This window comes from Posidoniimonas polymericola, assembly GCF_007859935.1.
Lineage (GTDB): Bacteria > Planctomycetota > Planctomycetia > Pirellulales > Lacipirellulaceae > Posidoniimonas > Posidoniimonas polymericola.
The window spans coordinates 55766-113436 of record NZ_SJPO01000007.1; the positions used below are offsets into that span (position 1 = coordinate 55766).

General features: G+C 67.2%; 41 protein-coding genes and 1 tRNA gene (1 of these 42 cut by a window edge). 29 read left to right on the plus strand and 13 right to left on the minus strand.

Annotated elements, in window-relative coordinates; genetic code table 11:
- Window positions 1-269: 269 nt before the first annotated feature.
- The 9 genes from Pla123a_RS14885 (at window position 270) to Pla123a_RS14925 (ending at window position 9862) form a co-directional block, all read left to right on the plus strand.
- Complete coding sequence (locus Pla123a_RS14885; protein WP_146588324.1) at window positions 270-533, plus strand: helix-turn-helix domain-containing protein; 264 nt, start codon at window positions 270-272, stop codon at window positions 531-533.
- A gap of 48 nt (window positions 534-581) precedes the next feature.
- Window positions 582-1619 carry a hypothetical protein gene (locus tag Pla123a_RS14890; RefSeq protein ID WP_146588326.1) on the plus strand — a complete coding sequence of 346 codons (1038 nt, stop codon included), beginning with the start codon at window positions 582-584 and terminating at the stop codon, window positions 1617-1619.
- A gap of 46 nt (window positions 1620-1665) precedes the next feature.
- The gene (locus tag Pla123a_RS14895) at window positions 1666-3459 is read left to right on the plus strand and encodes a hypothetical protein (protein WP_146588328.1); all 1794 of its coding nucleotides are present in this window, start codon (window positions 1666-1668) and stop codon (window positions 3457-3459) included.
- A 192-nt stretch (window positions 3460-3651) separates the two neighbouring features.
- Window positions 3652-4383 carry a DUF3102 domain-containing protein gene (locus Pla123a_RS14900; RefSeq protein WP_146588330.1) on the plus strand — a complete coding sequence of 244 codons (732 nt, stop codon included), beginning with the start codon at window positions 3652-3654 and terminating at the stop codon, window positions 4381-4383.
- Window positions 4383-6515, plus strand: a complete 2133-nt coding sequence (locus Pla123a_RS14905) for an AAA family ATPase (protein ID WP_146588332.1) — start codon at window positions 4383-4385, stop codon at window positions 6513-6515. Before Pla123a_RS14900 ends, Pla123a_RS14905 begins: the two co-directional genes overlap by 1 nt.
- A gap of 431 nt (window positions 6516-6946) precedes the next feature.
- A complete protein-coding gene (locus Pla123a_RS14910; protein ID WP_146588334.1) occupies window positions 6947-7621 on the plus strand; it encodes a hypothetical protein in 675 nt (224 codons plus the stop codon).
- Window positions 7618-7974 carry a hypothetical protein gene (locus Pla123a_RS14915; RefSeq protein ID WP_146588336.1) on the plus strand — a complete coding sequence of 119 codons (357 nt, stop codon included), beginning with the start codon at window positions 7618-7620 and terminating at the stop codon, window positions 7972-7974. Before Pla123a_RS14910 ends, Pla123a_RS14915 begins: the two co-directional genes overlap by 4 nt.
- Window positions 7975-7978: 4 nt before the next feature.
- Complete coding sequence (locus Pla123a_RS14920; RefSeq protein WP_146588338.1) at window positions 7979-9637, plus strand: hypothetical protein; 1659 nt, start codon at window positions 7979-7981, stop codon at window positions 9635-9637.
- Between the two features lie 24 nt (window positions 9638-9661).
- A complete protein-coding gene (locus Pla123a_RS14925) occupies window positions 9662-9862 on the plus strand; it encodes a hypothetical protein (RefSeq protein WP_146588340.1) in 201 nt (66 codons plus the stop codon).
- 101 nt (window positions 9863-9963) lie between these two features.
- Here Pla123a_RS14925 and Pla123a_RS14930 read toward each other — a convergent pair whose 3' ends face one another.
- Window positions 9964-11706, minus strand: a complete 1743-nt coding sequence (locus tag Pla123a_RS14930) for an SIR2 family protein (protein WP_146588342.1) — start codon at window positions 11704-11706, stop codon at window positions 9964-9966.
- A gap of 11 nt (window positions 11707-11717) precedes the next feature.
- Entirely contained in the window at window positions 11718-12860 is a 1143-nt protein-coding gene (locus Pla123a_RS14935; RefSeq protein WP_197527986.1) for an AlbA family DNA-binding domain-containing protein, read from the minus strand.
- A gap of 330 nt (window positions 12861-13190) precedes the next feature.
- On the opposite strand from Pla123a_RS14935, the gene Pla123a_RS14940 reads away from it, so the two are divergent.
- The 13 genes from Pla123a_RS14940 to Pla123a_RS15000 all read left to right on the plus strand — a co-directional run bounded on the left by Pla123a_RS14940 (window position 13191) and on the right by Pla123a_RS15000 (window position 26493).
- On the plus strand, window positions 13191-13373 hold the full coding sequence (locus Pla123a_RS14940) for a hypothetical protein (RefSeq protein ID WP_146588346.1): 183 nt from the start codon (window positions 13191-13193) through the stop codon (window positions 13371-13373).
- The gene (locus tag Pla123a_RS14945) at window positions 13370-13726 is read left to right on the plus strand and encodes a hypothetical protein (RefSeq protein WP_146588349.1); all 357 of its coding nucleotides are present in this window, start codon (window positions 13370-13372) and stop codon (window positions 13724-13726) included. The genes Pla123a_RS14940 and Pla123a_RS14945 overlap by 4 nt, the downstream gene beginning before the upstream one ends.
- Complete coding sequence (locus tag Pla123a_RS14950; protein WP_146588350.1) at window positions 13723-14214, plus strand: hypothetical protein; 492 nt, start codon at window positions 13723-13725, stop codon at window positions 14212-14214. The genes Pla123a_RS14945 and Pla123a_RS14950 overlap by 4 nt, the downstream gene beginning before the upstream one ends.
- Window positions 14193-14525: a hypothetical protein gene (locus Pla123a_RS14955; protein WP_146588352.1), complete on the plus strand. Its 333-nt coding sequence runs from the start codon at window positions 14193-14195 to the stop codon at window positions 14523-14525. Before Pla123a_RS14950 ends, Pla123a_RS14955 begins: the two co-directional genes overlap by 22 nt.
- 78 nt (window positions 14526-14603) lie before the next feature.
- Window positions 14604-15677, plus strand: a complete 1074-nt coding sequence (locus Pla123a_RS14960) for a tyrosine-type recombinase/integrase (protein WP_146588354.1) — start codon at window positions 14604-14606, stop codon at window positions 15675-15677.
- 77 nt (window positions 15678-15754) lie between these two features.
- Window positions 15755-15827 (plus strand) — tRNA-Lys (locus tag Pla123a_RS14965).
- Window positions 15828-16340: 513 nt separating this feature from the next.
- Window positions 16341-16883: a sigma-70 family RNA polymerase sigma factor gene (locus tag Pla123a_RS14970; protein ID WP_197527987.1), complete on the plus strand. Its 543-nt coding sequence runs from the start codon at window positions 16341-16343 to the stop codon at window positions 16881-16883.
- Window positions 16883-18394: a FecR domain-containing protein gene (locus tag Pla123a_RS14975; protein WP_146588358.1), complete on the plus strand. Its 1512-nt coding sequence runs from the start codon at window positions 16883-16885 to the stop codon at window positions 18392-18394. Before Pla123a_RS14970 ends, Pla123a_RS14975 begins: the two co-directional genes overlap by 1 nt.
- 220 nt (window positions 18395-18614) lie before the next feature.
- Complete coding sequence (locus Pla123a_RS14980) at window positions 18615-19613, plus strand: DUF1559 domain-containing protein (RefSeq protein WP_146588360.1); 999 nt, start codon at window positions 18615-18617, stop codon at window positions 19611-19613.
- Entirely contained in the window at window positions 19610-20011 is a 402-nt protein-coding gene (locus Pla123a_RS14985) for a hypothetical protein (RefSeq protein WP_146588362.1), read from the plus strand. The genes Pla123a_RS14980 and Pla123a_RS14985 overlap by 4 nt, the downstream gene beginning before the upstream one ends.
- Before the next feature lie 100 nt (window positions 20012-20111).
- A complete protein-coding gene (locus Pla123a_RS14990) occupies window positions 20112-21035 on the plus strand; it encodes a PEP-CTERM sorting domain-containing protein (protein ID WP_146588364.1) in 924 nt (307 codons plus the stop codon).
- Window positions 21036-21104: 69 nt separating this feature from the next.
- Complete coding sequence (locus tag Pla123a_RS14995) at window positions 21105-23048, plus strand: hypothetical protein (protein ID WP_146588366.1); 1944 nt, start codon at window positions 21105-21107, stop codon at window positions 23046-23048.
- A gap of 142 nt (window positions 23049-23190) precedes the next feature.
- Window positions 23191-26493, plus strand: coding sequence for an alpha-L-rhamnosidase (locus tag Pla123a_RS15000; RefSeq protein ID WP_146588368.1), 3303 nt, complete (start codon window positions 23191-23193; stop codon window positions 26491-26493).
- Between the two features lie 360 nt (window positions 26494-26853).
- On the opposite strand, the gene Pla123a_RS15005 is transcribed toward Pla123a_RS15000, so the two are convergent.
- From Pla123a_RS15005 to Pla123a_RS15050, 10 genes are all read right to left on the minus strand, one after another.
- Window positions 26854-27648: an NnrU family protein gene (locus tag Pla123a_RS15005; RefSeq protein ID WP_146588371.1), complete on the minus strand. Its 795-nt coding sequence runs from the start codon at window positions 27646-27648 to the stop codon at window positions 26854-26856.
- Window positions 27649-27698: 50 nt separating this feature from the next.
- The gene (locus Pla123a_RS15010; protein ID WP_146588373.1) at window positions 27699-28532 is read right to left on the minus strand and encodes a class I SAM-dependent methyltransferase; all 834 of its coding nucleotides are present in this window, start codon (window positions 28530-28532) and stop codon (window positions 27699-27701) included.
- Window positions 28533-28574: 42 nt separating this feature from the next.
- A complete protein-coding gene (locus Pla123a_RS15015; RefSeq protein ID WP_197527988.1) occupies window positions 28575-29267 on the minus strand; it encodes a YceI family protein in 693 nt (230 codons plus the stop codon).
- A gap of 52 nt (window positions 29268-29319) precedes the next feature.
- On the minus strand, window positions 29320-32436 hold the full coding sequence (locus Pla123a_RS15020; protein WP_231956487.1) for an efflux RND transporter permease subunit: 3117 nt from the start codon (window positions 32434-32436) through the stop codon (window positions 29320-29322).
- Between the two features lie 2 nt (window positions 32437-32438).
- Window positions 32439-33881, minus strand: a complete 1443-nt coding sequence (locus Pla123a_RS15025) for an efflux RND transporter periplasmic adaptor subunit (RefSeq protein WP_146588379.1) — start codon at window positions 33879-33881, stop codon at window positions 32439-32441.
- Window positions 33882-34052: 171 nt separating this feature from the next.
- Window positions 34053-34445, minus strand: a complete 393-nt coding sequence (locus tag Pla123a_RS15030) for a hypothetical protein (protein ID WP_146588381.1) — start codon at window positions 34443-34445, stop codon at window positions 34053-34055.
- Window positions 34446-34541: 96 nt separating this feature from the next.
- Window positions 34542-35630 carry a DUF1559 domain-containing protein gene (locus Pla123a_RS15035; protein WP_146588382.1) on the minus strand — a complete coding sequence of 363 codons (1089 nt, stop codon included), beginning with the start codon at window positions 35628-35630 and terminating at the stop codon, window positions 34542-34544.
- A complete protein-coding gene (locus Pla123a_RS15040) occupies window positions 35612-38572 on the minus strand; it encodes an Ig-like domain-containing protein (RefSeq protein ID WP_146588384.1) in 2961 nt (986 codons plus the stop codon). Before Pla123a_RS15040 ends, Pla123a_RS15035 begins: the two co-directional genes overlap by 19 nt.
- A gap of 24 nt (window positions 38573-38596) precedes the next feature.
- Window positions 38597-41632 (minus strand): serine/threonine-protein kinase, encoded by a 3036-nt coding sequence (locus Pla123a_RS15045; RefSeq protein WP_197527989.1) that lies wholly within the window; start codon window positions 41630-41632, stop codon window positions 38597-38599.
- 1 nt (window position 41633) lies between these two features.
- Window positions 41634-42242 carry an RNA polymerase sigma factor gene (locus tag Pla123a_RS15050; RefSeq protein WP_146588388.1) on the minus strand — a complete coding sequence of 203 codons (609 nt, stop codon included), beginning with the start codon at window positions 42240-42242 and terminating at the stop codon, window positions 41634-41636.
- Between the two features lie 225 nt (window positions 42243-42467).
- On the opposite strand from Pla123a_RS15050, the gene Pla123a_RS15055 reads away from it, so the two are divergent.
- The 4 genes from Pla123a_RS15055 (at window position 42468) to Pla123a_RS15070 (ending at window position 50455) form a co-directional block, all read left to right on the plus strand.
- Window positions 42468-43607 (plus strand): PEP-CTERM sorting domain-containing protein, encoded by a 1140-nt coding sequence (locus Pla123a_RS15055; RefSeq protein ID WP_197527990.1) that lies wholly within the window; start codon window positions 42468-42470, stop codon window positions 43605-43607.
- A 223-nt stretch (window positions 43608-43830) separates the two neighbouring features.
- Complete coding sequence (locus tag Pla123a_RS15060) at window positions 43831-46131, plus strand: efflux RND transporter permease subunit (protein WP_197527991.1); 2301 nt, start codon at window positions 43831-43833, stop codon at window positions 46129-46131.
- Window positions 46132-46293: 162 nt separating this feature from the next.
- Complete coding sequence (locus Pla123a_RS15065) at window positions 46294-47919, plus strand: sodium:solute symporter (protein WP_146588394.1); 1626 nt, start codon at window positions 46294-46296, stop codon at window positions 47917-47919.
- A gap of 181 nt (window positions 47920-48100) precedes the next feature.
- Complete coding sequence (locus Pla123a_RS15070) at window positions 48101-50455, plus strand: glycoside hydrolase family 2 TIM barrel-domain containing protein (RefSeq protein ID WP_146588396.1); 2355 nt, start codon at window positions 48101-48103, stop codon at window positions 50453-50455.
- Window positions 50456-50492: 37 nt separating this feature from the next.
- Here Pla123a_RS15070 and Pla123a_RS15075 read toward each other — a convergent pair whose 3' ends face one another.
- Window positions 50493-52478: a rhamnogalacturonan acetylesterase gene (locus Pla123a_RS15075; protein WP_146588398.1), complete on the minus strand. Its 1986-nt coding sequence runs from the start codon at window positions 52476-52478 to the stop codon at window positions 50493-50495.
- Between the two features lie 390 nt (window positions 52479-52868).
- Between Pla123a_RS15075 and Pla123a_RS15080 the strand changes: the two genes are divergently transcribed.
- The 3 genes from Pla123a_RS15080 to Pla123a_RS15090 form a co-directional block, all read left to right on the plus strand.
- The gene (locus Pla123a_RS15080; protein ID WP_197527992.1) at window positions 52869-55562 is read left to right on the plus strand and encodes a glycosyl hydrolase; all 2694 of its coding nucleotides are present in this window, start codon (window positions 52869-52871) and stop codon (window positions 55560-55562) included.
- A gap of 68 nt (window positions 55563-55630) precedes the next feature.
- Complete coding sequence (locus Pla123a_RS15085; protein ID WP_146588402.1) at window positions 55631-57568, plus strand: rhamnogalacturonan lyase; 1938 nt, start codon at window positions 55631-55633, stop codon at window positions 57566-57568.
- Between the two features lie 84 nt (window positions 57569-57652).
- Window positions 57653-57671, plus strand: the start of a protein-coding gene (locus Pla123a_RS15090) for an ABC transporter ATP-binding protein (protein WP_146588404.1). The gene runs 656 nt beyond the window's last position; only the first 19 of its 675 coding nucleotides appear in the window; it begins with the start codon at window positions 57653-57655; the stop codon falls past the right edge of the window.

Consider the following 57671-nt stretch of genomic DNA (forward strand, 5'->3'; position numbering starts at 1 on the left):
TGCCAGATAGGCCGTTCGTTCGGTTTCGAAAACCGAACGAACGCGGAATGGGTAGAGACCCCAGTCATCCTGCCCTCAAGGCTTCACGCCATGCCCACGACGCACCAGACAGCCTGCTCTGACAGCCCGTCGACACTCGTTGCGATTGTCCGGGCTGCTCGCCTAAGTGGCGACACCGACCTCGAGAGAGCCGCTCGCCGAGAGCTGCTCGAGCGGTTCGGTATGCGAGTCCAGTTCGACCAGCGTCAGAACCGGGAGGCTGTGTCGCAATGACGATCAACCTCGACCCCGCCGACCTGCGACCCATCGTCGAAGCCGTCGTCAGCCAGGCCCTGCAGGACCTGCTCACGGCCGGCGGAGACGGGCGACTCGCCTACCCGGAGCCCGAAGCGGCTCAGCTGCTAGGGATTCGCCCGCACCAGCTGGCCGACGCGAGGCGCCGCGGCGAGATCACCGCCACCAAACTCGGCGGCCGCATCGGCTACGAGAAAACAGAGCTGTTGGCCTACCTGGCTCGGCAGCGACAAGTCTAACCCCGCCAGCGGCCGAAGCCGCCGGCAGACACTCAGGAGATGAACGCTATGTCAGTCACTCAAGTCGCGGTCGAACAAGCCCGCGCGATCATGCAATCCGGCGACCTCAACGAGCAGCAGCTCGAGCAGATCATGCAGCTCGGCGGCCTCATCGGCGAGAAGCCGACCCCCAGCGGCTACAGAGCCGGCGAGCCCTTCTGGACCGTCCGGGCCGTCCAGGATTGGGCGACCACGGCGAAACGCTGCCGCGCCGATGCTTCGGCGATCGAGGCCCGGTCGGCGGTTCTCGACGGCGGCCGCGCCATCATGGCCACCCTGACCGGCCGCCAGCATCAACGCGACCTGGCGACGATCGAGACCCTCGACGAGATCGCCCTCGAGGTGGCCAGCGGCAAGGCTGAGGCCGAGGACGTCGAAGCCCGCCTGGAGGCGATCGGGTCAACCGTCGCCGACCTCGGGAAGCTGCTGCTGCAAATCGAGTCGCGGGGTGCGATCATCCGGCGCCAGGCAGACGCTGCGGCTGCTCAGGTGGAGGTCGACGAGCTCGGGAAGCAGATCACCGAACAGCAGGCCAAGCTGCAGAAGGCCGCGCAGCCCATCCGCGAGAAGATCTCGGAGCTCAGCATCAAGCAGCAAGATGCCCAGCGTCGCAGCCAAGGCGAGATTCAAGCCTGGCTCAAGCTGCGAAACTCCTCCCCGGACTGGCTCCGCCAAGCGTACGACGACAACCAGCAGGCGATCCGGTTGGCGGGCGAAACCGCCGAACGTTTGAGCCGGGAGCTCTCCGGCGTCGAGCGTCGGATTGAGGAGCTCAGCAAGTCCAGGGCGGGGGTCGTGCAACGCTTGCAGCTGCTGGCCGGCGCCGTCGCTGGCGACTACGAGGCCAAGAAGAGTCGCGAGCGGTTCATCGAAGAGCAGCAGACCATCGAATCGCAGCTCGGGGATGCCCGGGCCCGCAAGGCCCGCTGCCAAATCGACCGCGCGGCCGCGACCAAGGACCTGGCCGCCCTCCGCGAGCATGGCAAGGCCATCGAGTCGGTCATGGCCACCGCCGCCTGGCCGCTGCCGAGCGACCTAGCCGAGTAGCCGGCCGCCTCTCGAGAACCAAATCACCCATTCCAGGAAACCAAAGATGACCACCCCCATTCACGGCCAGCGATCAGCGTTGGCCACCCAGCCGCGGGCGAAAGTGTTCACCCGTGCTGCAACCGTCAACGAGGCTCAACGGGCCGTCGAGGCCGTGATCGCCACCGAGGACCCGGCGCAGCTCTTCGACGTTGGTCGCATGGACGTTGTCGAGGAGGTGCTGCTGGTTGGCGGCGTCGATCACGAACCGAGGATCCCGCTCTTGCTGGATCACACCAAGGCGGCCGCGTCCCTAATCGGCTCGGTGTCGAACATCCGCCTCGAGGGGACGCAGCTCGTTGCGACACTCCGGTTCGCTACAGGCGACCCCGTCGCCGAGTCAACTTGGCTGAAGGTCCGGGACGGGCACGCCGACGCGGTCAGCGTCGGGTACCGGGTGCACGAGTACGCGATGGTCGCGCCGGGCGAATCGGCGACGATCGGCGGCCGCGTATACACCGCCAGCAAGTTTCACGCTCTGCGAGTCACCACTAGGTGGGAACTCATGGAGACCAGCGTCGTTGCCATCGGCGCGGACCGCAAGGCGCGGATCCGCTCTGCCCCTTCCTCCACCATCACAAGGAATTCGAACGCTATGCCCCAGTCAGCCCCCGCGGTTCACAGCCGCAACAGCGTCACTGGCCGCCCGTCGATCGGCGCCCTCGAGTCCGCCCTGACGATGCGGCTCGGCATCAACGATCCGTCTCGATGCCGGGTCAGTCACGACGGGACCTTCTTCACCCGACTCGCGCCGTGCCCGCAGTTCGAGCAGGACGCCGAGGAGGGCCGCCGCTGGTCGTCGATGCCGCTGGTCGACATCCTCCGCCAGGCGGCGGCGCACGACGGCATCAACCTCGACGGCCTGGGCGTCGTCGAGACGCTCAACACCTACTTCAACGCGATGCAGGGCCGTGCGGGCTTCAGCACGGCCGTTGGCGAACTGTTCAGCAACACCTTCGGGGCCGCGTTCGTCGACGGGTACGAATCGGTCTATGACCCAACTCAGGGTTGGACGATGGAGGGCGAGAACCCCAACCTGCAGCCGACGCCGCGGGTCCGTGCCGAGGCGGGCGCGCTGAGCAAGAGGGTTCGCGGTGCGGAGGCCGACCACCTTGCGGCCGAGTTCCCCGGCGAGACCACCCAGCTCGGCGAGTTCGCCGCGCAGTGGCAGCTCGACGAGATCGACATCCGCAACAACCAGTTCGGCAACACCGAGCAGCTAGGCCCGCGGATGCTTGGCATCGCCGCGGCGCGGCTCCGGCCGCTGCGGGTGGCGGCCGAGTTGCTGTCGAACCCGAATATGCGTGATGGCGTGCCGTTGTTCCACGCCAGCCACGGGAACCTTCAGACCGGCTCTGCGCTGGCTGACGGCACGCTGCAGAGCGCGGCGACGCTGATGGCAAAGCAGACCGAAGGGGGGCAGCCGCTCAACCTCCGTGGCAGGTACCTGATCGTCCCCCAGGCCCTCGAGCGGACGGCGTCGAAGCTGTCCCGCGAGGTCGAGCTCGCCTCGGAGGAGAGCGTCCCGCCGCCGATCGTCCGTAGCGATGCTCAGCTCGACAACGGTGTGATCGACCCGAACACGGGCGACAGCCTCGACGGTTCGGCGACCAGCTGGTACCTGGCGGCCGAGGGCGGCCCCCACACCGTCGAGGTTAGCTTCCGGACCGGCACGGGCGGTCAGCCTCAGATCCGCTCGGGGATGCTCAGCCAGGGCGAGTGGGGCTGGTGGTGCGACTGCCGGCACTGGATCGGCGCCAAGGCGATCGACTGGCGCGGCTTGGTCCGCTCCGACGCGTAGTCCGTGCCCCGCGCTGGGGTGCGTCGGTTTTGTTCATCGGCCGACGGTTCTAGCGGGGCGCCCGCCCCTGGCTCGGGTCGCAGTTCAGGAACTGCTGCGGCTCGGGCTGGGGGATCTTACAAAAAATGCCCGACACACCCTCGAAGTTTTGGCGACGGAGAGGGCGGCCGGGCAGTAACTCAGGAGAGATCAATGTTAACCGAGACGAATCATTCAGACCAACCGATTGCCGCGCTGACGCTCGCGGAGATCCCGGCAACGCTCCGGGCAGAGACCGACGCTGCCAACCGGTCAGCCTCACAAGCCATCGAGCACGCAATGCGAGCGGGCGAGCTGCTCGCTCAGGCCAAGGGCCAACTCGAACACGGCGAGTGGCTCAGCTGGCTCGATAGCAACTTCTCCGGCTCGCGCCGCACGGCGCAGCAGTGGATGAGGCTCGCGGCTGGTCGGGAGCGGCTTCAAATGCGCAGCGACTGCGCTTTTGACTCGATCGCCGACGCCGTCCGGGCGCTGCAGGAGGATGAGCAAGACGATTCGTTCAGCCCGCCGGCAATAGTTGACCTGCAGCTCTGGGCGAAGGCTCACCCGGAGTGCATCGACGATGACGGGGAGTTCCGGGACGACTTCCACTGCGACGCGTTCCCTCCGCTGGATGGTCGCCAAGCGTTCTTCGGCACCAGCGAGAACGTTCAGTGCCAAATCTGGCCGCTGGGCGACGGCTACTCGCTAGTGTCGTCGGTCCGCTGGCGGCGCGGCGATTCGGCAAACGGGGTCGGCAGCGAGACCAAGCGGCCGGTTCGGCTGAATCATGCCCACCTCGCATTCCTGCTTGCGTCGTTCGGGGTCAATCACCAGCTCGACTGGCGTCCGATCCGCGTCCCCGTGCTCGGACTTCCGACCCGCTATGAGGAGGTCGCGGCCTGATGTCCCGCCTCTCGGCAATCGACGAACTGAACGGCCACGCTCGCCCGGGGGACTACGCGCAGGCGTACCGGGCGGCGGGGCTGTCGCCGATCCCCATCCGCGCGGATGGCAGCAAAGCCCCGGAGGGCCCCTGGAAGCGATTCCAGACCGAGCCCGCGTCGGAGTCCGAGCTGGCCACCAAGTTCCTGGCCAGCAATATTGGGGTCGGCATCTGTTATGGCGCCGGCAGCCGCGGCGCGGAGCTGATCGACGTCGACGACGAAGCGAGCTATCAGCCGTTCGCCGATGAGGTGGAGCGCGCCGCCCCCGGGCTGCTGGCCAAGCTGTGCATCATCAAGACACCGCGGCCAGGTCGTCACGTCGTCTACCGCTGCGAGCACATCGACGGCAATCAGAAACTGGCGATGCGTCACGCAACGCCCGAGGAGCTGCAGGCCAAGCCGTCTGAGCGGGTGAAGTGCAAGATCGAGACCCGCGGCCAAGGCGGCTATGCCCTGGCGCCTGGGGGCGATCCCGCAGCGCACCCGACCGGTCGGCCGTACGTGCACCTCGCAGGCCCGGACCTCACCAAATTGGCGACGATCACTGCCGATGAGCGAGAGGTCCTCTTCCGCGCGGCGCGGCTGCTGAATGAGGTGGTCGAGCAGGAGCCGGCCGAAGTCCACCACGGGCAGCAGGCCGGAGGTTATGCCGGCATGCCCCCGGGCGACGACTTCAACCTCCGCGCGTCGTGGGATGAGATCTTGGCGCCGCACGGTTGGACCCGGTCGCACGCGGCTGGCGACGTCCAACACTGGACCCGCCCCGGCAAGGATCAGGGCACCAGCGCGACGACCGGGCTGACGAGCAAGCGAGGGACCGACCTCCTGTGCGTGTTCTCTACTTCGGCCCACCCGTTCCCCGGCGCCAACGGCTCGCCTTGCAGCACGCACACCAAATTCGGGGCCTACTGCCTGCTGAACCACGGCGGCGACTTCGCAACCGCGGCACGCCAGCTGGCGGCCGAAGGGTACGGCGACGCAGCCCAGCGGCAGGGAATGTCCAACCTGCTGCCCGACAGCGTTCGCGACTTCGGCGAGATCCCGGGCCCACCTGCCAGGCGCCAACCGTTGACACCCATCGAGAAGTTCAGCTACCTCGACCTGCGGTCCGCCTACCCCGCCATGAAGCCCCCCGTGGTCGACGGCCTGCTGCGGCGAGGGGAGACGATGAACGTTGTGAGCTACTCGAAGGTGGGCAAGTCCTGGCTCGCCTACTCGCTGCTGCTCAGCATCGCCACGGGCAAGAGCTGGCTCGGAACCTACCCGACCACCCAAGGCGGCGTGCTCCTGATCGACAACGAGCTGCATCGGCCGACGCTGGCGAATCGGATCGGCATGGTCGCGGAGCGGCTCGACTGCGAGCTCGAGCACTACGCCACCCAACTCGACGTCTGGCCGCTGCGAGGCAACCTGCGGTCGCTCGAGGACATGATGGCCGAATTCGACGCGATCGAGCCCGGCCAGTATCAGCTGATCGCCTTCGACGCCCGGTACCGGTTCGCGATCGCTGGCGAGTCGGAGAACGACAACGCCGCGCAGGCGATGTTCTACAACACGCTCGACCGGATCGCCGAGCGGACCGAGGCCGCGATTGTGCTGGTGCACCACACCACCAAGGGCAACCAGACCGACAAGCGAGTCACGGATGTTGGCGCCGGCGGCGGCAGCCAGTCTCGCGCCGCCGACACTCACCTCGTCCTGCGAGAACACGAGGAAGAGGGCTGCGTTGTGCTCGACGCGGCCCTGCGATCGTTCGCCCCCGTCGATCCGATCGTCCTGCAGTGGGAGTTCCCCTGCTGGTGGCCAGCAGAGGGGCTCGATCCTGGCGAGCTCAAGGGCCGTAAGAGCCGCCAACAAGAGGCCAGGAACGATCAGGACCGCAAGGACAAGCTGGCGATCGTCGCGGCCATGCAGAAGGCCAGCGATCGCGTCACCAATAAGCTGCTGCGAAAGGCCACTGGCATGGGCCGAGAGAAGCTGGCTCGGCTTCTCGATGCCCTCGAGTCTGAGGGCCAGATCAAGTCCGAAACCACACTCAAGAGAGGCAATCCCTGCGATGAATACTACCTCCCAAACGACTCCGAAAGCTGACGTGGACGACGTGGACGGGCCACGTCCGGTCCACGTGGTGAGCGGTGTGTGTGGCGGGCCTATAAATAGGGCCCGTCCACGTCACCCCCGCTGGCGCCGTCCAGGCCGTCCAGGCAATAGCAGGCCCGTCCACGTCGTCCAGGCCATGTTGGGCGGCCAGCACCGATCCCCCAGCGTGACAACCGACCGCCTCCTCATGGCGGCCGAGCCCGGTGTCAGCCTTGCTCGCGACGCTTACGCATTGGATCGAAGCCAGGAGCCGAGCCCGTTCTGATCGCCCCCCCCATCCGGGTCCTCCCCATGGCGCCCCGCGGGGGCTTTGCCAAAAGCGATCGTGCCACTTTTTTACACGCGGCGCGCCAAACGAGTAGTAGTACGACCCTCTCTCTCCGTCAGCCAGCCCGCCACGCCCCCAGAAAGGCCCCTTCCCGATGCCTAAGACCACCGAAGCCCCGAAGCCGTCAGGCGGCCACACAGCGGACCTGGAGAGCCTCACCCAACAGCAGGCCGCGTGGCTCATCGGCAAGCCGACCAGCTGGCTCCGCGACCGGGCCGACCTCGACGGCCGGCGCCCGGATGGAAAGTACAACGCTCGGGACCTGGTGCGAGCGTTCCTGGCTGACGAGAAGAGCCGCCTCGAGCCGGCAGAGGTCCCTGAGCCGGACCTGCAGGCGATGGTTCAGACCTGTGGGCACCTCGAGGACACTCATCGAAGCATCGGAATTCAAATCCTCGAGAGTATCCAAGCGAGGTTCGGCGCCGCGGGGCTGGCCCGGGCCGGCGAGATCCTCCTCCGCAGTCTGAAGTGGGACCACGCCCGCTGGGGCGACCAACCAAGCCACCGGCCGCGGCCCAAGTTGACCGAGGCCGAGGTGCGGGCCAAGGTGCTGGCGGACCTCGAGGAGCGGGTCGCCGACCGACTCCGCGAGGAGGAGGAACGCGAATCGCGGCAACTCGGCCGCGTTGTCGAGCAGTGCCCCGACTGCCGGCGGGTGCTGTGGGTGCTGGAGTGGCGGAAAATGGTCCCGCCGGCCGGGTACCTGATCGACGAGATCGAGTGCGACGACTGCCTGGTGAAGAAATTCCCGCCGAGGCTGCCGGCATGACCCCCACCCGCCCCAGCTACGCCGCGATTTTCCACCGCCTGGCGAGCCTCGAGCTCGTCGACGGCGCCGAGCTGCTGGCGCTGCCCGGCGTTGAACCCGACTTGCTGGATCCGCCGATCCATCCGGCCCTGAGCTACTGCCTCGAGGAGGCAGCACCTCTGATTGAACTCGCCGGCCGCCTGGCCGATGACGAGATGCCCGGCATGGCTGAGCAAGCGCGGGTGATCGCTCTCGACCTGCAGGAGCACGTGGAAGCCCACGGCTACATCACATCCACCCTCGAGGCCGCACGCTCTGTCATCTGGCAGGTAGGCGTGAACGCGGACCTCGCGACCCAACTTCCGAAAGGCTGATCCCATGGCTGTAGTCCCCATCAACCTGAAGGCCGACGTCAAAGCTGGGCAGGCGCTGAACCGCGTGCTCGGAATGACCGACGAGCAGCTCGAGAATATCGTGTCCAGCGGCAAGGGCGCGGCGGGCGCGGTCGAGCGTCTGGCCCGGCAGGCCGACCCGATGCGGCGATTCGAGGCTCAGATCGCCAAGGTGGAGTTGGCCCAGCGCAAGCAGGGCCTGTCTACCGAGAACGCCCGGGTGCTCACGGAGAAGTACACGCGATCGCTGGACTACCTGGGAAGGACTGCGGATCGCACACTCGGCACGCAGCTGATCAGCAAGGTCGGCATGCTGGCGGCCGGCACGCTCAGCTTCGGGTCGGCCATCGCGCTCGTACGCAACGAGCTCGAGGCGCTCCGCCAGCAGGCAGACCGGATCGGTCAGACGCACATCAACGCGGCCGGCGCTCGCGAGAAGTTGCTGCAGAACACTGCGGGGCTCTCCTCCGCCCAGCGGGAAAAGTTCGTCGCGAGAGCCGAGAAGCTGGCGGCAAGCACTGGCCAGCCGCAGAACGTGATCGACTCAGCCCTCGCGGACGCCTACTCGGGTTCCGGCGGCAACACCGAGGCCGCGTTCCGGAACGTACGCATCGCCGCCGAGTACAACCCGAACACCCCGAGCGCTATCGGCCCGACGGCGGGGGCCCTGTCGGACGTCAGCAAGAGCACCGGCGACCTCAACGCGGCCAGGAACCTTGGATTCCTCAACAAGGTCGGGCTCGCGTCACGCGTCACCGATGCGGGCAAGCAATTCAAGGCGATCCCGCAGGCGCTGGGCGGCTTGGTCACGGCCGAGGCGACCGCGCAGGAGTCGGGAGCGCTGTTCGCGGCCCTGTCGAACGCGATCCCCGACACCGAGGGCAACGTCACGGCGACCGCGTCGATCAACTTCGGCGCCAAGCTCGAGGAGTTCGCCGACAAGGCCATTAAGAGCGGCAAGCTCACGCCCGACGTTGACACCTTCGGCGAGCGATTACTGGCCGTGCAGGGCGATGCAGCCTTAGGCCGCGCGTTCGTGGGCATGATGGGCGGTGAGGCAAAGGCGAAGGGCGCCCTCGAGCAGCTGGTGATGGACCCGAACTCCGACATCGCCAAAGCGTACGCGGCCACAAAGGCGGGTTTCGGCACCGCGGCCGACCAGGAGGCCCACGGCAAGCGCACGCTCGGCATCATTGCCGGCGACAAATACGGCAACACCGCCACCGCCAACCGGGTCGTCGCCTCGTTGAATGAGCGGTTCGAGTTGGGATCGGACGGGTACCTCACCGAAGAGGCGAAGCAGAAGCTCGACCAGGCGTTGCTGTTCAGCGGGCGAGCGGCGTCGGGTGACGCCGACTTCTTCCGCGGCACGGCATGGGGCAACAGTCTCCGGCGCTACGCGAAGACCGGATCGCAGGTTTCGATCCCTGAGGCGCGGGCAGTCATCGAGAGCGAGATCGCTAGCCTCGAGCGCTGGCAATCTTACCACGGCCCGGGCGGCTCTGAGTTGCAGGCCGGACCCGAGCAGATCAAGGACGTGAACAACGCTCTCGAGAAGCTGGAGCGAACGGCCGACATCTTCGAGCGGATTGGCGAGCAGGCGGAGCGCATGAGCCTGCCGAACGCTGGCCAGCGGCGCGAGTAGATCCTTCCGTCACCGGAGGCTGAGTTGATCGACGTCGACGACAACGCCAACTGCAAACACACGCCCGACCCGGAGGAGATCGCAGCCGTCTGCGCCGAGATCCGGGCCACGTGGTCACCGGAAGAGACCCTCCGGCGGATCCGGCCCGACTGGCGGCCCGCTAGCTGGACGGCGCCGGAGCTCGAGCTGGCGGAGGGGCACGGCGTCGAGGAGTGGCGGGAGTGAGGCGCGGCGGGTGTCAACGGTTGACACCTGAGGGGCTAGATCTTTGGCATCTTGAACGATTCCCGCGTCGGTCAGAGCGTCAACGGCCGCGGCGCGGGCTACTACCTGAACGACATTCTGGTGGATGCGCCCTGCAAGTCGTCGATTGCGGCCGAGAGTCTGTTGGTGTCTTGATCGAAGAGCCCGGCCTTTAGGAGTGGATGCTCACCACCTTGGCTCTCCAACGCCGTCCGCTCTTCCTCGAGATAAGCGTTGCCCTCGGTTCTCGCTTCTCCCCGCCACTGGTAGTTGCAATCGAATACGGGGCCACCTAGAGACCTGGAAGTCAGGCCGAGGTAGACCTCGAATCGGTCGAAAAGCCTCAATAGGTCAACATCCCGTCCCAGCACAAGATGGATCGTCGGCCCGATGATGTTCTCTGTCCAGTTGCTGTACGGCGTTTTGTGTCTTGCTTGGTCCAGTGGTGACAACGCTTCGCCCAATTGGAGCAGATCTTCCGGTGCGATTCGCATGACCGCGGGATACTCGTTGTCGCGGATTCGGATCCTTGTCGTTGCTAGATCGATCACCGTGGACAATCGGTCCTCGTGAAGAGCAGCCATTCCGGCAGCGTACATCACTAGCGTTCCTGGATACCTCGACAAGTCGTGCCACCATTGCTTGTGGGAGTAATCCGGGCCGGGGCGTTCTGCAAACAGGCGGATTATTCGTTGCACTAGCCGAATGGCTCTATCATCGCCCCAGGCACCGCAAGCGTTCGCCATGGCTGCTAAACCAGCCGACGAAGCGCAGAAGATTTCCGCCCGTTCCCGATAGGTGTCGGCCTTCGGGCTAGCACCTTGAACGGGATACGAATCCGGACCAATTGCGTCAAAGACGCGAGTTGCCTCACGGATTATCAAGTCGTGAAGGCCGATGAAACCGTCGGGCCGAGCTATGGCACGCTTGGCCTCGGCTGCAGCCAATTCAGCCGACAATGGGTGAGCCTTCCGTCCCGAGCGAAGGGCGTCCACCTTTGACACAATCTGTTCGAAAGCGGCATCGGCTGAAGCGATTGGCACTAGCACTCCCCTTCGGCGATGCAGGAGACCAGCGGCCGCCTCTCCCGGTTGCCCACGCCCGAGAAAGTAGAGCGTAAAGCGATTCACTGACCGATCGATGGCATCCACGAGCGCCTTGTCCCACTCCCCAGACCAGCCGCAGGCAACCAAGCTGTACTCCGAGAAGAGTCGATTGAGAAGATCGGCCAGGGCTTGATCGTAGGTCGCCAGTTCCGATTCGGTGTTCAGGATCCGGGTGTCGAGGTAGTCTCCGTGCACCTTCACCACCAAGCAGGGCAAATGCTGAACTGGCATCATTCCTTGAACGTGGTCGGCCGAGGAAACGACAACGGGCTGGATCCCCTCGGCCTCGAGTGCCTGTTCGATGAGGCGGTCGAAGTTCGTTGTGATGATGATTTTCACAACGCCCGCGGCCACCAGCTTGGCGATTGCTCGGTGGGCTGCGGTGGGAAGCTTCTTGCCCTCCGCCCTCTCTTCCTCGGTTGGCTCAAAGAACTGCCGAAGCAAGGACATTCGCTCCGCGGGCCTGCTCGCGACCTCTTCCAAGAGAGCCGAGTAGTTGGGCTCAGCGCCGAACTTGTCGCGGTACCACTGTTCGAGGTCCTCTGGCTCGGTCTCTTCTCCAGACGCGATAGCTACGCGTCTGGTTAGCTCAAGGATCACCTCCCAGCCAGTGGGAATACCTGCGCTGCGAGATGCTCCTGAGCCAAGCAAGACAGCGAATTGCCCAGGGTGTTCGGCCAGTGAGAGTGACAGTGCGACGAGGGGGTCGAGGATCGACAAGTGATTTTCTCCTACCAGCGTGGAGCCCAGTCGGCGGGCGGTTCGCCACAGTCCCAGGCAAACGCAATGTCGCCTAAGAGGCCATGGAGGTACTCCGGCATTGGTGTCGTTCGAGGCTCTGAGTCGAGCAGGTCGTGTGCCTCAAGATCGGTGTCGATTCTGAACTCATCATCTAGGAGAGGCTTACCGGCATCCCAGCGTCCAGCTTTCGCCTGAAATCCGCGGCAGCCTTTGAACGCAATCCCTGCGCGAAGTGGGCCCGCAGCACTGACTCCATCGTTCGAATAGAACTCCTTGGACGCTTCAAAGAGCTCTCGAAGGAACTCGAGAATCCAGTACAGGTAGATCGTCGGCTCCTGCACCTGTGGGCTGGGCAGCATGGCCTCGGCTTTGACCACTTCCCCCCAGGTGCCAAAGTGCGTTGCTTTGGAACCGTAGTGCCACAAGACACCGCCAGGCACACGCCGCCTGCTCCCGTGGGCACTCTGGCGGAACACGGTGTCGCGATCGCATACGGGTCCCGCGGAAAACGTCGGCGCGACATACCCGGTGATGAGCATCGGGGTATGGGGGGATGATTGCTCCTGGCCTTCGTTCGCGTCCACCACAATGGAGAGGCGATGCTGGCTAACATCTATCAGCTTCCCGCGTGTCAGCTCCCACTCGCGGCGAGTTCGCAGCATCTCGACAATCCGGTCGACCGCGGCCAATTCTTCCGGATTACTGAGGCTTCCGGTGCGAACTCGGATCTCTGGCCTGTTGCGGCTCGCATGCGGCGCCAGCGGACTGAGCGGCACGCGGACGACGACCGCACATCGATCCGCAGCGCCCGGAAGTAGAAGCGGTTTAGAGATCTCCGGCAGGACCGGCGGGGAAAGCCGATCGCGGCAAAGCTGAATGATCCTGGCTTCAATGCCTCTTTCGAGTGCAATTCCGCACAGCGGCAGCTGTGGGGTCGCTGTTTCCTTCTCCTCCGCGACTCCGATGATGACTAGGCCCCCTCGCGTGTTCGCCATCGCCCCAACGACCTGCCAGATGTCCTTGGTGAGCTCTTGCTTGTAGTCGAGCTCCGTCCCTTCGGGCAGCTCTGCCTCGCAGAACTCGAGCACGTCGTCGAAGCTTATGGCGTTGATGTCCTTAGACCAAAGGCTCACGGATCCCTCCCGGCGGTGGCAGACGCAGAAATGCGGCGAGCAGTATACCGCAGTTGACACCCACCCCGCCAATCGGGCAGAATCGCGGGCGTATAAAGCGTTTCTGGTGGCGCCCGTGATTCTGCGAAAGCACCAGCTAGGTTCCCGTATGAACTAAACCGTATTCAGGAGTCCCAGCCCTTGCGAGTGTGGCCGTGCGTGTGGGGCAACCCATGCGCCCACGGGTGACCGTGGCCGGGCAGTTACGGCTGCCTATACGACGCTCGTGAGGGCTGGGGCTTCTTTATTTGCTACCGGCATTCTGCCGGCGCAAGGAAGGCCAAGATTAGGATGGCTACTTCTGCTCTCGCTGCGCGCACCGCCGCGCAATCCCCCGCCGCTGACGACCTCCCCGCGTGGGAGACCATCGCCGCGGCAGTCGCCCGCTCGGCTGAGCTCGAGCCGGTGAGCCCCGCCGAGCTCGAGGCGATGCTCGGCGGCCGCTGGACGCTGACGGAAGGGGGTGAAGCATGATCCCCGCCCACTCCCCCGCGTCGTTCAAGTACCCCGAGACCCTGCTGGTGAACGAGCAGGCCCGAGAGGCCGTCGTCGCGATGCGTGAGCCGCTGGCATACGTGCTCCGGAGCGCCGTCGACCGGATCTGCGGAGTCGATGAGCCGGATCCCTGGCGGTGCTGTGACCGCCTCAGGGCCGCCGGTTGCTTCGGCGGCACGCTCCACCGGCATCTGACCCGGATGCTCAGCGAGCAACGCAAGGTGGCCAACGGTGGCCGCTGCCGACCCCGTGACGCGTCGTTCATTGTGCCGCGGGCGAAGCAGCTCGCCGGCAAGGTGGCTCGCCTGCTGTCGGAAGGGGGTGCAGCTTGAACGACTTCCCCCATGCCGACGATGTCGGCGGAGATCTGCTGGCAGCGGCGAAGTCCCTGGTCTCGCTGGGCTGGGCTCGCGCCTCCGTGGTCGTCGCGCGGGCGGCCCTCGAGTCGGTCGTCGCGGATATGGTCCGCGAGCTCGGTTTCGAGGACGACTTGCCCGATCGCAACTTCATGCGAGAGAGCCTCGAGCGGCTTGAGGCCAAGGGCGTGATCTCCCGGCGGTTCCGGAAGGACCTGGTTGGCGTCTACAGCGACGCCAGCGCAGTGGCTCACGGTGAGCGGGTGAGCCTCCACCGAGCTGTGCAGCTGATCGTCTTGGCGGATGAGTTTCGCCGGGGCCTGTTCGAGGCGTTCCGGACGGGAAGCATGGCGACTTACCGGCCGTCGCCGGCCACGGTCGCCCGCCGGGGCGTGGCCCACCCGAGGCCGCGGCGCCGTCGAATCGTGAAAGGAGGTGAGCCGTGCTCAGCCCCGAACGCGTGAAGCAGATCGAGACGCTGCTCGCTTCCGGCATGCCCCGGCGCAGGGTCTCCCGCCTGACCGGCGTCCGCACCGGCATCATTGCGAAGATCGAGGCCGGCGAGCGGCCGCGGGGTCGGCGCGGCGTGGCAACGGTTGACACTTGGGAGCGGGTCCGAGCCGCGGCCGAGCACTACCGCCGTCAGCATCGCGGCAGGGCTCCTGAGCGGCCGCGTGTGGCTCGCGACCCGGCCGACGCCTACCTGCCGTCGGCCGAAGAGATCGAAGCTCACTGCGAGCGATTCCGGGCACAGCACTTGGCTGAGCTGGTGTAACTTTGAACCAAGCCCGCGTTGCCAAATGCGCAGCCGTTGCGCATTTGGCGGCCGGGCCTTTCGAAAGGATGGGAGATCATGAAAGCGTGGGTATTCCAAGATCCGAAGCAGAAGACCAAGCACGGCGAGAAGAAGTGCCCGTGGTCGGTCGGATGGTATGACGAGCGAGGGCGGAAGAAGTCGAAGAGCGTCGGACCCAAGAGCACGGCTAAGGCGTACGCGCGGAAGCTGGAGGGGGAGTCTGCCGCCGGACTACTGAAGAGCCGGGAGCGGCTGAAGTGGGCGGAATTCGTCACCCGCTTCGAGGAAGGCCACCTAGACACGCTCGCGGCGCGCTCCCGCGAGGAGTACAAGACAAGCCTCGGGCAGTTCAACCGCATCTGCAGGCCGGGGTACGTCGAGCAGGTCGACGCGGCGATGGTTGACGAGTTCCGGGCCAAGCGGCTGAAGGAAGGCGTCGGCCCCGCTACGGTCAACAAAGACCTGCGCCACCTCAAGGTGGCCATGAACAAGGCCCGCAAGTGGCGACTGATCGGCGAGCGGGTCGAATTTGAGATGCTCAGGGAACCCGAGCGAGATCCCGAGTACGTCGACGACGACGCATTCGCCAAGCTGTACAACGCCTGCGACCAGATGACGCTTCCGGCCGGCAAGCACTACCCGGCGCCGGACTGGTGGCGGGCTCTGCTGGTGTTCGCCTACCTGACCGGGTGGCGAATTGGCCAGATCATGGCCCTGCGTCGCGATGACGTCGATTTTGGAGCCGGTACGGCGTTCGTAGAGGCCGACAAGACCAAGGGCAAGAGGGACGCCAGGGTCGATCTCCCGAAGCCCGTGGTGGACCACCTGAAGGGCATTGCAGGCTTCGACGACCTGCTGTTCGCCTGGCCGCACCACACGCGGACTCTCTACGCCCACTTCGCGAACCTGAAGAAGGCCGCCAAGGTCGAATACAGCGGAGCGTTCCACCGCTTCCGCTTCGGCTTCTGTAACGCTAATGTAGACGCCTTGCCCGCCGACGTCCTGCAGCAGCTGATGCAGCATCAGGACGCCAAGACTACCAAGCTGTACGTGAACCGTGCGGCGCGGTTGCGTCGCCAGGGGACCGCGGACCTGATCCACGTTCCGGAGATCCTGACGAAAAAAGCGTAGCTGTGGCGGGTTTTTGGCGGGTTGCCCGCCTTGGATACCGAGCTGGCTTGTTCTAAACTATTGCCAGCAAAAGCTTTGAGCCCGTAGCTCAGTTGGTAGAGCATCGGACTTTTAATCCGTGGGTCGTGGGTTCGAATCCCGCCGGGCTCATTTGTTGGATTCTTTAGACTTGGGGTCCCCTACGAGACGTAGGGGTTTCCATTTTCTCGCCTTTCTGGCGCCACCGACGCGTACAGCCGGTAGTACACCTCGTCGGGCCGTGTGGCAGTCCCAGACCTGTCGGACGCACCTTTTGCGTAAGGCGACGACCATGGCCACTGCTGCCGGCGCCCCCGAGCAATGCACCAAGCCCGCTAAGCCGTACGACCGCTTCCCTCCGTTCCCGCATGCGGGCGGCTATTAGGCGAAGGAGATCAAGGGCAAGAGAACCGCCAGCGGTCGCGGCGTTGAGGCTGCATCTCGCCGCGAGTTCTGGGTTTCTCCTAAAATGGAGCCGAGGCCGGCGGTGCGGGGTGTGCCGCAGGGCGGCCGTTCGGGGGTGTGGGTTTCGCGAAATCTGGGGGATTTCTCTGTCAGGAATTGCGGTTTCGGGCCATGAGTCAGGGTGGCGGAGGCGGGGCAAGACCGCAGGGCCCGTTCGGGAATCATTCAGGCGACATCCTCATGACGTGGGCAGGCGAAGCCGACAGCGAACGGGTGCAGGTGTTCGGCGAGCTGCTCGCCGAGTGCCACCGCGACCTGTTTGGGTTTATTTATTCGATGGTGCAGCACCACTCCGATGCCGAAGACGTCTACCAGCAGGTGGCGCTGGTGCTGTGGCGGAAGTTCGACGAGTTTGAGCTCGGCACCAACTTTGCCGCCTGGGCGACCAAGGTTGCGCACCTTACCGCGCGAGACTTCATCCGCACGCGGCGACGGCACGCGGTCGCGTTCAGCGACGAGGTGCTCGAGGCGATCGCCGCGACCTACAATCCAGGCAAGGCCTGGCGCAGCGACGACACGTCCGACGCGTTGTCGGTGTGCCTCAAGAAGCTTCCTCCGAAGGACCGTGCGTTGGTCGAGCAGTGCTACTCGCCGGGGCGAGATTACAACCAGATTGCCGAGCAGCAGGGGCGGACCATCGGCGCCATCTACCAGGCCATTTCGCGGGTCCGCAAGAGCCTGTACCACTGCGTCAAACGCACCCTCGCCCAGGAGGCGTTCTGATGCCCATCCCCCCCCAAGAGATCGAGCAACTCATCGAGATCCTGTCCCGCAGTTGGGACGGCCGGGCCACCGGCGACGAGGTCGACGCGATCGAGGAGTTTGTCCGCCGCTACGGCAGTGCGGGCGTCGAGGTGCTGATGCAGGCGTCGAGCCTGCACCTGGAGCTGCAGCGGCTGGTAGAGTCGAGCCGCGTCTACGACCTGGCGATGGACCGCGTCCGCGCGGCGGCCAAGCTGCAGCAGTTCGCCGAGAGGTCCGCCAACGAGGCGATGTCCGAGCTTGCGCCCGCCCGGCGTCGGGAACAGCGGAAGTTCCCCCGATCGGGATTCGTCTGGGCGGCGGCCGCGGCGTTGCTGCTGGCGGTGGGGATGCCCTGGTGGATTAGTAGTCAGTCCGCACGGCCCGACAGGCCGGCGGGCGGGAATCGTCTGGTGCAGCAGTCGCAGCTCATCCGGCCCTCGACCCCGGTGGCGCGGGTCGTGGCGTTGGAGGACGCGGCCTGGGCCGAAGGGGGGGACATCTTCGTCGGCTCGTACATCAAGAAGGGGCGGAAGCTCGAGCTGACGGCGGGCCAGGCGCACCTCAGCATGGTGTGCGGAGCCGACATCGTGCTGCAGGCGCCGTGCACGGTGCGGCTCTCGGCCGACGATGAGGTGCAGCTGGAGGACGGCACGCTGACCGCTCAGGCAGCGAAGTGGGCGACGGGCTTCGTCGTGATCACGCAGGACCTCCGCATCACGGACCTCGGCACACGCTTCGCCGTATCAACCAGCAAGTCGGGGGTCGTCGAGGCGCACGTCCTGCAGGGCGAGATCCTGGCCGAGCCGATGAAGCACCGCCGCCCGCGGCACTCGTCGATGCTGTTGGAGAAGGGGCAGGCGATCCGGGTGAACCCGTTCAAGTCGAGCATCGACCTGATCGCCGCACGCAACGAGGACTTCGTCGGCGAGATTGTTGACTTCCGCCCGCTGCGACCCATCCCGATGTGGAACACCGGGGTCGGCCTCATGCCGGGCGACACGGACCCCCACTGGAGGCTCATCTCCGGCAGCGATCCCCACGGCCCCTACCCACGTGATTCGGTCGTCACGGTCGGCGATACCCGCTCCTACAAGAACAACAAACCCGAGGTGTCGCAGTGGATCTCGGTAGCGGAGGAGGGCTACCCGGGCGTGCCGCCCGAGTCGGTGCACACCTTCGAGACCACCTTTGAACTCGGTGGCTACGACCTCGACACCGTGTACGTCGTGGGCCAGATCCTGGTCGACGACGCCGTCAACGAGCTGCGCATCAACGGCAGGCCGGTGTCGTTCAAGCGTTGGGTCACCACCTGGGACGAGTTCGACTTTAAGAGCTTCCACCCGATCGAGATCCTCGAGGGCTTCGTCGAGGGGACGAACGTCATCTCGATCGACGTCTACAACTCTCCCTCGAACCCGAGCACGCCGGCCGATTTCAACCCGACCGGCCTGCGGGTCGAGTGGCAAGCCTTTGGGCGTGAGCACCGCTGACGCCCGCCCTCGCGGGGATGTGCGCGTTTTGGGCAAGCGGGCCTGGCGCGGTGTCGGTCGGCAGCCGAGGGTTTTTTGTCGAAAATCTCTGGTTCTTCCCTGAGATTGGGCCCTCGTCCCCCATGTAGTAGCAGCCGCCCCGCAGCGGCCCCGTCTTGTCGGTATTCTTCTGTTCACCGGTTCCTGGGGTGGCGTTCAGCCGCCCGGTAAGAGAACTTCCATGCCACGATTCTCGCTTCCCAGGCGTCTGCAAAGGCGAGCCTTCACGCTCGTCGAGCTGCTGGTAGTGATTGCGATCATCGGCGTTTTGATCGCGTTGCTGCTGCCGGCGGTGCAGTCGGCCCGTGAAGCCGCCCGACGCATGCAGTGCGTCAACCACCTCAAGCAGTGGGGGTTGGCGATGCACCTCCACCACGACACCAAGGGCGAACTCCCGATCGGCGCCCAGGGCAAGTACGGTGTGAACTTCCCGCGGCAGACCTGGGTGCTCCACCTCTGGCCGTTTATCGAAGAGGTCCAGCTGGCGGCCGAGGTTGGCCCGACCACCGACCTCGACAGCCCGCCATTCACCATCCCCAACACAATGAATGGCCTGTCGGGTCAGGCGGTGCCGATGTACCGCTGCCCCAGCGACAATGGGTCGGACATGCTGGCCGGCTACTACCAGCGGCGGCGGGGCAACTACGTTGTGAACTGGGGGAATCGCACCTACGGCGACATCTTCGATCGGAGCGAGCTGAGGCGACTCCTGACCGATTTCGGCGAGGGCGAGGCGCCCTTCCGCCACGACAAGGGCGATCCACTCAAGCCGATTACCTCTTCGTTCGGCAAGATGGTCGACGGGACCAGCAAGACCCTGCTCATGGCCGAGACGCTCATGGCGCAGAGCTCCGAAGACCTCGACTGGCGGGGCGACATCCTCAACGACGAGGGCCAGCTCCGGTTCCACACGCTCATGACGCCCAACAGCCGCGAGCCCGACCTGCTCGACTCGGCCGGTCCGAACGGCCGCCCGTGGTTCGTTGAGACCGGCGACCCGCTAATGCCGGCAGCCGGCGTGCAGAAGCGGAATCAGAAGTGCGGAGCCCGCAGCCGCCACGCCGGCGGCGTCAACGCCGCGATGTGCGACGGCTCAGTCGACTTCTTCACCGACGGCGTCGACCTCTACTACTGGGCCTCGCTCGGCACGATGAATGGCGGGGAGGTCCTGACCCCATGAGCCTGCTCAGGTGCACGCTGCTCACCCTGCTGCCCGCGTTGATGGTGGTCGGGTGCGACGAGCCCGACGGCCTGTCGTCCGTGTCGGGGATCGTCACCGTGGATGGTCAGCCCGCCGCGCAGGGCGCGATCTCGCTGATCCCGTTGGGATCGGACGCCCGCCGGTCGGGCGGCGCGATCGAGGCGGGGTCCTACAGCATGAAGGCGCCCCAGGGCCGGGCGAAGGTGGTCATCCACGTGCCGAAGGTCGTTGGCCAGCAGCCCAGCAACGACCCCAACCAGCCGGCCCGGCCGATCATGAAAGAGAGCCTGCCGCCACGCTTCAACAGCAACAGCGAACTTGTCATCGAGGTGCAGCCCGGCGAGTCGGTGCACAACTTCGACCTTACTTCTTCTTAGCAATCAGGCCCGCGTACGCCGCACAAAGCCGGCCGGGCCGACTCGAGTTTCAGCAGTGACCCACACCCATCTACTCTCATCACGTCGGAGTGAACACAACATGTGTCGATCCATCGCAGCGATTACGCTCGCTACTCTTCTTGCATCGCAGGGCGTCTGCCACGCGGTTGTCGTGGCGTCCCTCGAGACGAACGTCGCCCCCGCCGGCACGGCCGGCGACCCGTACAACCCGACCTTCACCGCCGGCGGCCCGTCGACGACCGACCTGCTCGAGGGGCTCCTGCCGACCGTGGCGATCGGCAACCTGACTCAGGAGAACTCGCTCGGAGCTTCGGCACTGACCAACGGCACGGTGGCGACTGCGTACGGCTCCGGCGACGCAAATAGCGCGCACATCGCCTACGCAACCGGCGGCCCGGGCGAAGAGGTCACCTACGCCCTCGGCGGCATCTACGACCTCGACTCGATCGTGATCTTCGGCGGCTGGAACGACGCCGGCCGCGACGCCCAGTCGTACGACCTGTACGTGTCGAGCGATGGCGCCCAGAACTTCTCGCTGCTCACGAACTACAACAACGGCAACGGCGAAGAGCAGGGCGTGGTGACCACCCCCGTTTCCCACCGGGTCGAGTTCACCGAGGACTCGCTGCCGAACCTGGCGACCGGCGTGACGCACGTCAAGGTTGACTTCCTCGACGTCGAGAACGGCTACACCGGCTACACCGAGATCGACGTGTTCGGCTCGCTGGTCAACGTCCCCGGCGACGCCGACGGCGACGGCGACGTCGACCTCGACGACTTCTTTGTGATCAGCAATCACTTCTTCACGACGCCGTCGGCCATCGGCCTCGACGGCGACGTCGAGCCCGACAATATCGTCGACGAGAAGGACTTCCGCTTGTGGAAGAGCGTCGCCTCGGCGTCGGTGCTGGCGGAGTTCGCCGCGCTCGGCGTGCCCGAGCCTTCGACGCTCGCGCTCATTGGCGTTTCCATGGGGCTGTTGGCAGGTCGCCGACGCGGCTAGTCCGCGCCGCCTCGGCGGCCGGGCGACCCGATACCCTTTTCCCCACGGACACCAAGATCGAGATCCAAGATGCGCACAAAACTAACTATAATTGGCTCGCTGGGGCTGGTCGCGTTTGCTCTGCAAACGTCGGTCGTCCTCGGCCAGGGGCCGGGCACGGCCAACTACTGGCTCCCGGCGGATGATACCTACACTTCCTCCAACGACGCGGCCTGGAGCATCGGCTTCGTGCCGGACTTCAACTTCGACGAGGCCGCGGTCGTCACGACCAACGACAACGCCACGACGCCGCTGGCCCGCGTCTCAGGTTCCTTGAGCACCCAGCCGGGCGCCTTGTACATCGGCGAGCTGATCGGCGAGAGCGGCGCCGTGCGGGTGGAGAGCGGCGGCAACCTGACCATCGGCTACCTGACCGGCAATTCGGCCCTCGGCGGCGTCAACGTCGGGCTCGGGGGCGTCGGCTTCCTTGATGTGCTGCCCGGCGGCACGCTCGACGGCGGCTACCTAACGCTCGGCGGGCAGGGGGGCAGCGTCGCCACGCTCGGCGGCACGGCCGCTGGCGTAACGTCGGTCACTATCCAGGGCGGCGGCGGCAACGACGGCGGCGAGTTCGGCACCACCATCGGCGCCCAGAACACGCTCCGCGTCGTCGGCCCGAACGTCGACTACAACACGTTCACCTTCCAGCTGGCGAGCGGCGGCACGCTCGCCGCCGGCATCACCGGCGCGTCGCACTCGATCATCAAATCGACCAACGCAGTCGGCATCAACGGCACGCTGCGGCTCGACTTCGACGGCGTCACCCCCACTGTGGGCGACAGCTGGGACCTGTTCGACACGCCGGGCGTGAACGGCGCCTTCTCCTCCATCGAGGCCACCGGCGCGGCGGCGCTGCCGATCGGCCAGACCTACGTGTTCAGCTCGGCCGCCGACGGAGCAAGCACGCACGGTGTGGTTGGCCGGGTATCGGTTGAGCAGAGGCTGGTGCTCAGCGTCAACCGAGACACGGGCGCCGTGGCGATCCAGAACGGCGCCATGCCGGTCAGCTTCGACGGCTACTCGATCAGCTCGCAGTTCGGCGCCCTGAACCCTTCCAGCTGGAACAGCCTCGACGACCAGGGCGTGAGCGACTGGCGCGAGTCGCCGGCCAACGGATCCGGCACGCGTCTCAGCGAGCTGAAGCCGACGACGTCTACCGCGGTGTCGGCCGGGCCGGGCTTTAACCTCGGCAATGTGTTCGACTACGCCACGCCGACCGAGTTTGGCGCCGAGACCGAAGACCTCGCGTTCGAGTACTACACCGAAGCCGGCGACAAGTTCCAGGGGACGATCATTTACGAGGGGATCAAGTTTAACAACAACCTGCTGCTCGTGGTCGACCCCGCGGACGGCCAGGCCCAGCTGGTGAACGACTCGTCGTTCGACATCAACCTGGACGGTTACTGGATCTCCTCGGTGTCGGGATCGCTGCAGGGCGGCAACGGCGACTGGAACAGCCTCGACGACCAGAACGCCGCCGGCGGCGCCTGGACCGAGGCCAACCCGACCGCCAACAACCTGGTCGAGCTCCAGGCGCAAGGCGACACCATGCTGGCCGCGGGCGCCCGGTACAACCTGGGCACGCTGTTCGACACCGCCGGCGAGCAGGACCTGGTGCTGCGGTACCTGTTCCCCGAGGACGAGACCTTCACCCGGTTCGGGGCGGTCGACTACCGCGCGGTAGACGGCGGTCTGACCGGCGATTACAACGGCGACGGCGTCGTTAACGCGGCCGACTACACCGTCTGGCGCGACGCCGACGGCAGCAGCGTCCCGCCGGGAACGGGCGCCGACGGCAGCGGCGACGGCCTTGTCAACGGCGCCGACTACGACCTGTGGGTCGCCAACTACGGGGCATCGGTCGGTGCGAGTGTCGTGACTACGCCGACTGCGACGCCAGAGCCCTCGGCTCTGGTCGTACTGCTGTTCGTTTCGGCGGCCGCCTGCAATGCCAGGATGCGGGCGTCTCGCTAAGGCGGACGAAAGCGGGCAGTGAGCCGTCGTGCCTGTCCCGGGAAACCGGGCGGGCACGCGGCTTATTCGCCTTCCGCGGCCGCCGCAAGCCGCCTAGCCTATCGATAGCATCCCTCCCCTCTACCACGTCCGCGACCCACCAATGCTAAACAGACTGCCAGCGTATCGGACCCCCACTAGCTTCCTCCGCGTCACGCTGGGGGCCGCTGCCCTGTGGGCCGGCGGGCTGGTCGAGCGGGGAGCCGCCGAGGTCGCGGCGACGCGGTTGAGCTGCGAGTGCCGCACAGATCCGCTTGGCGTCGACCGCCCGCAGCCCGAGCTGGCGTGGATCGTTGAGTCGGCAGAACGCGGACAGTCGCAGTCGGCCTACCGGGTGATTGTGGCCAGCAGCGAGGAGCAGCTCAAAGAGAACGCCGGCGACTTGTGGGACTCGGGCAAGGTCGACAGCAACGCCACCTACGCGGTCCGCTACGCGGGCCGGCCGCTCGAGTCGCACCAGCAGTGCTACTGGAAGGTAATGGCGTGGGACGCACACGGAGAGCCCGGCCCCTGGAGTGACCCGTCGGTGTGGACCGCCGGCCTGCTAAAGCAGGGCGATTGGGCCGGCGAGTGGATCGGCTACGACGCCGCCCGCGGAGCCATCAGCGACCCCCCGGCCGTCGACCTCGACGGCGCCCGGTGGATCCGCGTGGCGACCAAGCAGGAGAAGCAGCCGCCCAAAGGGAAGAGCGACTACGTCGGCTTGTGGGAGCTGCCGCAGGGCGTCGAGCTCCGCACCGCCCAGCTGGCCGTCATGTGCGACGACCGCTGCCAGGTGAAGATCAACGGCGCGCTGGCTGTCAGCGCGGTGACGCTTTCGACGCCGAAGACCGAAGAGGTGGTCGGGTTCCTCCGCCCCGGCAAGAACCGCGTCGAGGTGGCCTGCACGAACGACTCCGAGGGCCACACCGGGATCTGCCTGAAGCTGACGGCAGAGACCTACAGCGGCGAGGTGTTCGTGCTCACCACCGACGGCCGGTGGACCGCGGTCTCGCGCAACGAGTCGGGCGACCAGCAGCCGCTGCTCGCCGAGATTGTCGGCCCGTTCGGCTGCGAGCCCTGGGGCCGGCCCGCGTACCGCCGGGACCTGTCCTCGCCGCCCGTCTACCTCCGGTCCGACTTCGCGGTCGACAAGCCGGTGCGGCGCGCGACCGCGTACTTTGCTTCGCTCGGCTGGGCCGACTTTTCGATCAACGGCCAGCCGGTCAAGTCCGACTACTTCAGCTCGGGCTGGACCGACTACCGCAAGCGGGTCTACTACCGCGCGTACGACGCGACCGACCTGGTCCGCGCCGGCGGCAACGCGATCGGCCTGGTGCTGACCGACGGCTGGTACTCCGGCCACGTCGCGTGGGGCATGCAGCGCGGCCACTACGGCGAGCACCCGCGCGTCCGCGTGATGCTCCGCATCGAGTACGAGGACGGCGACACCCAGACCGTCGCGACCGACCGCCGCTGGAAGGCCAGCGTCGACGGGCCGAAGCGGGTCGCCGACCCGCTGGTCGGCGAGGAGTACGACGCCACCCGCGAGATGCCGGGCTGGGACGAGTCAGGGTTCGCCGACGCCGACTGGCGGGAGGTGGTCGCGGGCGCCGATGTCGACCCGGCGATCGAGTGGCACCCCGGTCCGCCGGTGGTAGAGATCGCCCGCTTCGCCCCCCGCTCGGTCACCGAGCCCAAGCCGGGCGTTTTTGTCTATGACCTGGGGCAGAACTTTGCTGGGGTGGCCGAGCTCAAGATCAGCGGCCGCGCCGGCCAGCGGGTCCGGGTACGGTTCGCGGAGCGGCTTGCGCCGGACGGCATGGTGTACACGGACAACCTCCGCATGGCCCGCGCGACCGACATCTACACCTGCCGCGGCGACGGGGTCGAGACCTGGCGCCCGACGCAGACCTTCCACGGCTTCCAGTACGTCGAGCTGACCGGCGTCGAGGCGCCGCCCACCGACGCGGTGACCGGCATTGCGATCAGCAGCGACACGCCGGTCGTCGGCGAGTTCGAGTGCTCCGACCCCGCGCTCAACCGGCTGTTCCAGAACGTGCTGTGGACCCAGCGGGCCAACTTTGTTGACGTGCCCACCGACTGCCCGCAACGCGACGAGCGGCTCGGCTGGACCGGCGACGCCCAGGTCTACGTGCACACCGCCTGCCTGACGTCCGACGTGCAGGCCTTCTTCCGCAAGTGGCTGGTCGACATGGTGGACGCCCAGGAGCCGAACGGGCAGTTTCCGAAGGTCGCCCCCGTGGTCGCCGACCAAGCGGACGGCGGCCCCGCTTGGAGCGAGGCGGGCGTCATTTGTCCGTGGGAGATCTACTCGGTCTACCACGACCGCACGCTGCTCGAGCAGCAGTACCCCGCCATGGCGCGGTACGTCGAGTTCTGCCGCAACCGCTCGATGAACGGCGTGCTGCCGCCCGACCGGTTCCACTGCTTCGGCGACTGGCTGAGCGTCAACGCCAACACGCCCAATGAGGTGATCTACACCGCGTACTACGCCCGCAGCGCCGACATCGTCAGCAAGGCGGCGGCCGTGCTCGGCCGCGACGACGACGCGCAGCGGTACCGTGAGCTGTTCGCGCAGATCAAGCAGGCGTTCAACGACGAGTACGTCTCGGCCGACGGCCGGGTCCGGGGCGACACCCAGTGCGGCTACGTCCTGGCGATCGGCTACGACCTGCTCGACGGCCCGACGCGCGAGCAGGCCGCTCGCCATCTGGTGGACGACATCCGGGCGCGGGGCTGGAAGCTGTCGACCGGGTTCATCGGCACCAAGGACCTGATGATGGTGCTGTCGGAGATCGGCCGCCACGACGTCGCGCTGCGTCTGCTGCACCAGGAGCAGTACCCCGGTTGGTTGTTCTCGATCAACCACGGCGCCACCAGCATCTGGGAACGCTGGGACGGCTGGACCCCGGAGCGTGGGTTCCAGGACCCCGGCATGAACTCCTTCGCCCACTACTCGTTCGGCGCGGTCTACGGCTGGATGGCCGAGAACCTGGGGGGCATCCGCGGAGCGGAGCCCGGCTTCGGGGAGTTGGTCATCGAGCCGACCTTCGACCCGCGGCTCGACTTCTGCCGGGTCTCTTACGACAGCCTGCACGGCCCGATCAGGACCGAGTGGCGGCGCGACAACGGCAAACGCCGGCTCGACTTGCGGGTCCCGGCGAACGCCGGTGCGACCGTAAGGCTGCGGGGCGTCTCGGTCGCCGACGTCCGCGTGGACGGCAAGCCGCTCGCCGAGGCGGGACTCGACGCCCGGGACGCGGTCACCGAGTACCCGGACAGCGGCGCCGGCGCCACGCCCCGGGTCGCGACGGCGGTATTCCAGGTCCCGTCAGGTGAGTACCAGATCGAAACGCCCATCCCTGCGCAAGAAGCCGCGGGCGACCCGGGTCTGGGCGGCTAAGGAAGCCGGAACGCTGCTCCGCAGTCGCGGCCAGTTTTCGGTAGCAATTAGGCCAGCCCCTGTGTTCCAATAGAAGCACGATCGTCGCTCTGGGGGAGTGGTGCGCTGCAACGTGACGCCGGTGTGGTGCTCAGTTGATGCCCGCGACTTTTGTCCGCTCTCACGTGCAGAAGGGGACAAAAGTCGGCGGAAGCGGTTCGCTTCGGTTGCCGCAACTGCTTGCTGCTAAGGGGCTTGCGAAGGATCGGGCCCGGGGTATGGCCCTACTTTTGTCCCTAGGAATGGATGCGCCAGGTAGGGACAAAAGTCGCCGGGGAGCCGATTCGGTTTTGCCGCTAGTTGGCCCCTCTGCGGGTCCACTCACGCGGCGACCGCCGGCGATTGGTCGCTGGTTGAGGAGGCGGGCTCGGGTAGAGGACGGCGGGCCAGCGGGCCGAACGGCATCAGCGGGAAGCCCGGCGTCGTGGCCTGGTAGGCTCGGTAGCTGTCGCCGAGGTAGAACGCGAGCCGCTGGTCCTTCAAGCAGCTGCCGACAAACAGGTACACGGTCCAGACCGCCGTCAGCACGACGTGGTCGAGCGACATCCGCGGCGTGAACCACACCAGCCCCATGAAGCTGAGGTACACCGGGTGCCGCCACAGCAGGTACGCGCCCCGCGGGGTGAACGTCCGCCGCGGCGGCTGCTGGCGCCGCGCCCAGTAGAGCCACGGTGTGAGCCCGGTCTGGTAGCCAAGGCCCGTCAGGTGCAGGCTGTAGAACAGCGCCGCCCACGAGGCGTAGAAGCCGGCCTGAACCGCCAGGCGGAGCGGACCGGTGAGATTCCACACCACCTGCTCGCTCCCCTGCCACAACCCGAACACCACGAGCAGCGAGGTGCAGGTCACCACCGTGTAGAACAACCCGTAGAACGCCTGGGGGATCCGCTTGGCCAGCGACTTGCGTACCGACGGCAGCAGCAGCACGCTGTGCGGTGCGGCGAAGAACACCGCCAGGCCAATGTCGAACCCCAGGCCGCCCCATTCTTGGCCGCCCGACCCGGCGCCGCGGCCCTCCTTGAGGAACCAGAACAGATGCCAGACCGTGAAGACAAAGAGCAGGTGCGTCGCGACGCCCGCGGCGAGACCGAGGCGTCGGTTGGTGGTGGCGTGGTGCATTCGTTCCCTCGAGCGAGTTTTCCTAATTGAGTGTCGTCCCTGTTGTGCGTTTACTGCGGCTTGCGGGCCACAAAGCAGCCGTACTCCATTGCCCCGCTGCGGTAGGCGTCGAGGATGGTCTGGAACCGGTCGAGGAAGATGATCTGCTGGCGGTCGATCAACTTGGCGGCGCCGTACATGCGGAACCGCAGCACGCGGTCGCGGCAGATCTCCCAGGTGCGGTCGACGTTGCGGGTCCAGTCTTCGGCGACCTCGACCTCGAGGCCCGCGTCCCGCATCCACTGCTGGTACTCGGCGCTGGTCGCCAGCGAGGGGCAGAACATCCCCTCGCAGACGTCGTACACCTGCTGCCGCTTAGCCTCGTCGAGGTCGGGCCCGGCGAGCCAGGCGCAGATTGCCATCGCGCCGCCCGGCTTGACCCACTCGGCCGCCCGGCGGACAAACTCCGGTTTGTCGGTCAGGTGCTCGGTGCACTCGATGCTCCAGACGGCGTCGAACTCGCCGGGTCGGAACTCCACCTGCTCGGCGTCGGCGCAGAGGAAGCGGGTGCGGCTCCGCAGGCCGTGCCGCGTCGCGGCGAGCGAGGCCCAGCGTTTCTGGAAGGGGCTGATGGTCACCCCGGTGACGTGGCAGTCGTGCAGCTTGGCGAGCCGGCGGGACGAGCCCCCCATGCCGCAGCCGATGTCGACCACGCGGCTGCCGCGGGCGATGCTGGCGGCGGCGGCCAGCTTGTCGGTCAGCTGGTCCTGGGCGACCTCGGGCGACTCGTCGGCGTCCCAGTAGCCGTGGTGGATGTGCCGCCCCCACAGCAAGCGGTAAAAGAGCGTCGACACGTTGTAGTGCCGGCGGATGGTTTTCTTTTGGATACCGGGGCAGCTGATCATGGGGGAGCAATCTCAATGAGGAGGTGGCAGCGATCGACCATTCTAGCCGCCAGAGCCGGCGTCGGGCGCGACCCAGACGTCGCCCCAGATCGAGATCTCGTCCGCCACGCCGATGGCGCCGAACGCCTTGGAGAACGGTGTCATGCCGAAGTCGGTCTGCTTGATGCGGAAGCCGCCGCGGGCGTGCTGCCAGCCCTTGGCCATCTCGACCTCGACCGGGAACTCGAGCGGGCGGGTGGCGCTCTGCAGGGTGAAGTCCCCCTTAAGCAGGTACTGGGGCAGCCCGCGCTTACTCGGCTGGCTCATCGCCTGGGCCGACTTCACGACAAACTTAGCGGTCGGGAACTTGGCCACGTTCAGCACCTGGGCGCTCCGCATGTTGTCGGTGACCTGCTGCTGCGTCGACTCGGACGAGGTCCCCTCGAGTCCGACGTACTTGCGGGCCGGCTCCGCGTCGGCGGTGAAGGTCGCCATGTCGAACACGATGTCGCCGGCGTTCTGGGCCGCGCCGAGGTGCAGCTTGCCGCTCTTCAGCATGCCCACCACGCCGTGCTCGTGGCCAAAGCCCGACTTACCGACCAGGGCGTACACGCGGCTGCTCTGCAGGTAGATGTCGCCCGGCGCCACGGCGGGCGCGGCGGTGGCCGCCGCCTGCTGGGCCCGCGCGGGGGCTGGCGCCAGCAACGCGGCTAGCAGAAACAGGGCGAACAACCTAGTCGCAGAGCGATAGTCCATTGTTTGAATCCTCGTGCGTCGTGCGTGAAGGAGTAGCGTAAGCAGCGTGGTGCTAGGTGGGAAGTCCAGCATCGGCGAATGGGTCTTCGGTTGGCTCGTCGAGTGTGCCGCCGCGGGGGGAGAACCAGGGGTAGACCGCGGGGATCACCAAGCAGGTAAGCAGCGAGCTCGTGACCAACCCACCAATAACGACCGTTGCTAGCGGCCGCTGGATCTCGGCGCCGTCGCTCGACGACAGGGCCATCGGGAGGAACCCGAGGCTCGCCACCATGGCGGTCATGAGCACCGGCCGCAGGCGGCTCTCGGCGGCCCGGCCGGCGGCTTCGCGGGGCGTCGCGCCCTGCTGGCGCCGGCGTTCGGCGTCGCTGGTCCAGACCAGCCCGTTGAGCACCGCCACGCCGAACAGCGCAATAAACCCAACGCCCGCCGCGATGCTGAACGGCATGCCCCGCGACGCCAACGCGAAGACGCCGCCGCTCGCCGCGAAGGGCACACACAAGAAGATCAGCGACGCCAGGCTCACCGAACCGAAGCTGGCGTGCAGGAGCATGAATATCATCAGCAGCACGATCGGGGTGATAAGCATCAGCCGCCGGCTGGCCGACTGCAGGTTCTCGAAGTCGCCGCCCCAGTCGATTTCGTACCCGGACGGCAGCTCGACGTTCTGGGCGATCGCCCGCTGCGCCTCGCCAACAAAGCTCGCGACGTCGCGGCCGCGGACGTTGGCCGATACGAACGTGCGTCGGCGGCCGTTGTCGTGCTCGACCGTGGGTGGGGTCTCCTCCAGCCGGATGTCGGCCAGCTCACCCAGCGGGATCGGCTTGCCGCCGGCGGAGCTGACCGGAAGCTGCGCCAGGAGCGTCTGGTCGGCGCGCCACGCTTCCGGCAGACGCACCAGGATCGGGAATCGGGCGCGGCCGTCCAGCACGTTGCCGACGCTGCGGCCGCCGACCGCGGCCACGACGTCCATCACCTCGGCGGCGTCGACGCCGTACCGCGCGAGGGTGTCGCGACGCGGCTCGATCGTCAGCGTGGCGAGGGTCGACTGGATGTCGGCCTTCACGTCGGCGGCGCCGGGGATGCGGCGCAGCTCGCGCTCGATCTCCTTGGACTTCTCGGCGAGCACGTCGAGGTCGTCGCCGTACAGCAGGATCGCGACGTCCGCCTTGACGCCGGCCACCAGCTCGTCGACGCGCATCTCGATCGGCTGGGTGAAGCCGAACGCCACGCCGGGGACCCGCGCGTTGAGCGCGACCTCCATGTCGGCAATCAGCTCTTCCCGTGACTTGGCGGCGGGCCACTCCTCCTTGGGGTGCAGCATGACCCAGACGTCGGTCTGGTGGACGCCCATCACGTCGTTGGCGATCTCCGGGCGGCCGGTCTTGCAGAACACGGTCTTGATCTCGGGCAGCTCGAGCAGGGTGGTCTCGATCTGCCGGGCCATGTCCTCGGCGCCCTCGAGCGACGCCGTGGGGAGTCGGGCCGCCTCGACCAGGAGGTCGCCCTCGTTGAGTCGCGGCATGAACTCCGCGCCCAGACCCAACCCGATCGGCACGCTCACCAGCACCACGCAAATGGCGACCAGGGCCGTGGCCCAAGGCATGCGGATGGCCATCCGCACCATCGGCAGGTACACGACCTTGAGCAACCGGATCGGCCAGACGTCGTGGTGGCTTACCCTGCGCGGCAGGCCGAGCGAGGCGAGCGCCGGCATCAGGGTCAGCGAGATCACCAGCGAGCCGAGCAGCGCGAACAGCACGGTCATCGCCATCGGTCGGAACAGCTTGCCCTCGGTCCCCTCCAGCATCAGCACGGGGACGTACACCACCGCGATGATCAGCTCGCCGAACATGGTTGGACCGCGGACCTCGATTGCGGCGTCGCGGATGACGCGTAGCCGGCTGACGCCCGGCGGGCTCTCCGCCAAACGGCTCACGCAGTTCTCGACCATAATCACCGACGAGTCGACCACCAGGCCAAAGTCGATGGCGCCCAGGCTCATCAGGCTCGCCGAGACGCCCATCGCCAGCATGACGTTGGTGGCGAACAGCATCGAGAGCGGGATCGCGAGCGCCACGATCAGCCCGGCGCGCAGGCTGCCGAGGGTCATCAGCAGCACCAGGGTGACCAGGGCCCCGCCGACCGCCAGGTTCTCGAGCACCGTGTGCAGGGTGCGGTCGATGAGGTCCTCGCGGTCGTAGATGATATCGATCTCGACATCTCGGGGCAGGGTCTTCTGCACCTCGGCGATACGCTGCTTGACCCGCGACACCACCCGGCGACTGTTCTCGCCGATCCGCATCATCACCATGCCGGTGACCGCTTCACCGCGGCCGTCGCGGCTGACGGCGCCCTGCCGGGCCATCGGCGCGAGCCGCACGTCGGCGACGTCGCCGACGAGCAGCGGGGGGGCGTTTGCCGAGCGTTTGAGGACTACCTGCCGGAGGTCGTCGAGGGTGCGGAGCAGCGCCTCGCCGCGGATGAAGCGTTGCTCCTGGTGGTGCACCACGTAGCCGCCGCCGGCGTTGGCGTTGCTGGCTTCGATACGCTGGTAGATCTCGCCGAGGGTCACCCCGTGCTGGTTCATCAGGTCGGGGTCGGGCCGGACCTCGTAGGTCTTGTAGAAGCCGCCCATCGTGTTGACCTCGGTGACCCCTTTGACCTCACGCAGCCGCGGCGAGACCTCCCAATCGAGCATCGTCCGCAGCTCCATCGGGGAGCGCGCCGTGCTCCGCAGCTCGAACTGCAGGATCTCACCGAGCGCGGTGGTCATCGGTCCGAGCTCCGGAGGACCGTACTGCTCTGGGATCTGCGACGCCGCCTGGGCGAGCCGCTGGCTCACCAGGTTGGTGGCGAAGTAGATGTCCGTTCCTTCCTCGAACACGATCGTGATGACCGACAGGCCGAACTTCGACACGCTCCGCACCTCAGCGACGTCGGCTAGGCCGCCCATCGTCCACTCGATGGGGTAAGTCACCTGCCGCTCGACCTCGACCGGCGGGAGCGAGCCGGCGCTGGTGATGACGGTCACCTGGGTGTTGGTGAGGTCGGGCACCGCGTCGATCGGCAGCAGCAGGGCGCTGCGCATCCCGGCGCCGGCGACCAGCAACGCCCCGACGATCACGACAAACCGGTTGCGGAGTGAGAACTCGATCAGGTTGGTAAGCACGGCTATTCCTCCCCGGCGAGCAGCAGCTCGCTCTTAAGGAAGAACGCGCCCTGGCTCACGACCTGGTCGCCGGCCCGCAGCGGCGAGCAGAGCTCAACCCGCCCGTCGAACCGCCTGCCGAGCTTCACCGGGGTGAGCCTGAAGGCGTCGCCGTCGGGAACAAACACCGCCGGCACCCCATCGACGTCGACCACCGCCGAGTCGGGCGCGACGAGCGTCTCGGCCGCTTCGGAGGTGGGGACCTGCACCCGGGCGAACATACCAGGGCGGAGGGCGGGTTGGGTGTTCTCGAACTCGGCGACCAGCGGTGCGGACCCTGCATCGGGGTCGATCTGCCGGCCGAGGTAGCGGACCCTGGCCTCCCAGCGGTCGCCGCCGGTGGCCGGCGTCGAAACCAGGACGGTCGCGCCCGGTTCGAGGTGCAGCCGCCGCCAGTCACCGCCACGGATGTCTGCCTCGACCCACAGGCGGTCCGTGTTGGCGACAATGAACAGCTCGTCGCCGGTTGCGACCCGCTCGGAGCGGGAGAAATTTCGGCGTTCCACGACGCCGGCGATCGGGGACACCACCTTGACGACCGACAGCTCCGCCTCGTCCGCAGGAACGAGCTCCTGGTCGGCGTTGCCGGCGAGGCCCAGCAGGGTCGCAAGCTCTTGCTTGGCGATCTGCGCCCGGCGTGCGGCGGCTTCGGCCGCCGCGCGGGCGCGGTCGAGGTCCTGGGTCGCCTCGAAACCGGCCTGCTCGATCTCAGCGAGGAACGAGGCCCCGGCGACCCGGGCGGCGCTCTGGCGTCGGGCCAGCTCGCGTCCGCTGAGGACGCCCCCGCCGCGGCTTGAATCGGCCAGTTGTTCGGCGAGCTGCTTCTCGTTGAGCGCGGCGAGCAGCTTGGCGCGGTGGTCGCCGAGCCGGTCGGACCGGAGGGAAGTCTCGATCTGCTCGGCCCCTTCGCCGCTCTGCACCAGGTAGATCAGCTTCTGCACGCCAGCGGCGGTGGCCTCGCGCCAATCGAGTTCCCGGGCGGCGAGCTGGGCGTCGGTTTGAAGTTGCATCAGCTCGGTCCGGGCCAAGCCCGCCTTGGGGCAACGCATGACGGCGAGCGTCTGTCCCGGCAGGACGGAGTCGCCCGGCTGTACGAGCACCGATTGCAGGGCGCCGGCGGCCGCGGCGGCGATCGCCACGTGCTGCGTCTCGTCGTAGGCGATCCGGCCAGGCAGGGTGAGCGTCGTGTGGAGCCGCTCCGTGTGGAGCGACGCCAGCTCGATCCCGGCGGCGGCCCGCTCGTCGGGGTGCAGGCTCACGGCGTCGGGCGGCGCGTTGTCGGGCGGCGCGTTGTCGGCGTATGGCGCGGAGCCCCCGCTGTGGGCGTCGTGGCCTGATTGAGTCCAGAGGTAGACGGCGCCCGCCACCGCGACTGCGGCGGCGAGGAGGGATAGCAGGCGGAGCATGACGACTTCGTCCAGGGGGCTAACCGGGTCCCGTGCTTATCCGAGGCTGCGGCTTGGAAGCGGCAGCACACGGTTGCAGTGGGACTCGAAGCGGAGGAACGCTCCGACGGCGACACGTCCCGCGCGGGGGACTTGGTGTCGGAGCTACGCGGCAGAAAGACTGCGGCGCTCCTATAGCCTAAGAACCTGGCAATCGGCGAGGCTCGCGGGGCGGCAGGGCAGACGGTCTAAATCCTGCCGCGAGCCGTGGGAGAAGTGCACGAACTGCGTTGGGACGAGAAGTTCGCTGCTGTGAGCGGCGTCCCACGCCAAGTCGGTCCGGGTCTTCTGATGCCCGGCAGACTCTGCCAGGATCACCGAGTCGGGCGCCGGGTGGTCCTCGTCGCACGGGGGGGCGCCGCCGTTCGGCGCGTCGTCATGACCCGAGGCGTCCGAGCACAGCGCCAGGGCGACGTCACTCCAGGCGTTGTGGTCTAGGCAGCCGCACGGGCAGCCGCCAAGCTGGTACAGGCCCGCCAGCACCAAGCAGATTCGCAACGGAGTTTGCAGAAGGATGGCACCCATGTCGCCAAGGCTAGCTGGGCGCGAGCGGAGCGTCAAGCGGAATCGAGCGAGTCGAGCCCCACCCGCTCGCGCTCGGGAGTTCGGCAACGAGCAGGGCTAGTCGAACAGGTCGGCAGACGGCTGTGCGTCGTTGGCGCTGACGGCGTACGCCATCGCGATCTCATCGAGCTTGTCTCGCAAGAACACGACATGCCCGTCGATATAGCCGGAGTTGACTCCGCCCGGGTGGAGGCTGCGGGGCGCCGACGAGAGGTAGCCCCGCGGGCCGAGGGTCCGGTTCCAGCGCACGCAGGGCATCCCCTCCGCGGCGGCGTCCTTGCTTTGCTGTTCGCCGCAGATGCTGAGCACGTCGGCGTTGGGGGACTGTGAATTGGGACGCTGGGTCTCGCCGATGCTGTCGGGGCTGGCGACGAACGGCGCGGTTTGGTCGAGCTCGTAGGCGTCCGTGCCGTCGTCGTCGTGCCCCAACTTCCACCCGGCCGGGTGCATGTCGAACGCCAGCAGGCTCGCGCCGTTCCACGGGACCGACCAGACGCCCCGCTCGTCGAGTTCGTCGTCGCGGGTGCGGACCTCGCTGAAGCAGAGAGTGTGGCTGGCGCCGTCGATCACTGCGGCCAGGGACTGCCCACCGCCGACGAGCGCGCCACGATAGACCTGCTGCATGTCGACGTGGAAGGGGCTGGTGTAGGCGGCGTAGTTGCCCTTGGCGAAGCCTCTGTCGAGCGTCAGCACGGTGTGACGGAAGACGCGATTGGCCGGGCTGTCACTCGGGCACGCGTACACAGACAAGAACTGCTCCGGGCCGCGTTGGGGCTGGCGGACGATCGGGATGGCCACGTCGAACAGGTCGGATTCTGCAGAACGTTCGAGGTAGGGCAGGATCAGCACTCCCCAACCGATCTGGGATCCGGAGTAAGGGTTGAAGACCTCGACATCAAACTCGGCGTCGCGGCGCATCCTCACCAAGCCAGACGGCGGCAGCCTCTGGTGGGTCGACTCGTAGTTGAGCGTCGCCAGTGCGATCTGGTGCAGGTTGTTGGCGCACTGCAGCCGCCGCGCCGATTCGCGTGACGACTGAACCGCCGGCAGCAGCAATGCAATCAAGACCCCGATGATCGCAATCACGACCAGCAGTTCTACCAGGGTGAACGCACGCGGCCTGCGGCTCAGGTGAAGCTTTGCCATCGCGCCCTGACGGGAGAGAGTAGGGGACGCTGGCCGGGCTCGGTTGCGGGCTCGCCCGCGTCCGGCGTGGTCGTCGGATCGGTTGGCCGCGTCGGCGTCGAGATTGCTCGGCTGGCGTCGGTGTAGAGCAGGGCAAGCGCCGCATCGTGCTCCGCGGGGAACGGGTCTGCTAAAAGCTTGGCGGGACGACGCGTCGAACGCCGCGGTTGCAGCGACGTCCCCTGCAGCGAGGCGCCGTCAAACGGAGCGGCGGCCGCGGCAGTGTCTGGCTGGGGCGGCGTTGCTGTAGTGAAAGTCAAGACCGGGGCGGCGATGGCCTCGACCGTCGGGGCCGTCTGCTGTGCCGCCGCGAAGGCCTCCCGCCACCCCGTGTAGTCGGCTGAATTGACGACCATGTCGCGGTTGCCGTCGGCTACCAGGTCGGTTGTCGAGCCGTAGCTGGCGCGCCACAGGGCAGAGTCTGCCTGGTCGACGACGCCATCGCCGGTGTAGTCGCCGGTGATCCCCGACCCCACGACCAGGTAGGCCGTGCCCGGGGTCGCGTTCTGTTGGAAGTCGAGCGCCGAATAAGTGAAGGAATCGGAGCCCACGTAGCCGGCATCCGGCGTGTAGTGCACCTCGCCGTTCGGGTCGAGCTGCAGCGTGCCGTGCTGCGGCCCCTCACCCAGCACGGCGACAAACTCCATCCCCTCGGGGTCGATGTCGTTAGCGAGGACGTTGAACACCCCTTCGGCCGCGGCCGCCTCGCTAGGCGACGGGGTTGCGAGGATATCGAAGCGGTCGTCCTGCGTGAGGATCGGCCCGTTCGCGCCGGCCTGCGCCCAAACCCACGACCACCAGTCGCCCAGCAGAAGATTGACCAGCTCCGTGAGCGGCAGCGTCGGCTCGTCCGGCAGCGAGCCGACGAAGTCATCCCACAGGTAAGGGTCGGCGGACAGGAAATCGCCCGGGTAGCAGTAGAAGCCGGCTAGCTCTGGGTCGGGGCACGCAAACGGGTGGCTGGTCGGGTCCGAGGGGTCGCCGACAAACGGGTCGGAGAGGGTGCGGGAGATGAGGCTGTAGGTGATCTCGGGGAGCGTGCCGGACGAGAGCGAGGCGGCGAACACCTCGATCGAGTAGGTCCCCGGCGCCAGCAGCACGGCGGGCGCGGTCCGCGTGTCGCCGAGCGGCGCCGCGACAGTCGCCTGGGCCTCTCCGTTTGCGTCCTTGATCACGGCAATGACCGAAGTGGGCGCGGTCGTCGGGACGGCGGCAGCGGCCAATCCGAAGTGGAATAGCTGGGGCTCGCCGATGTAGAGGGTGTGCTCCTGGACGCCGTTCTCGGCCCCGACGGTCCCCGCCCCGACCTCCGTCACTGTGGCCGGGTCCGCGGCGAACGTAATGGTGAGGTCGTAGTTCCCTTCCGTGAAGGGGCCAGCATCTCCCGCCGGCGAAACGCTCACGAAGTACTCTTTGTTGGCCGCGACGCCTGTCACCTGCACAACCAGCAGCCCGCCGCCGTTGGCGATCACCTGCGTTGGGACGCGCGCCTGATTGTCGTCAAGCACCTCGACCTGGGGGATCAGGCCGCCCGCCGACAACGATCGGACCGACAGAAACATCGCGCCGAGCGGCCCGACGGCGGCCTTGGGCGACTTAATGCTGTAGTAGTCGACGTCGGTCGGCCCGGCGATGCTGCCGAGCACGTCGTACCGCGTCGAGTCGACGAAGCCGGTCGAGGTGCTCAGCTCGGTGCTGGCGCCCGGCGTCTCGTTGGAGCCGCCATCTTCGCCGAAGAAGTCGTCGGAGTCGTTGTTGTCGAAGAGGTCGCGGAGGTCCTCGGTCGACAGCGTCCGGTAGCGGCCGCTGGTTAACTCGTCAATCACCGCGGCGTCGACTGTGTTGAGGGAGTCGAACGTCACAGCGAGTGAGTACCCCCCGACCTCGAACACCCCGGGGGCGGCGCCGTCTACCCGGAATACAAACGCGTCCTGTTCGGGGGAGATCGGCAGCGAAATCGTCAACAGCGACCCGCCCAGTTCGGTTGACGACGCCTGCGACAGCGGCTGCCCCGTGGAGTCGAGCACGGCCAACGACGGCTGGAGCAGGCTCACGCCGCTGGTCCGCAGCCGGACCGTCATCGCGCCCGTATAGTCGCCGGGGGCGTCGATCTTGAAGTAGTCGACGTCGGCCGCGTTGTGGAGGTCGCCGAAGGCGATCGTGGGCGCCGACCCTTCACTGGCTTCGTCGACACGCGCGAGATCGAGCGACGCAGCGTTGGCGAGCGAGTCGTTGTCAGTAGCTCCGCCGGGCCCCGACTCCTCCAGCGCGTCCGGGGCCCGCACGCCGTGCAGCGCCTGCAGCGCGGCGATGTCGGCCGCGGTTGGCGGATGGACCACCGGGGCCTCGCCGAAGTAGAGCGGGGAGTTGGGGTCGGTGCTGTCCTTGAGCCCAAAGACATTGCCCGCCTCGTGGGTCAGGACCGCTAGCACGTCGTCGACCGAGGCGTAGTTGAATGACGAGTTCACCACGACATCGGCCCACCAGGTCCCCGGCGCGGCGTTATCGATCGGCACCGAGACCGCGCCCACCTCGGGCGACAACGCCGTGGCGCCGATGCGGATGTCCCCGAAGCGCTCGTCGTGCTGGGTCGCGCCGGGCGTGCCGAACGCCTGCCCCCCGTCGGCGACCACGGCGATGTCGGCGTTGGTGTGCACGGCCCAGGTTTGGAAAGCAGTGAGCACCGCCTCACGCCAAGCGGCGTTCGGGGCGAGGGCGTCGAGCCTCGCGTTGAGCGTGCTCGGGGCGGCGCCGATCTCGGTCCCGTCGGGGGCAAAGCTGAGCGTGAAGTGCGGGTCGACCCCCGTCAGCACGCCGCCGGCGTCCAGCGCGAGGCGGTCCTCGAGTCGCTCGAATCGGCCGCGGTAGCGGCGGGCGGTACTGGTGGAGTTCGATCGGGTCATCGGTGGTGTTCGGACGAGTCTCGGCTAGTTGGCGCCTGGGCCGCCAAGGATTTCACGTTTAGCAGTTGCGAGGTCGCGGTAGGCGTCGGCCAACCGGCGGAACTTGTCGGTCGATCGCAGGGTCTTGAGGTCTGGGTCGACCGCCGCCCGGGCGAACAGCCGAGGGTCCTGGTCGAGGGCCTGTGACAGGAGCCGGAGGCCGCAGTCGGAATCGGCATTGGTGGTCGCCGCGGTGAGCGACAATGCGCACGCGCACTGCAACCGGATAAGCGGCGAGTCGCTCTTCGCCAGCGCCAGCTTGACGTCTTTCAGGCTCTCATCACGCAGGCCTTGTCGCGCCTTCAGCACCGCTCGGCCAGCGAACGCCGACGCGTCGCCGGGGTTGGCGGCGGTCAGGGCGTCGAGGGCCCGCATTGCGTCGTCCTGCAAGTCTAGGCGGTCGGCCGACACATAGACGATGTTCTTCAGGGCGTCCCGCGAACCACGGTAGAGTCGCAAGGCGGTCTGGAAATCGGCGAGCGCCGCTCTGGGGTCGTCTGCGAGCCGGGCGATCCCGCGGGCGACCCAGCCTGCTTCGTCAACCGGCACAAGAGCGAGGGCCGCCTGGAGGTCCCGCTTGGCGCCGTCGAGGTCGCCTGCGCCGCGACGCAGGCGCGACCGCAGCAAGTAGGCCCGGGGCGGGGCGTTGCCGGTGGCGATGGCAGCGTCGAAGTCGTGCAGCGCCTTGTCGGGCTGCCCCAGCGCCTGGCGGGCCAGCCCTCGGTTGAGCATTGCGCACACGAGGCTAGGACGCAGCTCGAGCACCGCGTCGAGATCGGCGATTGCCTCGGCGTGGCGGCCGCGTTGGCTCCGGCACAAAGCCCGGTTGTACGACGCGATGTACGACCGCGGCTGCAGCGAATGCGACAGCGTGAACGCCGCCTCGGCGTCCGCAAACTCGCCCAGGGCCGCCAACGCGTTGCCGGTCAGCAGCCAGGCGACCGGGTCGGTGGGAGTCTGAGTGAGCACCGCCGACAACGACGCAGACGCCGCGCGGTAGGCGCCGCTCTCGAGTTGCTGCTGCGCGTCGAGGTAGGACTCGATGTGGCTCGCGTGGCTCACCCCAAACGCCGGTGCGGCCGGCAAGTCGTCTGCCATCAGCGAAGCAATCGCCTCGCGTTGAACGCGTGCGGCGGCTGCGTCGGCGCCCAGAATCCCGGTCGCCAGGTCGTTGGCCGCCAGGGCCCTCTCGAGGCCCGCCCGGTTTGGCTCGACGCCTCGGCTCAGCAGCAGCTCGCCGCGGGCGACGTAGTAGGCGAGTTCGGCCAGATCGCCGTAAAGGCGGCGCCGGTGCTCGGGCGTCAGACGTCGCACCTCGTTCGATTGCAGCCAATTGGGCTCGCTGACGTACTCGTCGAGCGCGGCCTCGCCCTGCGTGACGCCGTCGCGGAGCAGCTCGAGGTCGGTGTTGGGAACGCTCAGTGATAGCCGAGCCGGCGTCAGCCGTTCCTGGAACGAGGCGAAGTGGGCGTTTGCTTCGAGGGTCTTCAAGTAGTCGGTGCGGCTGACCCACAGCAACGCCACCGCCGCGAGCAGGGCGGCCGACATGGCGGCCACGGCGCCGCCCGACGCGATGCGGGGGTGCCTGCGCCGCCACTTCTGGCAGCGTTCCCGCCAGGACGGGTTGGACGCGTGCCGCAGCGGCAGCGAGTCCAGGTGTCGGTCGAGATCCTCAGCCAGGTCGTCCGCCGACGCGTAGCGATCGCTCGGCTTGGGGGCCAAGCACTTCGCCACGAGGGCGTCGAGCGAGGCGGGTACGGTTGGTTCAAGCGACGACGCGGGCGGCGGAGGGACGCTGCGCTGGGTCTGCGCCTCGACAAAGGCGTCGTCGCCTGTGCGGTCGAGGTCGGCAAACGGTCGGCGTCCGGTGAGGGTCTCGAACAGGATGACGCCGAGCGAGTAGAGGTCGCACGCCTCGCCGATCGGCCCGCCAGTCTGCACCGCGAGCAGGTGCTCGGGCGCCATGTAAGGAACCGTGCCGCCGACCGTCAGCGACTCCTTGTCGAGGGCGGTCGCGTCGTCGGAGAGGTTGAAGTCGAGGAGCAGTGGGCGGCCGTCGTCGCCGATGAGGACGTTCGCCGGTTTCAGGTCGCGGTGAACGATCCCACGCTGGTGCGCGTGGGCCAGCGCCAGAGCCAGGTCCCGGACCAATTGAACCGCGTCGTCAATGACAAGCCGGCGGTGTTCGCTCGACTGCTGCTGAGTGACCAAGGCGGGTTGGGGCGATCCGTGCGGCGCCGCTTTGCGTGCGGCCCGAATAGTCTTTTCGTGGCGGCGGGCGACCGTGCTGCGGAGGGCGACATCGGGCGCCTCGCCGCGGAGCACATCGGCGAGGGTGCGGTCGCCGCGGTACGGCATGCAGACCGCGGTCAAACCGCCCGACTCGTGGACCGAGTAGATCGGGACGATGCCGGTGTGCTGCAACCGTGCCAGGTGCTCGGGCTCCACCGATCGGCGACGCGAGACCTTGAGCGCTACCGGTCGGTGGGCGAGGTCGTTCTGCTCGGCGAGGAACACGGTGGCGAAGGCCCCGCGCCCCAACTCTCGCAGCAGCCGGAAACCGGCGAGTGAGTCGCCAACGGCGGGCAGGGTCACGCCGTCCGCGCGACGCCCTACCTCGCCAGTCAGCGAGGGGGCCTCGACCCGCGGCCAGGCGTCGGTCGGTGTCCCAAACCGGTCGGCGTACTCGTCGCGCGACACCTGCTCGCCCGCTTGGCGACGCAGGCGAAACTCCTCGTACGCCGCCTCGCTGAGCAGCGCGGGGTCGTCGAACAGCTCGGGCGTTTCGTCGCGGTAATCGGCGAGCGGCCGTGGCCGACCCTGCTCCCACCGCCGCTCTAGGTCCACCCGCACTAGCTCGACCGCGACGCGGCAGCGCAGTGGGTGGCCCGCCGCGGGGAGGAAGCGGGCCAGTGCGACAACGCCGCCATCGCCGGCGGCCTGCTCGTAGCGTTCGACGTACTCCGCCACCTCGGTCCAGGCTTCTGGCGCAAGCGACGGCGTGCTGCGGGATTGGATCACGCTAGTTGTCTCCCGCGTCGATGAGCGACCGCAGCCGCTCACGGAACTGCTGCAGGGTCCGTTCTACTGTCCGCTTCGAACGGCCCGACAGCGCGGCGACCTCCGCGACCTCGTGCCCCTCGATCCGCAGCTCGATGATCTGCCGGTTTGACTCGGGGAGGTCGCTGATCAGGTCGGCGACCACCATCCGCAGGCTGCTGTAGGCGAGCTGGTCGTCTTGCGAGACTGCGTTGGAGGTGGATTCGTTCTCCTGCACCGACCACGTCCGCGATACGTCGCGTTTCTGGGCGCGATGCCGCCCCGCCAGGTCCCGCAGCTTGTGGAGCGAGAGCACCAGCAGCAGCCTCCAGAGCTCTTCGCCGGCGGGCACGTCGTAGTAGCCGGTCGAGGCGCGGCGGAAGAACGTGCGGAAGACCGATTGCACGACGTCCTCGGGGTCGAACCGCGCCGCGAGGTCCGCCCCGGTCTGCTTCGACGCCAACGCCTGCAGCCGCCGCGCGTAGCGGACGTAGATTTCGGTCGCGGCGTCCTGCTCGCCCGACCGGAAGCGGCGCAGCAGCGAGCGGTCGGAGAGTGAGGATTGGGCGCTGATGGGAGGAGGCGTCGTCATAAGGCTTGGAGGCTTCTAGCAATGAGGAGCCGCGACCCTCCAGTATATCCGCCAGGCTTTTTTGGCAATTACGGAGGTGAGGAGGAAAATCACCCTTTTTCGGTCAAATGTGGCGGTCTCGTCCGGCGGCCGGGGCTCTTCCTGACAGACGACCGATCGCCCGCCACAACGGCGACTGATCGTCGGGACCCCCTCACGTACAGACCCACTTACGGAGCCACACAAATGCGACTCTTCACCGCCGCCGCCGTCGCGGCGCTCCTCGCCACGCCGCTAGCGAGGGCCTCGATCTACGGAACAATGTCTAACTTCGACGTCTTCAATGAGACCGAGACCGAGGTCCACGGCGCCGAGATCGAGCTCGAGGGCATCCACCCGGAAGGCGTCAGCCGATTCTTTCCGGCGCATTTTGCGAACAAGACCATCAGCTCCTACGACGACGGCGCCGGCTCCTTTGGCGTCCGGGTCGTCTACGAAGGCTACAACTTCGGCGGCCAAGAGTTCCTTGCCCCCACGGTAGGGCAGTCGACCAACGGGCACACCTGTGTCGGCACTCCCGGGTGCGAGCACTTCGGCTTCTCGACGGTCGGCGCCCAACCTTCCGCCTCTAATTTTTTCTGGCTCGACGTCAACGGGAACCGTATTGGGAGCGGGCCGGAGCAGGTGCCGGTCCCGACCTGGTCGTACGTCGCGAACGGCGGCGGCAACCCGATCCTGCGGGCCGAGGTTGAGCCGGTCGAGGTCATCGAGCAGAAGCCCGACTCGGTCTGGATGAAGGTCTTCAAGACCGAGATCGAACGGGCGGTCGACCTGGCGGAGCTGATGTCCGGCAACGGCATTGTGCCCGAGGGCATCGGCGAGACCGAAACCGAGTGGGAGCTGCTCGAGGGCGGCAAGATGGACCAGGCCGAGGACGAGATCGACGAGGAGAAGGTCCACGCGATCATCCGCAGGTACGAGTACTACGAGTATACCGGCCCGTACGATGAGGAGAACGAGCCGATCTCGCTGTTCCTGGACCAGGACCTGCCGGAGCCGCCGGCCGGTGAGCTTGGGCAGTTTATCTCCGCGAACATGGTGGCGGCCAACCTGGCCCCGCCCGACCGGGTCTACGGCGACTTTAACGGCGACGGCCTTGTGAACGCCGCCGACTATACCGCCTGGCGGGACAACTACGGTTCGGAAGACCACTACCTCGCCGACGGCGACGATGACGGCATGATCGACGACGACGACCGGGGCGTCTGGTCGGACCACTACGGCCATGTGCTCGACGCGCCGCCTGCCGCGGCCGGCGTGCCCGAGCCCGCTGCGGCGTCGCTGCTGCTGCTGGCGATTGGCGGTTGCAGCCGCCGGCGACGCTAGCTGCAAACAATTTCAGACGGGGCACTACGACCCTGGGCGCAGGCCCAGGGTCGTTTTCTGTTTGGCCGCCGACCCGCAGAACGCCAACGGTCAACCGCGACCGCCGAGGTTCGTCTATCCATCGAATCGCTTAACGGGTATTCATGGGGCCCGCTGGCGCCGGGCACGCAACGGAAGTTTGCCCGGCGGCGATCGCACCAGGGTCGAAGAGACGCAAATTGGAATGGAAGCTCACCGGCCGCGGCTACGCCTGCTGTTGCTCTACGCGTTGATAGCGGCGCCGGCGGTCGTGATTGGCGCCATCCACGCGATGGAGTCCAACAACAACTCGCCGGTCGACTGGGTCGATGCCGATTTCCATCCCCGCGCCAGCTACGACCAGCACTGCGAGCTGTTCGGCCCGGGCGACGTTGTGGTGATGAGCTGGCCGGGCGCCACGGTCCAGGACGAGCGGCTCGACCGACTCTCGGCCGTCATCCGCACCGCGCCGGTGTTCCGCGATGACAACGGCGAGTGGCTGTTCAGTGGGGTCGTGTCGGGACGCGAGGCGCTGGCCCAATTGGGGCAAGCCGCGGCGTTCGCCGAGGGGCTGAGCCTCACCCCCGATGAGGCATCCGCACGGCTGCGTGGCTACCTGATCGGACCCGATGGCCAAACCACCGCCGTGGTGGTGACCTTCGGCGAGCAGGGGCTCAAGCGGCGGGAACGCCTGGTGGGGCTGCTGCGTCAGGCGGCGCACGACTTCTGTGGCGTCGCCCCGGGGGAGGTCCGCATGGCGGGGCCGGTGATCGACGGACTGTCGGTCGATCAGGCTAGCCGCGACACGCTCTCGCGGTACGCGGCTCCTTCGGCGGCGTTGGTGTTCGCCCTCTGCTGGTTCAACCTCCGCTCGCTCCGTGCGGCGGTCGTCGTGTTCGGGCTGGCGATGTTCTGTCAGGGCGCGACGCTCGCCTTAGTCTACTACTCGGGCGAGTCAATGAGCGCGCTGCTAGTTGTCCTGCCGCCGCTGATCCAGGTGCTGGCGGTTTCCGGCGGCGTGCACCTGACCAACTACTACTTCGACCTTTCCGACATCACCCCGACCAGCAAGCGGATCGCCGAGGCCATCCGCGCCGGCTGGCTGCCGTGCGCCCTCTCGTCGGCGACCACCGCGATTGGGATGGCGTCGCTGATGGCGAGCCGGCTCGAGCCGATCCGCCTGTTCGGCGCCTACTCGGCCGCCGGGGTGCTGCTGACGCTCGGCGTGCTGCTGGGCCTGCTGCCGGCGTGCTACACGTTCTGGCCAGCACGCCGGTCGCGGCGCGGTTTGGCGCCGACAGGGTCGCGGACGCTCGGCTGGGAGGCCTGGGCCCGGCTCACTAGCCGCTGGGCGCCCGCGCTGACCGTACTGGGAATCGGCGCTGTCGTGGTGGGCGGCTGGCAGGCCGCGTCCATCCAGACCTCGGTCCGGATCGAAACAATGTTTGCCGCCGACAGTCGTGTGATTGAGGACTACCGCTGGATCGAGGAGCACCTCGGCCCGACGGTGCCGCTCGAGGTGACGCTGTCGTTCGACAACCGTTCGCCGCTCGGCTACCGAGACCGACTCACCCTGGTCAGCGACCTGAGCAGTCGCCTGGCTCAAGAGCCGGGCCTCTCGAAGTGCATCTCGGCGGCGAGCTGCGTCCCGCCGTTCCCTGAGGTCCCGCCCGAGGTGCTCCAGCAGGCCGAGCACGAGGCGGTGCTGCAGCTCGGCCCCGTGCTCGATCGGATCGGGCTGTGGCGACGGACGCCGGCCGGCGAGCATTGGCGGCTCACCACGCGGACCTCGGCGCTCGGCTCGGCCGACTACGGCAAGCTGCTCGAACGCGTGCGGCGTGTGGTCGCCGAGCGGCTGAACCAGTACCCCGCCGCGGTCAGGACCGGTCTGGCGACCAACACCACGGGCGTGATGCCGCTGGTTCACGAGATTCAGGGGCAGCTCCTGTCGGACCTGCTCAGCAGCTTCGCCGCCGCACTAGCGCTGATCGTCGTGGTGATGACCCTCGCGCAGGCCGGGATTGCGGCCGGTGTGCTGGCGATGGTTCCGAATGTGTTCCCGCTCGCGCTGTTCTTCGGCTGGCTTGGCTACCGCGGACACCCAATCGACATCGGTGTTGTGATGACGGCGAGCGTTGCATTGGGGATCGCGGTGGACGACACGCTGCACTTTCTGACGTTCTACCGCCGCGCGCTTCCGCGCTCGACCGACCGCACCGAGGCGGTTGGGTTTGCGATGCGGCACTGCGGGCCGGCGATGATTCAGACCTCGATCTGCTGCGGCCTGGGCCTGTTGGTGTTCGCCATGAGCGACTTCCTGCCCACCAGCCGGTTCGCGTCCGGCATGGCGATCCTGCTTGGTCTGGCGCTGGTGGGCGACCTGGTCGTGCTGCCTGCTCTGCTGTTGGGTCCGCTGGGCCGCTTCCTCGCGGCGGCGCCAATCGACAGCGAGCCGGCCGACGAGCCAGCCGACGAGCCGGCGGCGCCGCTTGTTGCCGCCGCGTGAGTCGCGGCGTTGCAACGTCGGCCCGCTTTTAGGTCATTCGGTTGAGCCGGCAAGCCCAGGCGTTTAGAGTGTGCCCAAGCAATCCGCGACCAACGGCCGGTGGTTGGCGGGACTTGAGCAACACGGGCGGGAGCCGATCAGGGAAGCGGCGAGGCAAAACGGATGCAGACCCACTTCTACACGATCGACTGGATTGTGCTGTGTGGCTACTTCGTCGGGGTGATGTCGCTGGGGCTATTGTTCTCGGCCCGGGGTCGCTCGTCGGAGCAGTTCACCGTGGGCGGGCGGTCGCTACCCGCGTGGCTGTGCGGGTTGTCGATCTTCGCGACCTACCTGAGCAGCATTAGCTACCTGGCGCTGCCGGGCAAATCGTTCTCGGGGAACTGGAACCCGTTTGTGTTCTCGCTGGCGATCCCGCTCGCGACCTTTATCGCGGTTAAGTGGTTCCTGCCCTACTACCGGGCGAGCGATGAGGTCTCGGCGTACGCGTTGCTCGAGCGGCGGTTCGGCGCCTGGGCGAGGATCTACGCCAGCGCGTTCTACTTGCTGTTTCAGATTGCGCGGATGGGCGTGGTGATGTACCTGATGGCGCTGCCGATGGCGGTGATCTTCGGCTGGAACATCATCACCGTTATCCTGCTGACCGGCGTCGCGGTGACGGTCTACTCGTTTATCGGCGGCATTGTCGCCGTGATCTGGAGCGACGCCATCCAGGCCATCGTGCTGATGGGGGGCGCCGTGGTGGCGACCGTCGTGATGCTGGCGGGACTGCCGGGCGGGGCAGGAGAGGTGCTGACCATCGCGACCGAGAACAACAAGTTCTCGCTCGGGTCGTGGGACCCGACGATCTTTTCTTCTCCCACGGTGTGGGTGGTCCTCGCCTACGGGTTCTTCGAGAACCTCAAGAACTTTGGCATCGACCAGAGCTACGTCCAACGCTACCTGGCGGCTGGCAGCGACCAGCAGGCGCGGCGCAGCCTCTGGCTGGGCGGGCTGCTCTACGTGCCGGTGAGCGCGTTGTTCTTCTTCATCGGCACCTCGCTGTTCGCGTTCTACACCGCCCACCCCGAGGACATGCAAGAGCTGCGGCTCGCGGCCGCCCGGCAGCAGCTCGTGCAGGAGGGATTCGCCGCCCCGGCACAGGACGCGGAGCCGGACGCTGCCGCCGACTACGACGCGCGGCTCCAAGCGACCGCCGCCGAGGTCAGCGAAGCCAAGCTTGGCGACCGGGCTTTCCCGCTGTTCATCGCGAAGCACCTGCCGCCCGGCGTCACCGGACTGTTGATCGCCGCGGTGTTTGCCGCGGCGATGAGCACGGTCTCGACGTCGCTTAACTCCTCAGCGACGCTCGTCATGACCGACTTCTACCAGCGGTTTGTCCATCCGAACGCGAGCGAGCAGGCGCGGATGCTGGTGCTCCGTGGCGCCACGGTGCTGTGGGGCGCGATGGGCGTCGGGATGGCGCTGGCGCTGGTCTCTTTGACCGAGAGCGCGCTCGACCTGTGGTGGACCCTGTCCAGCGTGCTCAGCGGCGGGATCGTCGGGCTGTTCCTGCTCGGCCAGATCAGCCGTCGCGCCGACAACGCCGCCGGGGCCTTGGCGGTCGCGGTGGGACTGCTGGTAATTGCCTGGATGGTGTTCTCGAACACGTCCTGGTGGCCTGCCGGATACGAGCATCTCCGCAGCCCGTTCCACAGCTTTATGGTGACGGTTGTCGGCACGCTGACGATATTGCTTACGGGGTTGCTGGTGTCGGGCGTTCGGGCTGCGAAGCAACCGCCGAGCTAGCCATTTCGCGGCGATCTTGCGTTCGATGGCGGCGGGTTTGCATTCGAGTGGCGCCGCGCTGTTGGCGATCGGCTGGTCTGCTTGACGCCTGCGGCGTGATGAATGAGGATCGAGCGGGATCGTCGTTCTCGCTTCTTGTCCCCCATCGGTCGCGGCAGCTCACGCCGCGAATCGCCCACTTATGAATCGGATTCATGGAGTTGTCGCCCTCGTCCTGCTCGCCGGCGCCGCAGTCGCGGAATCGCCACGCGAAGCCCGCTTGTTCGACCAGGGGTGGCGCTTTGCAAAAGGCGACCACGCCGGCGCCGAGGCGCCCGACTGGGACGACGCCGCTTGGGACTCGGTCGACCTGCCGCACGACTGGACCATCGCCGGGCCGTTCAGCAAGGACAACCCAGCGGGCGGCGAGGGCGCGTTTTTGCCGACTGGCGTTTGCTGGTACCGCAAGTCGTTCCCGACGCCCGCCGACCTGGGCGACCGCCGCGTCTTCGTTGAGTTCGACGGCGTCATGGCCAACAGCGACGTCTGGATCAATGGCGATCCCCTCGGCCACCGACCCAACGGCTACGTGAGCTTCCGTTACGAGCTGACTGAGCACCTGAATCCGGCTGGCGAGCAAAACGTGCTCGCCGTGCGGGCCGACACGTCCCAGCAGGTGGCGTCGCGGTGGTACACCGGCAGCGGCGTCTACCGGCACGTGCGGCTGGTCACCGTCGAGCCCGTGCACGTGGCCTACAACGGCGTTTACATCACCACACCGCAGGCGGAGGCCGAAGCCGCCACGGTCGCGTACCAGGTCGCGGTGCGGAACCACCGACATGACGCACAAGACTTTGTCGTGCGTGCGACGGTGATCGGCCCCGATGGAGCCGAAGCAGCCGCTGCCGAGGCGAGCGGCGCGGTCCCAGCTGGCACGGTTGCCGAAGCAGGCGGCGAGTTGCCGCTAGCCAACCCGCGACGCTGGAGCGTGGACGCGCCGACGCTCTACACGCTCCGCACTGAGGTCGTCGTCAGTGGAAAAGTAGTCGACCGGGTTGAGACCGCCTTTGGAATCCGCAAGGCAGAGTTTCTCGCTGATTCTGGTTTCTGGCTGAACGGCGAGAACCTCAAACTCAAGGGCGTTTGCCTGCACCACGCGGGCGGCGCCCTGGGGGCCGCGGTCCCGCCCGGCTGGTGGGAGGACCGCCTCGCCAAGCTGAAAGAGCTGGGCGTGAACGCGGTTCGCACCAGTCACAACCCGGTGGCGCCGGAGTTCCTCGACCTCTGCGACCGGCTCGGCATGATGGTAATGGACGAGTTCTTCGACTGCTGGGAAATGGGCAAGCGGACCCACGACTACCACAAATACTTCGCCGAGTGGTCCGACCGCGATCTCCGAGACACCCTCGTCCGCGACCGGAACCACCCCTGCATCGTGCTCTACAGCGTCGGCAACGAGATCCGTGACACCCACAAGGAGGTCCAGGCGAAGCGGATTCTCCGCCGGCTGGTCGACACGTGCCACGAGGTCGACCCGACCAGGCCGGTGACCCAGGGGCTCTTCCGGCCCAATGTGACCCACGACTACGACAACGGCCTAGCGGACATCCTCGACGTGATCGGCACCAATTACCGCGACAGCGAGCTGCTGCAGGCGCACGTCGACGATCCGACGCGTAAAATCGTTGGCACCGAGCAGGGCCACGACCGCCGCACTTGGCTCGAGTGCCGCGACAATCCCCAACACTCGGGCCAGTTCCTCTGGGTCGGGATCGACTACCTCGGCGAGTCCCGCCGCTGGCCGGTAACTACCTTCGACTTGGGTCTAATCGACCGAACGGGCCACACGCACCCACGGGGATACGAGCGGCAGAGCTGGTGGAGCGATCGCCCCATGGTGCAGGCGTTCCGCCGCATCGCCCCGACCGAGAAAACCCCGACCGACCCCGGCTACGAGGTGGTCGAGTGGAAACGCCGTCAGGTGCTGTTCCCCGACTGGACGCCGCGGAACCAGGAGGCCCACGCCGAGCAGGTCGAGGTCTTCAGCAACTGCGAAGAGGTAGAGCTGCTGCTCAACGGCGAGTCACTGGCAGCGAAGAAGCTGCCGCGGGACGCGGGCCCACGTGCCTGGCGGGTGGACTACAAACCAGGCGAGCTGGTCGCCGTGGGCCGCACCGAGGAAGGTGAGACGGTCAAGCACGTACTCCGCACCGCTGGGTCGGCTGCGCGGATCGAGCTCGCTTGTCGCCAGGACGCGATCAAGCCGGGCTGGGAGCAGATGGCCGTCGTCGACGCCCGCATCGTCGATGAGCACGGCACGGTGCTGCCACGGGCTGAACAGGAGATCGTGTTTAAGGTTTCAGGACCGGCCGAGGTGGTCGCAGTCGACAACGGCTCGATCGTCAGCCTCGAGCCGTTCCAGTCAGACCGCCGCACCACGTTCCAGGGCCGGTGCGTCGCGTTCCTGCAGGCCGTAGGCGGCGCCGGCCAGGTCACCGTGACCGCCGACTCGCCTGGCCTTGCGTCTGGAAAAGTCAGATTTACTGTCGAGGAATAGCCCGCCGGGCGGGTGAGGGCGGAACGCCGTTCCTGCGTCATCTTCCGTGTTGGGGACGCACCGGCTCCGCGTCTGTGAGCAGCTCGGCAAGGCCGGGCAGGTTCGCCCGGATCCCGTCTACGACGCACGCCGCCAGCATCTCGGCGCCGAGATCGTTGTGGTGCGTGCCATCCTGAAAGATGTCGGAGACCCGGCTGCCCAGCACCCGGTACAGCTCGCGGCTGCGGGCGTGCAGGTCGATCAGCGGGATCTGCTCCTCGGCCGCCAGGTCCCGCATCGTCTGGGGGTAGGCGCCGAGCGTGTCTTGCTCGATCCCCGACTTCCGCTCCATCGAGGTCACTAGGACCGGCGCGGCGCCCCGCTCCCTCGCCGCAACGACCAGCCGGCGGAGGTCTTCCCGGTAACGCTGGACGGCGTCGTCGCGTTTGCTCTTCATGTCGTTGTGGCCGAACTGGATGAGTAGCCAATCGCCCGGCTGCACCGAGTAGAGGATCTTGTCGCACCGCCCCCGCGACCACGACGCGGCGATCGTTTCCCCCGACTCGGAGTGGTTCGCGACCGCGGCGTTCGACCCGAAGTAGCGCGGCAGCTTCTGACCCCAGCTCGCCCACGGCGCCACGTACTGGTCGGCCACGGTCGAGTCGCCCAGCAGGTAAACGGTTGGCACGGCAGGCGCCGGCAGCACCTCTAGCTTGGCGACGCTAGGATTCTCTCCGTAGAAGCGAAGCGACAAGCGGCTGTCCCAAGCGACGCTCTCGGATTCTTCTTCGCGCGGTTTCAGCCTTACCTGCTTTCCGTGGGGCAGCACTTTGGTGCGGGTGTTGACCAAGAATTCTTTGGTCTCGAACTGCCCCGCCTGCAGCCGGACCTCGTCGGTCATCCTCCGCCGCAGTTCACACTCGACGCTTGTGGCCGATGGCCTGGTCGGGCTGCCGAAGGTCACCCGCACCAAGTGGTTCCTATCGGGAACGATAATCGACAGCATAAACTCGGCATCGCTTGAAACCGATCCAGCGCGGTCGCCAGACGGGAACGTGAGCTTCGAAGTGTTTAGGAAACCGTACCCGTGCTCATCCGAGTACGCAACGGCCTCGTTCAGGCCAGTGAACCCAGCTTCCGGCTCGGCAACGCCAAAGTCTAGCCGCGCTGCCGGTTCGTTGGACGGTGGCAGCAGGAACTGTTTGAGATCGTGATCGTTGAGGCCGCGAATGCCCGCGACGACGCAGGCGGCATTGAGCTTGGCGCCCGCCTCGCTGGTGTGGGTGTGGTCGGTGGGCGTGAAGTAGGTGGCCTGGACCTCGGCCTGCCCGGTCTCGTCGTACCGGTCGGCGACGATTGTGTTGAGGTCGACGAAGTCGGCGCCGGCCTGCGCGGCCGCATCCTTGGCCCATTGGCCGTAGTCGCCACCCGCGCGGACGACATGCCCTTCACGCCACTGGTCGCGGGGAATGGGCGAGAGCACGATCGGCGTTGCGCCCTTCTGCTTCGTTTCGGCGATGTACTTTCGCAGGTACCAGCCGTAGCTGTGCACGGTCTGGTGCTTGCCAGTCATGACCACCGTGCCCTCGCGGACGTCGTCGCCGTTTCCCGGCAGCGACGCCCTGGGGCGGTCGCTTTCGAACAGCTTGCCGCCGTCGTTGTGGCCGAACTGCATGAGCACGTAATCGCCTGGCTGGATTTGGTCGAGGGTCTTCGCCCACAGCCCTTCGGTGAGATACGTGCGGCTGCTCCGCCCGCCGAGCGCCCGGTTCTCGACCACGAGCCGGTTGAGATCGAAGTGCGACTGCAGCACCTGGCCCCAGCCCCACAGGCCGCCGTCTCCCTTGCCGCTGCCGTTTTTGACGGTCGAGTCTCCGATCAGAAACAGCGTAGCCGGACGGGGCGGTGCGCTGGCGGTTTGGTTGCCTTGCGTCCCAGTGTCCGCTGCCGAGGCGGAAGGCGCTGCAAGGAGCACCCCAGCCGCGAGTCCAAAGAAGCCGGCGAGTAGGGAAACGCGAGAAGCGATAGTCGGGTGTTGTAACATCGGTAGGCGGTAGGATTGATGGCGATTCGCGCGACGCCGAAGGCAAACGATTCGAAGCGAATCAGCGTAGCACGCAGGCGACGCGACCGGAAACGCTGGTGCGGAATTGCCAGACCGCTTGCGGAATAGGGGCGGGCAATTGCGGAATCGTGCCGAGTGCCTGCGGACCCTTGCAGTGTTGCCGGGGTAACATAGGTGGTCGATCGGCCTACGCTCATCACGCTGCCGCAGGGCGCCATTGCGGTCCCTCACCGGGTAGACTTCAGGCAGCGGACGGGGGGCGCCGCAGGCGAGTTGCCGCCGCGTTGCACGGCGCCGCTTACGCAAACTCATCAACATGTAACGCGTTGTCGGCCGGATCGGCAGGCAAGACGCCACAGGAATGCTGCTTTGACTGCTCATCTATTCAAGTATGCCGCGGCGTTGCTGCTGGCGCTGGCTCCCGCGGTGGTCGCTCCTGCACAAGAGGACGCGGCGTCTTTTGAGTGGCCCGAGGCGACCCAGACCGCGCGTCCCTGGACCCGCTGGTGGTGGCACGGCTCGGCTGTGGACGCCGAGAACCTGACGCGGTTGCTCGAGGAGTACCACTCGGTTGGCATCGGCGGGGTAGAAATCACCTGCATCTACGGCGTGCAGGACAATGACGACCGCGACCTCCAGTACCGTTCGGCAGAGTGGGTCAAGGCCGTGCAGCACGTTATCGCCGAGGCCGAGCGGCTCGGGATGGGGGTCGACATCCCGGCCGGGTCGGGCTGGCGGATGGGAGGGCCCAACCAGACGGCGGATCTAGCGAACTCTCGGCTGGTGCTAGACACAAGGAAGTGCGTCGGTCCGAGTGAGTTCGCCTACGACAGCAGCCGCGTCACGCTGCAGGCCGCCACCGCGCAGTCGGCCGGGGGCGAGGTCGTCAACCTGACCGACAAGATCAGGGATGGCCGGATCGAGTGGGACGTGCCGGCCGGCGACTGGACGATCACCACCGCTGGTTACCGCTGGGCCGGTGACAAGGTCAAACGCCCTGGGCCAGGCGGCGAGGGCCTGAACATCAACCCGTTCTGGCGCCGCTCGGTCGACGCCTTCCTGACCGACTTTGGCTCGACGCTCGACCAGCTCCCCGGCATCCGCGCGCAGTTCCACGACTCTTTTGAGTACGAGGGCGACTGGCAGCCCGAGTTCTTCGCGGAGTTCTACGAGCGCCGCGGCTACCGGCTTGAGGAGCACCTCGAAGAGCTTTCCGGCGAGGGCGAGGCCGACCTTGTCGCGAGGGTTAAGTGCGACTACCGCGAGACGCTGGCCGACCTGGTTCGCGACGACCTAGTGAAGCCGTGGGTCGACTGGTCGCACGAGCACGGCATGCTCGCCCGCAATCAGTCGCACGGCTCGCCCGCCAACTGGCTGGACCTGTACGCCGCGTGCGACATCCCGGAGACCGAGAGCTTCGGCCGGCTGCACGGTGGCGATGCGAAGATCATGGCGCTGAAGTTTGCGTCGTCCGCGGCCAACGTGGCGGGGAAACCGTTGACCTCGAGTGAGAGCGCAACGTGGCTCGACGAGCACTTCCATGTCACGCTCGCGGAGGTCAAGCAACTGGTCGATCGCCAGATCCTCAGCGGCGTTAACCACCTGTTCTACCACGGCACGGCCTACTCGCCCGCCGACGCCGCCTGGCCCGGCTGGCTGTTCTACGCGTCGACCCAGGTGAACCCACAGAACCCGATCTGGCGCGACTTGCCGAGCCTCAACCAGTACATTACCCGCTGCCAATCGCTGCTGCAGTCGTCTCAGCCCGACAACGACGTGCTGCTCTACTGGCCGCTGCACGACTTCTGGCACGACCCGAACGGGCTGCGGAAGGATGTGCGCGTGCACAATTTCGAGCGCTGGTTCGAGGGCCATCCGTGCGGCGACGCCGCCGAGGCGCTCGACCACCACGGCTGCACGTTCGACTTCATCTCCGACGCGCTGCTGCAGCAATGCGAAGCAGCCGGCGACAACCGCATCAAGGCCCCCGGCGCCGGCTACCGGGCGGTGGTCGTGCCGCGGACCGAGCACATGCCGCTCGCGACACTCACCAAGCTGGTCGAGCTGGCCGAGTCCGGCTGCCCCGTGCTGGTCGAGGGGGGAGTCCCCACTAGCCCTCCTGGGCTCAAGGGCGCAGAATCGCAAGGCGAGTGGGCGGCCCACCGCCGTGAGTTCAACGATCTGGCCAGGCGTCTAAGCAAGGCCACCACTGTCGGCGACGACCTCACGACGCTACTCGATAAGGCGCCGCTTCGTCTGGAGCCGTGGGCGGCTGAATCCGGGCTTAAGTTCCTTCGCAAGCGTCACGATCGCGGCGTGCTCTACTTCCTCAGCAACACGACCGACAAGGCCGTCGACGAGTGGATCAATCCCGCGGCTGCCGGAGAGCAGGTGCTGCTGGTTGATCCGACGTCCGGGCAGGCGGGCGGAGCCGCTGTCCGGGGCAAGTTGGTCCGTATTCAAGTGCCTGCGGGCGAGTCGTTATTCCTGATTGCGGCCGGCAAGCCTTCGGGCGCCACCGCGTGGCAGTATGATGAACCAGCGGGCGATCCAATCACGCTCGCTGGCGATTGGAAGGTAGAGTACGTCACCGGCGGCCCAAGCCTGCCGGAGTCTTTCGCGAGCACCAGCGGCCCGCAGCCGTGGACCGACACGGATGACCCGGCGGCAGAGGTGTTCGGCGGGGCCGCGCGGTACACGCACGTGTTTAGTGCGCCGGAGCAGGCCGTAGGGACCGCCTGTCGGCTCTGCCTGGGCGAGGTCTTCGGCAGCGCGCGAGTCGCTTTGAACGGCGACAGCCAGGGCGTGCTGCTGGGGCCGGACTATTGCCTCACGCTCGAGGGTCTGAGGCCTGGCCGAAACAGGCTCGAGATCGAAGTCACAGGCGTGGCCGCCAACCGTATCCGCGACCTCGACCGCCGTGGCGTCGCGTGGCGGATCTTCAAGGACATCAACCTGGTGACCATCAAGTACCGCAAGTTCGACGCCTCGGGCTGGCCGGTCGAGCCGATGGGGCTCGCCGGGCCGGTCACCCTGACCCCGCTGCGCGACCCTGCCGAGTGATGCGTGGCAGCGACTGCCGACCTCCCGCCAACGCTTCCGGCGTTTGCCGACCTACTGAAAGGCGAATCATGACTCGCTTCCCCTCCACCCTGGCAGCCCTGCTCACCCTCTGTGCGACGGTTACGGCCGAGCGGCAGGCAGAGCACGTTACCCGCGGCCTGGTCGCGGTGCGGGCGGAGGGCGAGCGCGTGTTCGCCGGCTGGCGGCTGCTCGCGTCCGACCCGCCCGGCGTCGGCTTCAACCTCTACCGGGTCACCGAGAGCGGTGAACGCGAGCTGGTCAACGACTCGCCGTTGCTGGGCCCTACCAGCACGTGGGACGCGAACGCGGGTGACGCGGTGGGCTACGAGGTCAGCGCGGTTTATGCCGGGGCCGAAGAGCCTCGCTCCGCCACGGCGCCCCTCTGGGAGCACGATTACCTGGAGATCCCGATCGACCCGATCGACGGCTACCGCCCCGGTGACGCCTCGGTTGGCGACCTCGACGGCGACGGGCAGTTCGAGATCGTGCTGCACCAGACTTCGCGCGGCCGCGACAACGGTTCGGCCGGCGTCACCGGCGAGCCGGTGCTCGATGCGTACCGGCTCGACGGCACACGGTTGTGGCGGATCAACCTCGGCAAGAACATCCGCGAGGGGCAGCACTACACACAATTCATGGTCTACGACCTCGACGGTGACGGCCGTGCCGAGGTCGCCTGCAAGACCGCCGACGGCACGACCGACGGCCAGGGCAAGGTTATCGGCGACCCCGACAAGGACTGGCGGACGCTCGAGGAGGGCTCGCAGCGCAACGGCCGCATCCTCGACGGCCCGGAATACTTTACGATCTTCGACGGCCAGACCGGCGCCGCGCTCGCCACGGCCGACTTTGTGCCGGACCGAGATCCGATCGACGGCTGGGGCGGTATCGGCGGCAACGCCGGCAACGACTCCTACGGCAACCGCTGCGACCGCTTCCTGGCCGGGGTCGCGTACCTGGACGGCGAGCGGCCGAGCGTCGTGATGAGCCGCGGCGTCTACGGACGCACGGCGATTACTGCCTGGGACTGGCGGGACGGCAAGCTGTCGATCCGCTGGAAGTTCGACACCGGACCGAGCCGGCCCCCGTACCGCGACGCCTCGCCCTACGCGGGGATGGGGGGCCACGGCCTGTCGGTCGGCGACATCGACGCCGACGGCCGCGACGAGATTGTCTACCAGGCGATGGTGGTCGACGACAACGGCGAGGGGCTCTACTCGACCGGCCTGCGGCACGGCGACGCCATGTACCTCACCGACATCGACCCCGAACGTCCCGGCCAGGAAGTGTTCACCATCCAGGAGAACGAAGAGCACGCCGAGCGGTTTCAGACGCCGGCAATCGCGATGCGCGACGCCCAGAGCGGCGAGCTGCTGTGGCAGTTCAGCCCCACGGTCGACGCGCCGACCGGCATGGCGGCCGACATCGACCCGCGGTTCCGCGGCCTAGAGATGTGGGGTGGGCCCGGTGGGCTCCGCGATGTGCACGGCGAAGAGATTGGCGCCGCTCCGCGCAACTCAAGGTGGTGCGTCTGGTGGGACGGCGACCCCCAGCGGGAGCTTTTCTCACCAGGACGCGGCGCGTTCCGCGGCCGACCCGGGAGCCAACAGGCGGGGCAGGCCACCCGGCGGCCGCCCCGCAACTGGCGGTGGCCCGCGACGACGCGGGTCACCAAGTGGGATTGGGAGAACAAACGCGACGAGGTGATCTACGAGTGCGACGGCATCGCCACCGAGCCCGGCCCGGCGCTGCAGGGGGACCTGCTCGGCGACTGGCGCGAGGAGCTGCTGCTGGTTTCGCCCGACCGCCAATCTCTCCGCCTGTATACCACGACCATCCCAACCGAATACCGCCTGTCAACGCTTTTGCAGGACCCGCAGTACCGGCTTGGCCTGGTGTGGCAGAATGTGGTTTACAACAAGCCGCCGCAGCCGAGCTTCTTCTTGGCCGACAAGCTCGAACCGGCGCCTCAGCCGGCAGAGTAAGGGGAATTCGCGACGCTTGCCAGCGGGCTCGTGTGTCGGCGAGAATGGCTCCGAACCGAGCCCGCCCCCGAATCCGCCCGCCGTATGCTACGCGTCGAGAACC

Bases quoted from the DNA above. Each gene is read 5' to 3' on its own strand.
- Pla123a_RS15050 (WP_146588388.1), bottom strand. From the start codon at position 42,242: ATGACGACGCCTCCTCCCATCAGCGCCCAATCCTCACTCTCCGACCGC.
- Pla123a_RS14970 (WP_197527987.1), top strand. From the start codon at position 16,341: ATGACGTGGGCAGGCGAAGCCGACAGCGAACGGGTGCAGGTGTTCGGC.
- Pla123a_RS15025 (WP_146588379.1), bottom strand. From the start codon at position 33,881: ATGCTCCGCCTGCTATCCCTCCTCGCCGCCGCAGTCGCGGTGGCGGGC.
- Pla123a_RS15060 (WP_197527991.1), top strand. From the start codon at position 43,831: ATGGAAGCTCACCGGCCGCGGCTACGCCTGCTGTTGCTCTACGCGTTG.
- Pla123a_RS14910 (WP_146588334.1), top strand. From the start codon at position 6,947: ATGCCTAAGACCACCGAAGCCCCGAAGCCGTCAGGCGGCCACACAGCG.
- Pla123a_RS15015 (WP_197527988.1), bottom strand. From the start codon at position 29,267: ATGGACTATCGCTCTGCGACTAGGTTGTTCGCCCTGTTTCTGCTAGCC.
- Pla123a_RS15005 (WP_146588371.1), bottom strand. From the start codon at position 27,648: ATGCACCACGCCACCACCAACCGACGCCTCGGTCTCGCCGCGGGCGTC.
- Pla123a_RS15010 (WP_146588373.1), bottom strand. From the start codon at position 28,532: ATGATCAGCTGCCCCGGTATCCAAAAGAAAACCATCCGCCGGCACTAC.
- Pla123a_RS14990 (WP_146588364.1), top strand. From the start codon at position 20,112: ATGTGTCGATCCATCGCAGCGATTACGCTCGCTACTCTTCTTGCATCG.
- Pla123a_RS14900 (WP_146588330.1), top strand. From the start codon at position 3,652: ATGTTAACCGAGACGAATCATTCAGACCAACCGATTGCCGCGCTGACG.
- Pla123a_RS14890 (WP_146588326.1), top strand. From the start codon at position 582: ATGTCAGTCACTCAAGTCGCGGTCGAACAAGCCCGCGCGATCATGCAA.
- Pla123a_RS14885 (WP_146588324.1), top strand. From the start codon at position 270: ATGACGATCAACCTCGACCCCGCCGACCTGCGACCCATCGTCGAAGCC.
- Pla123a_RS15085 (WP_146588402.1), top strand. From the start codon at position 55,631: ATGACTCGCTTCCCCTCCACCCTGGCAGCCCTGCTCACCCTCTGTGCG.
- Pla123a_RS15065 (WP_146588394.1), top strand. From the start codon at position 46,294: ATGCAGACCCACTTCTACACGATCGACTGGATTGTGCTGTGTGGCTAC.
- Pla123a_RS14975 (WP_146588358.1), top strand. From the start codon at position 16,883: ATGCCCATCCCCCCCCAAGAGATCGAGCAACTCATCGAGATCCTGTCC.
- Pla123a_RS14915 (WP_146588336.1), top strand. From the start codon at position 7,618: ATGACCCCCACCCGCCCCAGCTACGCCGCGATTTTCCACCGCCTGGCG.
- Pla123a_RS15030 (WP_146588381.1), bottom strand. From the start codon at position 34,445: ATGGGTGCCATCCTTCTGCAAACTCCGTTGCGAATCTGCTTGGTGCTG.
- Pla123a_RS14940 (WP_146588346.1), top strand. From the start codon at position 13,191: ATGGCTACTTCTGCTCTCGCTGCGCGCACCGCCGCGCAATCCCCCGCC.
- Pla123a_RS15070 (WP_146588396.1), top strand. From the start codon at position 48,101: ATGAATCGGATTCATGGAGTTGTCGCCCTCGTCCTGCTCGCCGGCGCC.
- Pla123a_RS14960 (WP_146588354.1), top strand. From the start codon at position 14,604: ATGAAAGCGTGGGTATTCCAAGATCCGAAGCAGAAGACCAAGCACGGC.
- Pla123a_RS15055 (WP_197527990.1), top strand. From the start codon at position 42,468: ATGCGACTCTTCACCGCCGCCGCCGTCGCGGCGCTCCTCGCCACGCCG.
- Pla123a_RS14980 (WP_146588360.1), top strand. From the start codon at position 18,615: ATGCCACGATTCTCGCTTCCCAGGCGTCTGCAAAGGCGAGCCTTCACG.
- Pla123a_RS14895 (WP_146588328.1), top strand. From the start codon at position 1,666: ATGACCACCCCCATTCACGGCCAGCGATCAGCGTTGGCCACCCAGCCG.
- Pla123a_RS15035 (WP_146588382.1), bottom strand. From the start codon at position 35,630: ATGGCAAAGCTTCACCTGAGCCGCAGGCCGCGTGCGTTCACCCTGGTA.
- Pla123a_RS14920 (WP_146588338.1), top strand. From the start codon at position 7,979: ATGGCTGTAGTCCCCATCAACCTGAAGGCCGACGTCAAAGCTGGGCAG.
- Pla123a_RS15075 (WP_146588398.1), bottom strand. From the start codon at position 52,478: ATGTTACAACACCCGACTATCGCTTCTCGCGTTTCCCTACTCGCCGGC.
- Pla123a_RS15040 (WP_146588384.1), bottom strand. From the start codon at position 38,572: ATGACCCGATCGAACTCCACCAGTACCGCCCGCCGCTACCGCGGCCGA.
- Pla123a_RS14905 (WP_146588332.1), top strand. From the start codon at position 4,383: ATGTCCCGCCTCTCGGCAATCGACGAACTGAACGGCCACGCTCGCCCG.
- Pla123a_RS14945 (WP_146588349.1), top strand. From the start codon at position 13,370: ATGATCCCCGCCCACTCCCCCGCGTCGTTCAAGTACCCCGAGACCCTG.
- Pla123a_RS14995 (WP_146588366.1), top strand. From the start codon at position 21,105: ATGCGCACAAAACTAACTATAATTGGCTCGCTGGGGCTGGTCGCGTTT.
- Pla123a_RS14985 (WP_146588362.1), top strand. From the start codon at position 19,610: ATGAGCCTGCTCAGGTGCACGCTGCTCACCCTGCTGCCCGCGTTGATG.
- Pla123a_RS15000 (WP_146588368.1), top strand. From the start codon at position 23,191: ATGCTAAACAGACTGCCAGCGTATCGGACCCCCACTAGCTTCCTCCGC.